This is a genomic window from Streptomyces sp. NPDC057136 (assembly GCF_042670885.1).
Lineage (GTDB): Bacteria > Actinomycetota > Actinomycetes > Streptomycetales > Streptomycetaceae > Streptomyces.
Map to the genome: position 1 here is coordinate 114,494 of NZ_JBHUUV010000015.1, position 50,710 is coordinate 165,203.

Sequence of the window (50,710 nt, forward strand, 5' to 3'; positions counted from 1 at the left end):
ACTTAGGGTTACCTTACCCACTGGCCCGTCACCCTCCGAGGCGGCACGGCGGCGTCCCTGATCCGTGCTCTTCCGTCTCACCCGTACGGCTCTGCGCACGGAGGGCAACGTCCGTGCCGTCGCGGGAACTCAGCGGGCCTCCGCCGCGGCGCAGCGCCACGGAGCACCCTCGGCTCGCGTTGCGCGTGGCCGCAGGGTACGCACGATGGAGGCGGGGAGTACGCCGGGCCCTGACCCGGCTCCGGCGTGTTCCCGCCCCCGGGGCGCGGTGGTCCGCACCCCGGCACGACTGTCGCAAGGCGCCCCTTCCCCGGGGCCTGAGGCCGAGAGGAAGCCATGCCCATCTGCACGACGCGAGACGGTGTCGAGATCTTCTACAAGGACTGGGGGCAGGGCCGTCCCGTGGTCTTCATCCATGGCTGGCCGCTCAACGGCGACGCCTGGCAGGACCAGCTGAAGGCGGTCGCCGACGCCGGCTTCCGCGGGATCGCCCATGACAGGCGCGGCCACGGCCGCTCCACCCCGGTGTACAGCGGCTACGACTTCGACACCTTCGCCGACGATCTCAACGATCTCCTCACGCAGCTCGACCTGCTCGACGTCACCCTCGTCGCCCACTCCATGGGCGGTGGCGAACTCGCCCGCTACATCGGCCGCCACGGGACCGCGCGCATCAAGTCCGCCGTGCTTCTCTCGGCGATCACTCCGCTGATGCTCCAGGGCCCGGACAATCCCGAGGGCGTGCCGCAGTCCGTCTTCGAGGACATCAAGAAGGGCATCCTCACCGAGCGCTCCCAGTTCTGGAAGGACACCGCGGTCGGCTTCTTCTCCGCCGACCGCGACGGCAGCAGGGCGACCCAGGGGAACCAGGACGCGTTCTGGTACATGGCCATGGCGCAGACCATCGAGGGTGGCGTCGACTGCGTGGACGCGTTCGGCACGACCGACTTCCACAAGGACCTCAAGAAGTTCGACGTGCCGACCTTGATCGTGCACGGTGACGACGACCAGATCGTCCCGATCGACGCCACCGGCCGCAAGTCCGCCGAGATCATCCCGGACGCGACGCTCAAGGTCTACGAGGGTGGCTCGCACGGCATCGCGCTCGTTCCCGGCGACAAGGAGAAGTTCGCCAAGGACCTGCTGGACTTCCTGAAGAGCTGAGTCCGTCCCAGTGAGTGTCGAAGCGTCGTACACCGTCGCACGGTGATCGCGGTGTGCCGTACCGGAATTCCCTTCCGGTACGGCACACCGTCGGCGTCCCCCGCAGTGCGAGCTCAGTACCAGAACGCTTTGACGACGCCCTTTCCGGCTGTCGAAGTGCGGTGGTAGAAGGCGCGCAGGTCGGTGTGGTGCTGGTCGTAGATGCCTCTCACGTCCTCTTCCGCCCACCCCGGGCCGAACGCCGCGCGAAGCCGGGGGCCGACAGATTCCCAGACGGCGTCGAACGGGACGTCGGTGAGAAAGGCCGACGCCCGATGCGTCGCGTCCGGTGCGAGGCGGACGAAGGGCGGCTTCTCGTCGGCAGGGGTGTAGTGGACGATCTCGCCTCCGAAGATGGGCAGTTCCCACGTGCCGTCCTGCCCCTCGGAGAGGCGACCGGCCACTTCGTAGAGGTCGTGAACGGAACCGAAGTCCTTCTCGATGGACTCCGCGATCCCCGCGTCGTACTCCGCCCGGTGGACGTCCCAGTCCCAGGCGGCGCCCATGAACTCCTCCAGCCAGGCATGGTCGTGCCGGATTTCGGAGTGCTCGACGGCGCGCAGATGCATATGGAAGCTCATGGCCCACCCCTTGTCCCGAGCGACCCGGAGTGCACGGGCCGTCAAAGCTCACAGCGTATCCCCGGGCACTGACAACGAACCGGGCGTGCGGCGGGGCGTGCGGACACCTGCCCCAACTCGCCCGCCAGTTCCTCGCCGCCTGTGCTGACCTGAGCCGCCTGCGAGCCTCGCTGTGAGTGGTCGCTGCGATGATGCCCGGACCATCGACAGCACGGGAGCAGAGCATGGTTGAGCAGGCGGTACGACCGATCGTCGAGGCAATCGTCGCGCAGGCCCCGCGCGGTTGGACGCACGCCGTACTGCACAGCCGGGCCGGGCGGGGCGGGACCTCGGCAACAGGTGGCTACAGCGCGCGAGGGGACGGATGGGGCACCGCCGTGCCGAATCCCTTCGAGGACCTCATGGCGCTGGCGGGGACACTGTGCGAGGACCGCGGCTGGGAACCCGTCAGTCTCGAGATCCGGTGCGGGACGCCGGTGGGCCGTCCTGCTGGACGAGGGCAAGTCACCGTTCGCCTCGCCGCAGCCCGGCTGGCCGTCATGGCCGCCACCTTCGACGACGCTCTTGCCTGGGCCGCCCGCCTCGGCCTCGACACCGACAACGCACTCCGTGCCACCGGCACTCTCAGGGACGGCCGCGGGTGAACGAAGCGCTCAGCAGGGGCTGAGCCAGTACACCCAGCCCCAGTCCGCGTACCGGTCCTCGCTGTAGCCGCCGGGCGACGTCCATCGGATGATCTTGGCGGAGTCGTAGAACTTCGCCGTCAGTGCCGCGCGCTGGTTATTGATCCATGATCCGGTCCCGCTCCAGGAGATGGGGTAGGGAGAGTTGCACGTGAACAGCGTTATCCGCTCCCCGGTGAAGTTGGGCCCGGAGAACGCGCACACGTACGTGTAGGAGCAGAGCTCCGAAGCGCCGGCGCCGCCCGCCGCGTCGAGATCGCGAACACCCTTCTCGCCCGGCAGGGGCAGTGTCACCTCGGCCTGCGGCAGCAGAATCTTGTTCGCCGCCACCTGGGTCCCACTCCCCTGGGCCAGGCGGGCATCGATCTTCGCCTGGAGGGACGCGGCCTCGGCACCGCTCAGGCCGGCGCCTTTCGCCTGGGCCGAGAAGTCCGGGGCAGCGACGGTGCCCGTGCCGCGTGTGCTGTCGGTTACGGTCGCGGCGCCGGCCGTCCCTGCCGTGGCCACGCACGCGGCGAGCGTCATCAGCAGAGCAATGACGACCCGTCCCACCCCGGTGGATCTGTCAAAGCGCCGCTGGGTCCGATTCCGATTCACGAAACCACTCCTCTGGTTGGCTTTCCCCTCATGGGGACGTCGCCAACTCTGCTCTGGACAACGGCACTTGGTCATTGGCCGAGAGCGCGGGCATCCTTCGCAAGGAGTGCACCGCGCCGGTACTCGCCCGGGGTGATCCCGTAGGAGGAGCGGAACATCCGGCTGAACGTCGCCGCGTTCCCCAGCCCCCACCGTGCGGCGATGTCGTGGACGGGCACGTTGCGGAGCCGCGGGTCGGTGAGGTCCGTGGCACAGTTCTCCAGCCGTTGCCTCCGTATCGCAGCGGCCACGGTCTCCTGACGCTGACGGAAGAGCTGATGCAGCAGCCGGACGGAGATGTGGTGCCGCGCCGCGATGGCGCCGGGCGCGAGCGCCGGATCGGCGAGGTTGTCCCGTACGAAGACGTCGATCCGGGCCAGCAACAACTCGTGCCGCGTCTCCGGCATCAGACACTGCTCGGCATCGAGGTGGTGGGCGAGGAAACCGGCGGCCAGGCCGAGCACCGTATCGCCCAGCCGCACACGGCTCCGTTCGTCGAGCACCGGCGCCTGGGCCAGCAGCGATCCGAGAAAGCCTGCCAGCAAGGCGCCGACCCCGGCGCGGGCCGGCAGGCCGTGCGCGAGCACCCGGGCGATCCTGGCCTCCGGCAGCGGTACGAGCGCGCGCGGCATATGGAGAATGAGCGCGCGCGAGACCCCGCCCGTGGGCCCGCCCGTCGCCTCGCCGCGATAGGGCCGGGAGGAAGTCCAGAGGGTGATGTCACCTGCACGGAGCCTGGTCGTGTGGCGCTCCTGCGAGAATCCCATCAACCCCTCAAGAATCAGGGTGAGTTCATACACCTCGGGGTCGGCCCGGCGAATCAGCCTTGCGGTGCGCTCCGACCGGAGCGCGGGAAACGAGATCTTCGTCAGCTGGAGCCGCCCGAGATCGAGAGAGCCGAGGCTCGCCACGAAGTCGTCGGCGAAGTCACTGGTGATCGAGGTCGGCTCCACCCCTCGCCAGATGGCGTCCCGCCACCACTCGAACCTCTGCTCCCGCGGTAGGAGCGCGGTGTCGAACTCCGTGAACGCCATCAGTTTTCCCCCCACCTGAGCGGCACATGGTTGCCTCACACACGGTGGCTTGCGGTGTGCACGGCACGCAATGCGGCCCCGCCGGACCTGCGACGTCCGTGGCCGAGAACGGTCTCTGGGACTGGCAGCGTCCGGTGACTTGTCCAGGACCGCCGGATCAAGCTGCGCACGGCGATGATCTTGTCGGCGAGGTGGAAGAAGGCATCACTGACAGTGACGCGACGCCCGTAGCACCGGGAGAGACGTTGAAAGGCGTTCTGCCAGGCGGGACTCGCGGCCGCGCCCAGGCTCCTTCGCCGGTCGCGGCCGCACAGGCCGGATGAATGGCACCTCTTCACGATCCAAACGAGAGGCCCTGACCCTCACCCGCTGCTAGGCCGGGCCGTGCTCCCGCGCGGCACCAGCCGCGGCAGCTCGTCCTGGATGCTGCGCGCCGGGGCGCCGCCCAGCAGTGCCACGAGCTGCTCCGCGGCGTGCCGGCCGAAGGCCGCCGTATCGCGGGAAAGTGCCGTGAGCCCGGGGTGCGTGCTGCGGCAGAGGACCGAGTCGTCCCAGGCCACAATGGACAGCTCGGACGGTACGGCGACACCTCGCTCGGCGGCCACCGCCAGGCCGGCGACGGCCATCACGTCGTTGTCGTACACGATCGCGGTCGGCGGCTCGCTCTCGGCGAGGATCCGGCGGGTGGCCGCGGCGCCCTCCGTATCGGAGTAGTCCGTCGGCACCGAGCGGACTCCCGGGATGCCCAGCCGCGCCGCCTCGGTCCGCAGTGAGCGCATCCGCCGCTGGGTGTGGCTGAGCTCGGGCAGTCCCGCGAGATGCACGATGCGGCGGTGGCCGAGCCCGTGGAGGTGTTCGACGACGGAGGCCATCGCGCCCGCGTCGTCCGCCCAGAGGGTGGAGATGCCGGGATGGGCGACGGGCTCGGCCGCCGGGTCGGTGGCGGCGGAACCGATCATGACGGCGGGCAGACCCAGCTCGTCCAGCAGTCCGGGGCGCGGATCCTCGGCCCGGGGGTCGACGACCAGGAGGCCGTCGACCCGGTGCTCGGCCCACCAGCGCCGGTAGACGGCGCACTCGGCTTCGACGTCCTCGACCACCTGGAACAGCAGTCCGAGGCCGTGGTGCGAGAGCACCTCCTGGATGCCCGAGACGAGCTGGAGGAAGAACGACTCGACGCCGAGCGTCCGGGCGGGCCTGGCCAGCACGAGGCCGACGGTCGCCGAGCCCTCGCCGGAGAGCGCGCGGGCGGCGGTGCTGGGCTGCCAGCCGAGCTGTTCGGCGACGCGGCGGACCCTGTCCCTGGTGATCTCCGAGACACCGGGCCGGCCGTTGAGCGCGAAGGACACCGCGCTCTCCGAGACGCCCGCGCGCCTGGCGATGTCCTTCATGGTGGGACGGCGTGCCGGTGTACGGCTCATGGTTTCTCCCCTGCACCCCGACGGTCAACGGGGCGACCTACTAATGCGCTTGAGCACTACGAGACTAAAGCGCATTAGTACTGATCCGCAAGCCCCCGAATCAACAAGCCCTGACCTGCGGTTATCTGAGGTCGGATTAGATGGATCCGGCAAAAGTGTTGACTCGGCTCCGGCGACTGGTGCATCTTTTGGACCGCCTCTTACCGGCCACACCAAGGGAGTTCTTCGATCATGCCCGTATCGCGCAGAACGGCCCTCGCCACCATGCCCCTCCTGCTGTCCTCGCTGGCGCTCACCGCGTGCGGTTCGGGCGACGACGGCAGCTCGTCCGACGCCGGCGGGAAGATCGAGGGCAGCGTCAGCTTCCAGACCTGGAATCTGCGGGCGAACTTCAAGGACTACTTCAACGGCCTCATCGAGGACTTCGAGAAGCAGTATCCCGGCGTCGAGGTCAAGTGGGTCGACCAGCCCGCCGAGGGCTACGCGGACAAGCTGAGCGCCGATGCCGCCGCCGGCACCCTCCCTGACGTCGTCAACGTCTCGCCCGACCTGTCGTACCCCCTCGCCAAGGCCGGCGTCATCATGAACCTCGACCGGGAGAAGGCCGCCGCGAAGTTCAAGGACGAGTACACGCCGGAGGCCTGGACGGGCAACGCACTGCCCGGACTCGACGGCACGTACTCCTATCCCTGGTACCTCAACACCGGCCCGCTCTTCTACAACAAGGCGCTCTTCACCCAGGTCGGCCTCGACCCCGAGCAGCCGCCGCAGAGCTACGACGATCTCTTCGACGCCGCCAACAAGATGGCCACCGAGTCCAAGGGCGAGATCGCCACGCTCGCCTCCACTCCGAACATCGAGGACTTCGGCCGCTACGGCGTCGCGCTCATGAACGACGACGCCACCCGGTTCACGTACAACGAACCCAAGGGCGTCGAGCTGCTCGGCAAGTACAAGGAGCTCTACGACAACGGCGGCCTGGACTCCCAGGCGCTGAACATGACGCCGGAGAAGGCCGGCCAGAAGTTCCTGGAGCAGAAGGTCGCGCTCAACCCGGGCAGCGCCCATGACCTGGAGAACTTCAAGAAGAACGCGCCCGCCCTCTACAAGAACCTCGGCATCACGGACGCCCCCAACAACACCGGCAAGCCGAACATGTACGTGATGGGCATGGCGGTCACCGAGCAGAGCAAGAACAAGGCGGCCGCCGTCGCCCTGGCGCACTTCCTCACCAACCGGAAGAACCAGGAGTCGTTCGCCCACAAGGTGGCGATCTTCCCGAGCACCGCCGGCTCCCTGGACAAGCCGTACTGGTCGAAGGACGACGGCAGCGAGGAAGGCCGCATCCGCGTCGCCTCGGCGAAGATGCTCAAGGGCGCGGTCAACTACACCCCCGTGGTGATGACCGACGAGATGAAGACCGTGCTGCAGAACGAAGTCGCCAAGGCGCTGCAGGGCAAGAAGTCGCCGAAGCAGGCTCTCGACGACGCCACCGCGCAGAGCAACGAACTGCTCCAGCAGAGCTGAGGAGCCCCGCCACCATGCGGATACGAACACACCGGGCCACCAGCCCCTGGCTCTTCCTCGCCCCCGGCCTCGCGGTGATCGCGGGACTGGTCCTGTATCCCTTCGTCAGCACCGTCTACCAGGCGTTCACCGACGCCCGGACGCTGACGCCGGGGCAGTGGGTGGGACTGCGGAACTTCCAGGACATGCTGCAGGACGACCAGTTCTGGGTGGGGCTGCGCAACAGCGGACTGTATGTGCTGATGGTGGTGCCCTTCACGGTCCTGCTGCCGCTGTTGCTGGCCCTGCTCGTCCAGAAGCAGATCCCCGGGATCGCCTTCTTCCGTTCCGCCTTCTATATGCCGGTCGTCGCGTCCGTCGTCGTGGTCGCGCTGATCTGGTCGTGGATGCTCGACGACCGGGGCCTGCTCAACGGCATCCTGAGCTTCTTCGGGGCCGGTCCGGTGAGCTTCCTCGGTGACGCATGGCTGCTGCTGCTCAGCGCCATGGCCCTGACGGTCTGGAAGGGCCTCGGCTACTACATGATCATTTACTTGGCGGCGCTCGCCAATGTGCCCAAGGAACTGCACGAGGCCGCGGCCGTGGACGGAGCCGGCGCCGTACGGCGCTTCGTCAGCATCACCGTCCCGTCCGTCCGGTCCACCATGGTGCTCGTCGGCGCCCTGTCCTCGGTCTTCGCGTTCAAGGTGTTCTCCGAGGTGTACCTGCTGGCCGGCCGGAACGGCGGCCCGGCCGGCGAGGACACCACCCTCGTGATGCTGGTCCAGCGGACCGGTACCGGGCTCAACGGCCGGGTCGGCTACGCCTCCGCCATCTCGCTGGTCATCTTCGTCATCGTGCTGCTGCTGATGGTGCTCGTCCTGCGCGCCGACCGGAAGGAGGAGGACGCATGAGCGGCGGAGTACGAGGGAATGGTGTGGCGGGCTGGGAGAAGGGGCTGAGGTATGCCCTGCTGCTCACGGTTCTCGTGATCGCCGTCGGGCCGTTCCTGTGGCAGCTCTCGACCTCGCTCAAGGGCACCACCGAGGACATCTACACCAACCCGCCGCGTTTCGTCCCCCAGGACCCGACGCTCGGCAACTACTCCCGCGTCGCGGACATCATCCCGGTCTGGGACTACGCGCTGAACTCGCTGAAGGTCGCCGTCGCCAACGTGGTGACCAACTGCGTGGGCGCTTCACTGGCCGGATACGCCCTGGCCCGGCTGAAGTTCCGCGGCCGCAGGATCGCGGGACTCGCCTTCGTGATGGCGCTGCTGGTGCCGCTGGAGAGCATCATCATCGCCCAGTTCACCACCATGCGTGCCCTGGAGCTCAACAACACCCTGGTCGCGGTGGTGCTGCCCGGCTCGGTCGCCGCGCTGAACGTCCTGCTGATGCGCAACGCCTTCGCCAACATCCCGTACGAGGTCGAGGAGGCCGCGCTCATCGACGGCGCCAACGTCTGGCAGCGCTTCCTGCGCATCGGCCTCCCCGCGGTGCGCGGCACCCTCGCCGTCGTCGCCATCTTCGCGTTCATGGGTGCCTGGGACGACTTCCTCTGGCCGCTGATCGTGCTCTCCGACTCCGAGAACTTCACACTGACCGTTGGTCTCAACTTCCTGCACGGCACCTTTCAGCAGGACCCGCGTCTGGTGGCCGCCGGCTCCGTCATCGCCGTCGCGCCGCTCGTCGTGATGTTCGCCTGCCTCCAGCGGTACTTCTTCCGCGGTGTCGGCGAGGGCGCGGTCAAGGGCTGACTCCGCCCGCCCTTCCGCCCGCTCCTTCGGCCTCTGCTTCCGCCCGCTCCACCGTAAGGACAGAACCCGCATGTCCACAGTGCGCTTCGGCGTCAACTACACGCCCACGCACGGCTGGTTCCACCACTGGCTCGACTTCGACCTCGACGAGGTCCGTGCCGACCTGGACTCCATCGCCGCGCTCGGCCTCGACCACATCCGGGTCTTCCCGCTCTGGCCGGTCTTCCAGCCAAACCGGTCCCTGATCCGTCCGCGCGCCGTCGAGCAGCTCGGTGACCTCGTGGAGGCGGCGGGCGAACGCGGGCTCGACGTCAATGTCGACGGCCTCCAGGGCCACTTGTCCAGCTTCGACTTCGTCCCGTCCTGGACCACCACCTGGCACCGCCGGAACATCTTCACCGCTCCCGACGTCATCGAGGGGCAGCGCGCCTACCTCCGTACGCTCGCCGAGTCCCTCGCCGGCCGGCCCAACTTCCTCGGCATGACCGTCGGCAACGAGATCAACCAGTTCTCCGGGGACCCGCACCCCGATCCCGACCGCATCGACCACCACCAGGCCGGTGCCTGGCTGGAGCAGATGCTGGAAGCCTGCCGCGAGGGTGCGCCGGACGCCATGCACCTGCACGCCTCGTACGACGCCGCCTGGTACCACGACGGGCACCCCTTCACGCCCGGGCACTCGGCCACGATCGGAGCGGCGACCGCCGTCCACTCCTGGGTCTTCAACGGCACCGCGCAGCGCCACGGCCGCACCGGCACGGCCACCGAGCAGCACGCCGCGTATCTGATCGAACTCTCCAAGGCCTGGGCAGTCGACCCGCACCGTCCCGTCTGGCTCCAGGAGGTCGGCGCACCCGCCCCTCACATCCCCGCCGAGCACGCGGCCGCCTTCACCGAGGCGACCCTGGCAGCCGCGCTGGACTGCCCGGACCTCTGGGGCGTGACCTGGTGGTGCTCGCACGACGTCGACCGGGCGCTCGCGGACTTCCCCGAGCTGGAGTACGGACTCGGGCTGCTCACAAACGACCGCCGGGTCAAACCGGCGGGCCGTGCCATCGCCGAGGCCGTACGTGAGTGGCGCGGCCGCGATCACCGGCCCGCGCCCCGTACGACCGCGCTCGTCGTGGACACCGGTGGCAGCGAGAGCGCGCCGGACCGGTCGGTGTGCGCGCCCGGGGGCCCGTACTTCGAGGCGTGGATGCGACTCGCAGGGCGCGGCGTCCGTCCGACGGCCGTCCTCGCCGAGCACGCCACCGACGCCGCCCACCTCGCCGGCCGGTCCATCACCGAAGTCCTCACCGTCGACCAGATCCGCTGAGAGGGACGCTCCATGCACAGCGACCGCACCATCACCGAGGACCGGCTCAAGCGGGTTCTCGACGAGCGCATCCGCCCCGCCGTCCACCCCGAGTCGGTGCCGCTCGCCGTCACCGTCTGGAACGCGCCCGGGGAGCCCGTCCCGGTGGCCGAGGGAATCGCCGCCCCGCGCACGCCCACCGGGCCGGGCCGGCCCTGGGGGCCGCCGTGGGGCACGAGCTGGTTCACCGTCACCGGCACCGTCCCACCGGAGTGGGCGGGCAGGACGGTCGAGGCGGTGCTCGACCTGGGCTTCGACGAGAACATGCCCGGCTTTCAGTGCGAGGGCCTCGTCTACCGCCCGGACGGCTCCCCCGTGAAGGGCCTCAATCCGCGCAACCAGTGGGTGCGTATCGGTAGTCCGGCCGTCGGCGGCGAGCACGTGGAGCTGCACATCGAGGCCTCCGCCAACCCTGTGATCCTCGACTACCACCCCTTCCTGCCCACCGACCTCGGCGACAAGGACACCGCGGGCAGCGAGCCGCAGTACACGCTCGCCCGGATGGACCTTGCCGTCTTCGACACGGCCGTGTGGGAGCTCGTCCAGGACCTGGAGGTGCTGGGCGAGCTGATGGCCGAACTGTCCGTCGAATCCCCGCGCCGCTGGGACATCCTGCGCGCGGTGGAGCGGTCGCTCGACGCCCTGGACCTGCAGGACATCGGTGGCACGGCCGAGCAGGCCCGCGACAGGCTCAGCCAGGTGCTGGCCGCGCCCGCACACCACTCCGCACACACCCTCAGCGCCGTCGGCCACGCACACATCGACTCGGCCTGGCTGTGGCCGCTGCGCGAGACGGTCCGCAAGGTCGCTCGGACCACGGCGAACATGACCGCGCTGCTGGAGGACGCGCCCGAGTTCATCTACGCCATGTCGCAGGCACAGCAGTACGCATGGATCAAGGAGCACCGGCCCGAGGTCTACGCGAACGTCAAGAAGGCCGTCGCCGAGGGCCGGTTCGTGCCGGTGGGCGGGATGTGGGTCGAGTCCGACACCAACATGCCGGGCTCGGAGGCCCTGGCCCGGCAGTTCGTGCACGGCAAGCGGTTCTTCATGGAGGAATTCGGCATCGAGACCGAAGAGGTCTGGCTGCCGGACACGTTCGGCTACTCGGCCGCGCTGCCGCAGTTGGTCAAACAAGCGGGCAACAAGTGGTTCCTGACGCAGAAGATCTCCTGGAGCCAGAGCAACAAGTTCCCGCACCACACCTTCTGGTGGGAGGGCCTGGACGGCTCCCGCGTGTTCACCCACTTCCCGCCCATCGACACGTACAACGCACAGCTGTCGGGCAAGGAGGTCGCGCACGCGGTCCGCAACTTCCGGGACAAGGGCGGGGCGAACCGCTCCCTGGCGCCGACCGGATGGGGCGACGGCGGCGGCGGTACGACCCGCGAAATGCTGGCACGCGCCAAGCGGCTCGCCAATCTCGAAGGGTCGGCGAAGGTCGTTTTCGAGAAGCCCTCGGCCTTCTTCGAAAAGGCGCACGCGGAGTACGAGCACGCGCCGGTGTGGGTCGGCGAGCTCTATCTGGAGCTGCACCGGGCGACGCTGACCAGCCAGGCGAAGACCAAGCAGGGCAACCGGCGCAGTGAGCATCTGCTGCGCGAGGCGGAGCTGTGGGCGGCGACGGCGGCCGTGCGGGCCGGATTCCCCTATCCGTACGAGGAGTTGGACCGGCTCTGGAAGACGGTGCTGCTGCTGCAGTTCCACGACATCCTGCCCGGCTCGTCGATCGCCTGGGTTCACCGCGAGGCGGAGGCGAAGTACGCGGCGATCGGTGAGGAGCTGGAGCAGATCATCACGGACGCGCAGCGGGTGCTCGCGGGTGACGGCCGCGCCGGCTCGTACGTCGTCTTCAATGCGGCGCCGCACTCCCGCGCCGGAGTCGGGGCCGGGGGCGCGGCCGTCGCCGGACCGCAGCCGGGCCAGGAGGTGAGCGCGGCACCGCGCGACGAGGGCGGCTGGGTCCTCGACAACGGGCTGCTGCGGATCGGGGTCGACGAGCGGGGTCTTGTCGTCTCGGCGTACGACATCGAGGCGGACCGGGAGACCGTCGCCCCTGGGCGGGCGGCCAATCTCCTCCAGCTGCACCCGGACTTCCCGAACCGGTGGGACGCCTGGGACGTCGATCCCTTCTACCGCAACACCGTCCAGGACCTGACCGGCGTCGACGAGCTGGAACTGGCTACGGGCGAAGGCGAGTCGACCGTCCGGGTCGTGCGCTCCTTCGGCGCCTCCCGGGTCGAGCAGTGGCTGACGCTCCGGGCGGGCGAGCGCCGCCTCGACATCGTCACCGAAGTGGACTGGCGCGAGACGGAGAAGTTCCTCAAGGCCGCCTTCCCGCTCGCCGTGCACACCGACCGCGTGGCTGCCGAGACCCAGTTCGGGCATCTCTACCGGCCCACGCACACCAACACCAGCTGGGACGCCGCCAAATTCGAGGCGTGCACGCACCGCTTCGTCCATCTGGACGAGCCGGGCTGGGGCGCGGCGCTGGTCAACGACTCCACGTACGGCTACGACGTCACCCGCAGCGCGGACGGCGGAACGCAGGGGACGGCGACGACCGTACGGCTCTCGCTGCTCCGGGCCCCGCGCTTCCCCGACCCGCAGACCGACCAGGGCCTGCACCGCTTCCGGTACGCACTCGTGCCGGGCGCGTCCATCGGCGACGCGATCCGGGAGGGCTACCGCATCAACCTGCCCGAGCGCAGGGTCGCGGGCGACGCGAGTGTCGCGCCGCTGGTGTCGGTCGCCGACGACGCGGTCGTGGTCACGGCCGTGAAGCTGGCCGACGACGGGAGCGGCGATGTGGTGGTGCGGCTCCACGAGTCGCGCGGCGGCCGCGCCCGTACCCGCCTCACCGCCGGCTTCGCGCTCGGCTCGGCGACGTACTGCGACCTCCTGGAGCGGCCCACCCGTCCGGCCACCTCCGACGGCGGCGAAGTGCCGCTGTCCTTGCACCCGTTCGAGATCGCCACGCTGCGGCTCACACGCCGCGCCGACTAGAGGAGATCAACAGTGGAACGCAGAACCTTCATCGCCATGCTCGGCGCTGCGGGCGTCTCGGTCGGACTGGGCGGGCCGCTGGGCCCGCTCGCCCCTGCCGCGTACGCCGCCGGGCCCGCAGGTGCCACCGATGCCGCGCCCGGTCGCGCTCCCCACCAGCCGTACATGCACGGCTACGACGCCGCATCGATTCTGAGCTGGTCCCCGGACAGCGACCGCTGGGCGAAGTACTTCCGCTCCCGAGTCCCGCTCGCCACCCGCATCGCGCCGTTCGCCGCCACCCAGGCCGACCCGCGCCTGAAGACCGCTGCGAAGGTGATGAATCTGTCGTACGACTACGACAACTCCTTCTTCACCGCGTACAAGTACAACGATGTCTTCTCCCGGCGCCTGCTGCGCTTCTGGCAGTACACCGACCTGTACGGCTCCTGGCACGGAATGCCGGTCGCCGGTTCGCCCGTCGACGAGCCCGTCCACGGCCTGATCAACCTGCCCAACCCGGCCTACACCGACGCCGCCCACCGCAACGGGGTCAAAAGCCTGGGCTGCTGGTTCTGGCCACGCACGGGGGCGTTCGCCGACTACCTCGATCAGCGCGCCGACGGCTCCTTCCCCGTCGCGGACAAGCTCATCGAGATGGCCGGATACTTCGGTTTCGACGGCTACTTCATCAACCAGGAGGCCGAGACCCCCGCCGCCGAGGCCGCGAAGCTGATGGAGATGCTGACGTACCTGCGGGCGCAGGCACCCGAGGGCTTCCATGTGCAGTGGTACGACACGATCATGGTGAACGGGAAGCTCGACTACCAGAACCAGCTCAACGACAAGAACGCCCCCTGGATCCAGCACGACGGCACCCCCGTCAACAACAGCCTCTTCGCCAACTACTGGATGCCGGACGCGGCCCAGGTCGAGACCTCCCGTACGACCGCCGAGAAGCTGGGCCTGGACCCGTACGAGGTCGTGTACCACGGCACCGAGAACGAGAAGTACGGCTACAACCCGCCCTACGACACCCGGCTCGTCTTCCCCGAGGGCGGCGAGGCCCGCACCAGCTGGGCGCTCTTCGGCACGCACTTCGCCTGGGACCGCTACCCGGACCGGGAGAACCCCGACGCGCAGGGCGCCGTCTTCCAGCGCGAGCGCCGCTACTGGTCCGGCCCCAACGAGGACCCGACGCACACCGGCCGCACGGAGTACGTGCCGTGGCCGTACGAGGACGACGGCAAACCGCGCGACGCGGACAACCACTTGAAGTGGGACGGTGTCGCTCACTACATAGCCGAACGCTCGACAATCGGCTCGTTCCCCTTCGTCACGCGCTTCAACACCGGTCACGGCCGGGCCTTCTTCCTGGCCGGGAAGCACGCGAGCAGCCGGGAATGGAACAACGCGAGCATCCAGGACACCCTCCCGACCTGGCAGTTCTGGACGCGCAGCGGCGGGGCCGGCGACCCGCTGGCGGTCGACTACGACTACGCGAAGGCGTACGACGGCGGATCGTCGCTGAAGATCTCCGGGACGCTCGGCCCGGACAACCCCACCACCGTGCGGCTGTTCAAGACCGCTCTGAGGCCGATGGGCGGCGAGACGGTCTCCGTCACCTACACCACCGGCCGCGCGGGCAGGGCGTCAGGGCTGGAGATCGGCCTCGTCCTCCAGGACACCCCGGACACCTTCGCATGGCTGCCCGTCGGCGCCACGAAAGGCCCGGACTGGAACACCGCGGCGATCGCCCTCGACCGCTTCGCCGGGCGCACCATCGCCGCGATCGGCCTCCGGGTCTCCGACGCACAGCAGGGCCCGTACGCGGTCAACATCGGTGAACTCGCCCTGCTCGCCACCAGGGACGGAGGACTCCGGGCGCAGCGCCCGGACCGTCCCGAGGGCTTCACCGTCGATGCGTCGTACGTAGCGGGGACCTCGGCCGAGGTCTTCCTCTCCTGGCGGTTCGCCCGCTCCGGCATCTGGTACTACGACATCCGCCGGGAGCTGCCGGACGGTGAGCACGAGGCCGTGGGCCGGGTCTGCGACGAGGTGTACTACGTCAAGTCGCTGGCCCGCACGGGGACCGAACCCGCATCGGTACTCCAGCTCACCGCCGTCGCACCGGACGGCAGCCGGAGCGCACCGGCGACCGTCCTCCTGCCCTGGGAGTGACCACCGGCGGGGCCAGGAATGAGCGGCCCCGGCCGGGGTGCACCGCGCCAGGTTCCTCTCGGGCAGTTCACCGACCCGTAGAGGTCGGATGAATTACGGAGGGGCGCCAATATAGCCACGGGCGCCCCGCCTGCGCCAGGAGCCGCCGGGACGTCCATCCGGTAAACCACTGAACGAGGGTAGCCACAGAGGTTCACCCGGTGGTCTACTCCACTCGATGTTCGTTCCGTTGCTCGCATCTGACGGAAGATGCGAGCAACCGCTCAAGTAAGCGCAACCTCTCGTCGCCACCGGAGGACGCATGTCCCGACTTGTGAGAGCACTCGCTACCCTGCTGACGATCACAGCGATAGCCACAACCCCTCAAGCTTTCGGCGCGCCCACTGCACCCGTCGGCCGGCAAACCGGCCCGACAGCCCAGGGATCCCTCCCGACGGTGTCACCGACACCGCAGCACATGGCCCGCGTGAGCGAGGACGTGAAGCTGACCGGCAGGGCGGAAGTCGTCGTCGGTGACGACACCGACGACGCCGCGCGCACACTGCTCATCGCCACCCTGCGCGCGCACGGCGTCGAGCGGATCGACGTACGTGACCGCGCGTCCGGCCGGTCTAGGCTGACCGTCCTGCTCGGTCCCGCCACCCGTCCCGACCTGGACAGGGCCCTGGCAGGCACCGCGATCCCCGACCACGGCGAGGGCTACGCGCTGCGCGTCGGCCGCAACGCCGAGCGCCTGCCCACGGTGGCCCTGGGCGGCACCGACGCAACCGGCCAGTACTACGCCGTTCAGACACTGCGTCAGCTGTTCGTCGCCACCGATGAGGACGACGAACGCCGGATCGCCGGAGCCGGCATCTCCGACTACCCGTCGATGCCGTTGCGCGGCAGTATCGAGGGCTTCTACGGGCCTCCGTGGACCAATGCCGAGCGCCTGGACCAGATGGACTTCCTCGGTGACGTGAAGTCCAACACCTATGTCTACGCTCCGAAGGACGACCCGTACCACCGCGACAAGTGGCGCGATCCCTACCCGGCGGACAAGCTCGCCGAGTTGCGGGCACTGGTCGAGCGCGCGGCAGCGAACCATGTGCGCTTCACGTTCGCCGTCTCGCCCGGCGCCTCCGTCTGTTACTCCGACCCGGAGGACACGAAGGCTCTGACGGCGAAACTGCAGGCGATGTACGACGTGGGCGTGCGCTCGTTCTCCGTCCCCCTGGACGACATCAGCTACACCCGCTGGAACTGCGACGGTGACCAGGCGAAGTTCGGGGCACCGGGCCGAGGTGCGGCAGCCACGGCGCAGGTCGGTCTGCTGAACGAGGTTCAGCGTGGTTTCATCGCCGGGCGCGACGGGGCGAACCCGCTGCAGATGGTGCCCACGGAGTACGGCGACCTGACCGACACGGCGTACAAGCAGACGATCCGGTCCACCCTCGACCCTGCGGTGCAGGTGATGTGGACCGGGACGGATGTGGTGCCGCAGGAGATCACCAACGCCCAGGCGTCCGAGGCGGCCGAGCTGTTCGGACGGAAGGTCTTCGTCTGGGACAACTACCCGGTCAACGACTTCGGCCGGACCGCGGGGCGGCTGTTGCTGGCCCCCTACGACAAGCGCGAGAGCGGACTGTCCGACCACCTGAGCGGGATCGTCTCCAACCCGATGAACCAGGAGGCGGCCAGTAAGCTCGCCGTGTTCACGATGTCGGACTTCTCGTGGAACGACCGGGGATACGACCGGACCCGCTCCGGCCGCCAGGCCGCGCTCTACCTGGCCGGCGGAGACCGTCGTACGGCGGACGCGGTGCAGACGTTCGTCGACCTGAACCACGCCGCGCCGACCTTCGGGGCAGAGCCGTGGCAGCCCCAGGCGCCGGTGTTCAGCGCCGAGCTGGAACGGTTCTGGGACGACTACCGGACCGATGAGCCGCGGGCGATCCGCGAGTTCCGGCCGACTGTGGCTGCGATCACCAAGGCACCGGAGACGATCCGCGCGGGTGTGCCCGACAAGCTGTTCCTGTCCGACGCATCCCGCTGGCTGGACGCCACGAAGCTGTGGGGACAGGCGATGGGGCGCGGACTGGACACGCTGGCCGCGATCGAGGCCGGTGACGCGTCGACGGCCGCGGCACAGCGCGACGCAATGGATGCCCGTGCCGATGAGGCATCGAAGATCACGGTCGACCCGGTTGAGCACCACCAGCTCGGCCAGGTGAAGATAGGTGATCCGTTCATCGCGGACTTCGTGACCCACGTGCAGAACCTGCACGACGATTCGATGGGGCTGCCTCCGCTGCGCGAGCTCGCCCGGGGCAGGACCGCGACGCAGATCTCCGACTACAACTGGGGCGGGGCCTTCCCGTTCACCGCCGACAAGTCCGTCAACGGTGACCGCTTCGACTTCTCCGCCACCAGCGGCAAGGAGGCGCAACCCTGGTGGCAGGTGGATCTCGGGGCAAGTGCGGACCTGGAGCAGATCAAGATCTACAACCGGACGGACTGTTGTTCGGGGCGGCTCAAGGACTACTACGTGCTGGTGTCCGACGAGCCCTTCTCGGGGACGCTGGCCGACCAGCTCGGCAAGCCGGGAGTCTGGAGCCACCACGAGGCCGACCAGGCGGGAAGCCCGACCACCATCGACACCACGGCCAAGGGCCGCTACCTGCGGGTATGGCTTGCCGTCGAGACTCCCGGGGAGCTCAACATGGCCGAGGTCGAGATCTTCGGCCGCGCGCAGGGGTGACTGACACTCAGCCTGTGAACCGTGTCCGGCCTCCCTTCGGGCAGGCCGGATACGGACCGGGAGCATCAGAGGTCATGGCGCGGAAGATGCCCGCATGGCCGTGGGGTCCGACGGATCGTCAAGCAGGATGAGGTCGCTGCCCTCGGGGCACCAGGCGGAGGGAATGCTCAGGTCGCCGAGGTGCCGATCGCATCGGTAGGAGTACGCACGATCGCCCGAGCGGTACGGAAGAGTCACGCCGAAGAGCGAACCGGTCAGTCCGTCTGCCAGGTGTCCGCGTACCCGTTGAAGTCCCAGGCAGGTACGGTGCTCGGCTTGATGGCCACCAAGATGCCGACCAAGTAGTGGGGAACCTCGGATCCAGGGGCTCCTTGTCGTGTGGGGCCGATGGAAGGGTGATCGACTCATGCGAGGTGGAGTGAGTCAACCTGTTCCGCCACACCTACAACACTCTGCGACCCCACCAGGCCCTCGACGAACACACACCACGTGCGGCTTACCTCGCCATATAACACTGCGGTTGGCGTGTGGCCTTTGGCGGACCCGCTACTTGACTGGGAGGTCCTGACATGACCAGTAGGTTCACCGAGCTTGCGATCGACTGTGCCGATCCCAACGGTCTTGCCCGGTTCTGGTGCTCGGTCCTTGACTACGAGGTGCGAGACGAAGACGACGGAATTGTCACAATCGGCCCCCCTGTGGTGCCTGAAGGCAAGAACCACCTTGGCCCAGCGTCACCGACGTTGACATTCGCGCACGTGCCCGAGGGCAAGACCGTCAAGAACAGGCTCCACATCGACGTCAACCCAACCGACAGGGAGCAAGACGAAGAGGTCCGTCGCCTGCTCGACCTAGGTGCCCGACACGCCGACGTCGGCCAAACGGGCGATGAGAGCTGGGTCACACTTGCCGACCCGGAGGGGAACGAGTTCTGCGTCCTTGCGGGCCGCCGCCCCTGATCGGAGACCGCACACCGCGCCAGAGTGCCCTCAACCTTGCTGTCGGCGAGGACACCTCACTGCCCCAGGCTTTCCAAGCAGGCGCTGAGTGTCTGACCAGATGGCTGGCCAACCCCTGCAGCGCGGACTACTGGCGTACCCAAGCGGCTCTGCCTCCCCGCCGGAGCTGCTAGGAACCCGACGCTGCCACGTTCATCCGTACGCGACTGGGACGTTCACGTACACGCCGACACCAGCAGACCGAGCGGACCGGGCTGACACGCGGCCTGCACGGAGAGGTCTGGTACAACCCTGTCGTCGTGCCGTCGATCCCGGCCCGTGACAAGCTCGCCCTCATGGCTTGGCGGGACCATGGGGCTCGAGTGCGGTCTGGGCGCGAGCTACACCGATGTCGAGCGCTACTTCTACACAACCAAGTGCGGCGACGACATATCCATGTTCTTCATCGGCCTTCATCTTCCGCGCTGGCCCCTGTTGAGCCTGGGCGGGCACAAGGCAGTCAAGACCTGGTGGGGCGTGGAGGACTTGTCCGGCCCCCCGTGGTCAGCCGTCACCGACTGGCACGTGCACCGCAAGAGGTGCTCCCCGCCCGCTTCGGCCTCAGCCGCAAACTCGCAAGCGAGTGATCGTCCGTCAAGCTCCGTTGTCAGTGCCTCCCCATAGTGTGAAGAAATCACTCGGGGAGCCTCGGAGAAGGAGCAGATACATGTCCACCAACAAGATCCAGCACAAGGTGAATCACGTCGCGCTGGTAGTGGACTGTTCGGGTTCCATGCATCAGCACCAGAGTCAACTCATCCGCGTCGTGGACGAGTTCGTGTCGGGCTTGAAGGCCGAGTCGGACAGCCTCGGTCATGAGACCCGGATCAGCCTCTACTCCTTCGACCACAAGGTGGAGAACCTGGTCTGGGACATGGACGTGAAACATCTGCCGTCCATGCGGGGTCTGTACAAGGTCAACAATGGCGCTACGGCCCTCATCGAGGCCTCTCTGAAGTCCCTGGACGACCTGGGCCACATCTGGGAGGCGTACGGGGAGCACAGCTTCCTCCAGATCGTGGTGACGGACGGCGAGGAAAACGCTTCCGGCGGCGACAGACGGCACGACGGCGACATGGCCATCCTCGGTCCCTGGCTCGACAAGATCGCGGCGAAGATGGGTGGGCTTCCGGGCCACTGGACTTCCGCGATCCTGGTTCCGAACTCCCTGGCGAAACGAACCGCCCAGAACTACGGCTTCCCGGCCGGAAACATCGCCATCTGGGATGCGGATTCCCAGGAGGGGGTCGAGGAGGCGATCGGTACCGTGCGCGCTGCCGCCACCAGCTTCCTGCGTGGCCGCGAGCAGGGCGTGCGCGGCACGAAGAACCTGTTCGCGGTCGGCCAGGACATATCGGTCGACGACGTGCGGGCGAACCTCGAACCGGTCCCGGCCGACAAGTACCGACTCCTGAAGGTCGACACGGAGGTCGAGATTCGATCCTTCGTTGATTCGCATCCGGGCGTGACGTACGAACGCGGGTCGTGTTACTACCAGTTGGGCACCCGGGTTCAGGTTCAGCCCGACAAGGAAGTGATCGTGGTCGAGAAGGACACCGACCGCGCATACACGGGCGACGCGGCGCGCAGTCTTCTGTTCGGTACGGGGATCAGGGGGACCGTCTCCGTGAAGGCGGGGACCAATCCCAAGTTGGAGGTATACGTGCAGAGTCGTTCGGTGAACAGGAAGCTCAAGCCGAAGACCCGTCTGCTCATCATGCTGTGAAATTCACGAAAGGGGCGTAGAGCAGGTGGTCCAGGACCAGAAGGGTCGGCCAGTCGTGGACCTCGCCCGATGTCGGTTCCGCCAGCACGGTCGTGCACGGCCTGACCGCCGTCCCGCGGTCAATACCGACTGCCGAGTATTGAAGGCTGGGCATGTGGTCCTGTCTACGGGAAGCAGAGAGCGGCCCCGACTGGTAACCCGACCGCCGGTACCGAGCGGAACCGGCGCGCTGCCCGCCAGGGGGCCGCACGCTCGCCGGTCATCGGCCCGCCGCGAGGTGGGGACATTTGGGAAGTTCCGGACGGTCCCTGGTCCGGACGGCGGGTAGCCACGCCGCGGCCTGCGCGTCCGCGTGGGGAAGGCGGACGCGGAACCAACGGGTGGACTCCAGATCCCCCTCGTCGATGATGGACTGACCCCTCAGTATCTGGCAGTCGATGTCGAGGACGTCACCGTGCCATACCCGTGTCGGTACGACGTTCTCGACGGTGTAGGGCCGCATGGGGTCGATCGCCAGGCCGAGACTGCACTGCGGGTCCCGGTCCGCACGGTCCTGGCAGCCCAGCTCGGCATTGAACACCCTTATCTGTGCCGGGAGTTCACCGGATACGTGCGGCGATGCGGACGGCCCGTCCTGTCCGGCGTACGACCAGATCGCCGCGCCCGCCGCACCGCACACCGTGACGGAGAGGAAGGCGGCGCGGGTCCGGTGCCACACGCGTATCGCACGGCTCCTGGGGGTTGGCTCGGCACTCCCGCCCTCCTGGGCCGTGATCCGTTCGTGCAGGCTTTCGGCCGTATGGGCGGCGCGCGCGGCGTGGGTGGGCGCCAGGCAGTCGGCGGCCATCACACGCCAGAACTGCGGCACCGCGGTGTCCATCCGTAACGGAACACGCCCCTCGGCGTACTCCTGCACTGCGGCGCCGCGGGCAGCCGGCGTGGCGCCGGGGAACGGCGAGGCACCGGACGCGAACACCTCGTGGATCACGATGCCCAAGGCCCAGATATCGGCACTCGGCCGGACCTGCACGCCCAGGTCGCCGAGCGGGGCCCTCCACCGCTCGGGCGGGAGGTAGTCCAGGGTGCCCATCGGGGGCCCGTGTCCGTGCGTTCCCGTCAGTTCGGTGGCGAGCCCGAAGTCCGAGAGCTTCACCGAACCATCAGCGCCGATGAGGACGTTCTCGGGCTTGAGGTCGGTGTGCACCCAGCCGCTACGGTGCAGATGAGCCATTCCCTCGCAGATGCCGGCGATCAGTCGGCGGCCTTCGGCCTCGGTCACCCCGACGTCGAGCAGGTCCCGCAGACTGCACCTGGCCCGCTCCATGACAAGCACGATCGCGCCGTCGAGGGACGGACACTCGGGTGCGCTGAGGACGACGGAGTCCAGTAGCCGGACGAGCCTCGGATGCCCCGCCCTACGGGCGAGTTCGACCTCGCGCCGGGCGGCTTCGGCCACGCCGCGGGCCTGGCGGGGCGCGAGTCCGGCGGTCGGCATGACCTTGAGCGCGACCTCGCCCCGTACCGGCGCCCGGTCGCCATCCTGCCCACCTGGCCGGGGCGTCCGATCCGTGTCGTCCGTGCGGTCGTGGGTCGATCGCCCGGCGTAGACGGTGGCCCAGCCTCCGGCCCCGATCGGCTCGGTGACCTCCCAGGACCCCACCCGATAGCCTCGGGGCAGCAGTTCCGTCCGGTCGCTTCCCCATGAGGCACCCCCACGCTGCACCGGTGCCACGTCCCCTACCACTCCCGCGCGGCCGGCTCGGCCCGGGGCGGCAACAGCGCGAGATGCTCCTCGTGAACGATGCCGAACCTCAGCGCGAGTCCGACCACGGCCTCGCGCTTCCCGTTCCGGCGGTCCCCTCTGCCGGTCTCGGCCGCCTGGGGAACGCTGATCCTCAGCTTCTCCTCGGCGAGGTAGTCGATGTGCGAAGTGACCGCTCGGGGCGTCAGCCTCGCGCAGGCGGCGTGGCTCCTGAGCCGTTCCACGACCTGGGGGGTGGTCGGCACGGCGACCGGTGACTGGTCGCGCAGCCAGGGTTCGCAGAGCGCGACGAGCACCAGGAAGTACGTGGCCGTCTCGTCCAAGGAGTACGCCGTGACCGTGCGGCTCTCCCACGGCCCGCCCGCGCCTTGCAGGTCCATGTAGGCGTGGTCGGGCGCGAACACCTGGAAGGAGACCGTGGTGTCGTGGCGCGTGGGCAACACCACCCGGGAGAACTCGAACGGGATGGGCGCCCCGGCGCGCCGCGGCGGCACCCGCAGGTACTCCCCCGCCCCTTCCGGGTTCTCCACCAGGTAGCTGTGGGTGGTGCTGTGGTTGCTCAGCTGCCAGTGATCCTCGGTCGCCCGGATCTCACCGGCCAGCCGTGAGATGGCGGCATCGGCCAGCCGGAGTTCGACCGGCATGGTCGAAGAACCGCGCCCGAAGCGCGCGCGTTCCCCCGGGCCGAGCCTGAGGGTCACCGCGTCGCCGTACGGCTCCCCGCCGCCGACGCCGCCGCTCCCTTGCGGTAGATGGACGACTACGCCGCTCACCGCTCCCCCTGTCCCCCGTGTCGACAGTTGTCACACTTACCGAACGCTACCGGTTGCACACGGAAGCCAACGGTGTCGCATCGGCCACTTTCGGGCCTTCCGATACGCGGGTACGGCCGGATTCCGGTGACAAGGCCGGTTCGGCACGCGGGAGAGGGGGAGCGCCGGCATGGCCGGTCGGCTCGTCAGCAGGCGCTCACGACACCGAATTTCATGTCTTGCCCACCCGAGCAGCGCGGCGAGTGCCGCGATGCCGGCGATCGCGCTCCACAGGCCGGCCTGAGCCCTGGGCGGCGTGGCTCAGCCTGCGTGGGTGAACGCGTCTGCCAGGCGGGGATGAAGCCGGCGGGGGGCGGGTCCCAGCAGCCGCAGTCGTATTCGTATTCGCCGTTGCAGTCCGGTGCGAGGGAGGCGCCGTAACCGTAGTTGGTGCATCGGCTCGGGATCCCCAACTGATTCAGACGATGGCTGACGTTGGTGGCGGCGATCGCGGTTTCGCGGCGGTGCTCCGTATGTGCCGGTTCGCGTACCAGCTCTTGAGGCCGCCGTCCGGTACGACAAGGGCGGCGGAGCCGGTGAGCACGGTCGCAACAGCCGTCGCCCGGCAGTCCGTCAGCGCGGCAGGAGGAGGAATCCCGTGCCGCGCGGCGACGCCGGCGGCGTTGCCCACAAGCCCGTCAGTAGGCGGGAGCGCCCGAACGGACCGGTGCGACCGCGCGGTCGCCGAACGTGGTCCACGGACGCCAGCCGCCACTGGGCCGGTCCTGTACGCGGCTGCGTATCCGGCCGTCGGTGGTGACGGCGAAGACGTGAATCCGTCCGGTGGCGTCGGCCGCGGCCGTCGGCGTGGTGGCGAGGAGGACGCCGGGCTCGCCGAAGTCGTCACCGGGATCCCAGCTGCCGCCGGGCGTGAGGTGCCAGCGGTGGCTGATTCGCTCGCCGCCGGGGGACAGTGCGAAGGCCTCGAGTCTGCCGTCGGCGCTGGGGGCGAGCATCGGGGCCGCGGCCGTCCAGCCGAACAGGGGTTTCCAGGTGTCCCACCCGCCGCTCGGCACTGCCTGTCGCCGGTAGAAGGTGGCAAGGCCGGACGGGGCGATCGCGACCACGGTGAGCCTGCCGCTACCGTCACGGGTCACGCGCGGCGCCGCGCCGGCCGCGGTGCCGAAGCTCTGCCACGCCGCCCAGCGGCCGTTGGGCGATTCCTGCCACCGGTGATCGATCCGGGAGCCGCCGGGCGCGAGGGCGAACACCGCCAGCCGGCCGTCAGCGTTGGCGGCGACGACCGGCGGTGCGCCCGCCGGCCCGCCGAATCCGGCGTCCCACGCGTCCCACGTCAGCGATCCGGGCGACCACTGCCGCCGACGCGCGACGGCGGTGGCGCCGGGGCTCAGGGCGAAGACCTCCAGCCTGCCGTCGGCGTTGCGGCCGACGGCAGGAGCGGAACCGGCCGGGCCACCGAACTCCTCCCAGTCGTTCCAGTCACCGTCCACACGCTGCACCCGATGGTGCAGGTTGACGCCGCCCGGGGCGAGGGAGAACGCCTCGAGCCTGCCGTTGGTGTTACGGCCGAGGGTGGGAACCCCACCGGCCGGTCCGCCGAAGTGCTCCCATGCCGACCAGGTGTCGGACTCAGGGTCGAGCTGGACGCGCCGCAGCATCGAACGGTCACCGGCATCGAGCGCGAACACGGTCAGACGGCCGTCGACGTCCAGGGCTGCCACCGGATTGTCCATGCTCTGCCAGGGGGGCGGCGTGTCCCGCCAGTGCAAGGGCGCCAGGTACAGGCCCTGGTGGAACCACCCTGCGGCGCTCGCGTACCACTCCTGCCCGTCGGTGACCACCTCTACGGCATGACCGGACACATGGCCCCCGTAGTCGTCGAGGGTGAAGCGGAACGGGTCCCGGGACGCGAACACGTCCGTGCCGTAGTAGCCGTTGCGGGGCCCGATGAACAGGTAATACCAGCCGTCCCGTTCGACCACGCACGGAGACTCGGTGACCGATACCGTGGCGCTGGTGGTCTCGTCGGTGAACGCGGTGCCCGGCTCGCTCCAGTGCAGCAGATCATCGGACCGACGGAAGGACACGACATGCCGGCCGTCGACGCCGGACAGTTCGGTGTAGTACATCACCCACCGGTCGCCGATCCGCACCACCATCGGGTCTCGCGCCGCGAGCCCCCGGAACAACGGGCCGGACGGTACGCGGGTCCAGGTGAACAGGTCGGTCGAGGTTGCAACGTTGATCGCGACGCCGCCCTGGCCACCGGCGGCGTAGAACATCCAAAACGTGCCACCCGCCTCGACGACGTGCGGCGCCCACAGGTGTCTCTCTCCGAAGTAGGCCGGGTCGACGGTCAGCGCGTCGGCGTGTGTGGTCCACGGTCCGTGGGGATCCGGCGCGGAGGCGTGGGCGAAGGCGACCTCGGCCGCGCTGTCGGGGGATTCGCCGGGCGGTGCGCTGTCGCCGACGATGCTGAACAGGTGCCACCGGCCGTTTGCCTTGATCATTGTGTGGTCGTTGAGATAGCGCCGGCGTCCGGGGGCGGACGGATCGTAGACGTGCGTGAAGGGTCCCGCGCCGATCCACTGACGCGGCGGGACGGCCGTGGCGGTCGCGGCTGTCAACCGGCCGACACAGCCGACACCCAGGAGCGTGAGCGCGCCGGCCCCTGCGGAGCCCCGCAGAAGGTGCCGTCTGCTGATCGGATACATGAGCCTCTCCAGAGGAACCCGCGGCCGGCCGTGGCCTGGCCGGCTCGGCCGGCCGCGGGGGTGGGGTCAGTTGATGGCGGGGCCGGAGCTGTTGTTGACCCATGCCCAGTCGGACCAGGTCGTGAAGCCGGTCTGCCACCTGTGGTAGACGCCGGCCTGACTGGTCCCGAACACCTCGATACGGCCGTCGGCGTTCGTCGTGGCAGCGATCTCGGTCCCGCCTTCGCCAAAGCTCACCCACTCGCCATAGGGCGCGTTCACCCCTGTCTGCCAGGCGTGCATCGCCGTGCCGCCATTGATCGCGAACACCTCGACCCGCCCGTCCGGCGTCCGCTCACTGGTCAACTGGGAATCCGCCGGACCACCCGCCGCCTCCCAGTCCGACCAACTCGTCGCCGACATCTGATACTTGTGGAACACCCCGACCGGACCAGAGGCGAACACCTCCAACCGCCCGTCAGCATTGTGGTCCACGGTCAGATCGCGACCACCCCCACCGAACGCGTCCCACCCGGACCAACCACCGTTGACCGACGTCTGATACAGGTGCTGGAACACATCACCGTTGAGCGCGAACAGCTCCAACCGGCCATCCGGCGACTTCTCCATCTCCAGCCGACCACCAGCCGGCCCACCACCAGTGGGCTCCCAACCCGACCAACCGCCGTTCGGCGCGGACTGATAACGGTGGAACACACCCACCGGACCCGAGGCAAACACCTCCAACCGACCATCGGCATTCGCGCCCACAGCCACGTCACGTCCACCACCGCCGAACGTCTCCCACCCCGACCAACCACCGGACTGCGTCAGCTGGAACCGATGCTGCGCAATGTCCCCATTGATCGCAAACACCTCCAACCGCCCATCGGCATTCGGCGCGATCGCCAACTCCGCACCACCCGGCCCGCCCAACGACTCCCAGGCCGACCAACCCCCGTTCACCCCCAACTGCCACGCATGATGCACCCCATCAGCCCCAGCCGCGAACACCTCCAACCGACCATCCGCCCCCCGCGCGGACACCACTCGCCCCGACTCCACCGGATACACCAACGGCACCGGTCGGGGGCCATTGCCAGGTGTGCAGGGCAGCTCCACACCGCGTTCTTCGAGGTAGGGAATGGGGTCGGTCCGGTGGTTCGTCGTTCTGTCGCCCCACACGCGCAGGTGGAGGTGGGAACCACTCGACTGGCCTTCGCTGCCCATCAGCGCGATGCGCTGACCAGCCACGACATGCTCACCGACGAAGACGTCCCGCTGGTACATGTGCCCGTACTCGGTCACCGTTCCATCGGAATGCAGGATGCGGATCCACTGGCCATAGCCGGAGATGGGACCCGAGTCGATCACCTCGCCGTCGCCCACGGCATGGATCGGGGTGCCGTAGTCGTTCGCGATGTCGATGCCGTTGTGGGCATCGCTGTAGTACTGGGACACAAAACCGGAAGTCGGGCACGAGCCGGCGAAGCCGGCGGGCTGCGCGGCAGCCGGCGACGTCACCAGAGCCGGCAGAAAGGCGGTTGTCGCCGTGAGCGTGAGAACGACACGCAGCGCGCGTCGGGACAGTCCGAGAAGCACGTGACGCTCCTCTCTCTTGGTAGTCGCCGCGGAGTACGGGGGGTGTGAGGGCGGCTCGCGCGGAAGCAGGTTCGCGCGCACCGTCGGTCCGGACAAGGTCACGGGACAGCCTTCAGGTAAGCGCTCCGCCCGTCACGCCTTGCGGAGCCGCGCGATGACGCCGTCGATGTCGCGTTCGAGAGCCCAACCTCGTACGAAGTGCCCGCCGGGCACCTCGTACGACTCGTGCGGAATGCCGACGGAGTCGAGCGTGGCCCGGAACTCCCGCTGTCCGGCGAGCACCTGGGTCTCGTTGAACGTCTGGAACCAGTCGATCGGGTCGGGACTCGTACCGGCGACCAGGAAGACCCGCTTGTTCCGGTAGCTCTCGATGCGCTGCATCGGATTGTCGTCGGTGACCCTGCGCTCGTCCCATCCCGGCATGCCGTAGATCGAGCCGCCGTTCAGGTCCACGGCCGCGGAGGTCAGGTTGGCCCAGTGCACGACCGCGCCGCTGTCGCGGCGGATACTGGCCGGGCCGGAGTGGGAGCTGACCGAGGCGAAGTGGCCCCAGTACTTGGCCGCGTACTTCAGCGCGCCGAAGCCGCCCATCGAGAACCCGGAGACGGCGCGGCCGTCGTACTCGGCGTACGTCCGGAAGTTCGCCTCGACCCATGGAAGCAACTGGTTGATGTGGAACGTCTCCCAGTTCCGGGGGCCGACGTTGGAGTGGACCGGGTTGGAGTACCAGCCCGTGCGTCCGCCGTCGGGCATCACGACGATGAGCGGCTTTCCGGCCGTCAGGGCGCGGATGTCCTTGTGGTCAAAGCTGATGAAATCCTCCATACCGCCGTGGAGGAGGTAAAGGACCGGGTAGGTGCGTCCGCTGTAGTGGTAGTCGTCGGGGAGCAGCACGTTCACAGCGGGACCGGGGTTCCAGCCGATCGCGTCGGTCGCGAACCGGTAGTACCACATCCGGTGGTCGCTCTCGTTACGGTCCACGATGCGCAGGCCGAAGCCATCGCCGGCCGCCGCGGCCGGTGACGCCGCCGCGAGGACGCCGCCGGCGCCCAGGGCCATCGCGGCCGAGAGTCCGCCGGCGGACTTGAGAATGCTTCTGCGGGTGGGGTGATGCGCGGTCAACGCGACCTCCTGGCTGGGAGCGTGACGAAGGAACGGTCTCGCGTCGCAGGCTGCGCCTGTCCGCGGAGGGACGTACGGCACCGGTCGGATGCGTAACGCGACGGAACCGTGTGACTGGCGGTTGAGAAGGTATCGACGGATCCAGGGCCGGAGAACCCGGAACCTTACGGACTGACAAGCACGGTCGCCTCCCGTAAGAGGGGGATGCCGCGCGGTCGGTGGCGTCCACCCGAGCCCGCTCCGCCAGGGCGTCGTGACGCAGGTGTGGCTGTCAGCGGCATCGGGATGAACGCGCCGGCACGGCGCCTTCTACTGGGCGTAGAACGCCGCGTCCACCTGGCGGTTGTCGTCTCCGCGGGCTGCGTCACGAGCAGGTCTTCGTAGTGACGGAGGTAGCGGCCGGGGAAGTTGTACGACTCGAAGGACCACGCGTGTCACTCCGGATCGTTCCGGATGCCCTGCCCGGCGCTCCCACCATTACCTTGTCGACGGCGTCCGCCAGACCGACCAGTCCGGAGCCAAGGGAGCAGCGATGCCGACGACCGCCACCACCGGCCGACCAACTGCCACCGTGCTCAGGCATCAGGAGCACAAGGTGCTCTCCGCGGTCGGCTGCGGCCTGCGGGACGACGAGATCGCCGCCGCCCTCGCCATCCCCGAGGGCGCCGTGGCCGGACACCTCGCGCGGATCCTCGTGAAACTCGGGCTGCGCGACCGGGCCGCCGCCATCGTCCACGCCTTCGACTGCGGCCTGGTCGTCCCCGGCCGCGGCCCCCGCACGCAGGCGGTGAGCCCGGTGCTGCGGACCGCCGCCGGCCGAACCGCCGGACCGAAGGTGCAGATCTCCGTGCTCGGGCCGCTGCAGGCACGGCAGGACGGGCGGCCCCTGATCCTGGGACATCTCCGCCAGCAAGCCGTACTTGCGGCTCTGGCGCTGCGCGCGGGGCGGACGCTCAGCCAGCAGGAACTGCTCGACGGAGTATGGGGGATGGAGCCGCCGGTCGCGAACGTGGTGCCCGTATACATCTACCGACTACGCAAGACCCTGCGCATCGGGGACAGCCCGGACTCGGTCATCGAGCACGACCGACGTGGCTACCGGCTGGTCTCCGGCGCAGTCGACGTGGACGTGGCACGCATGGAGGAGCTGGTCACCGACATCGGGACGGCCGATCGAGCGGGCGAGCCGACCGAGGCGCTCCGCCTGTGTTCCCAGGCGCTGGACCTGTTTCGCGGGGAGCTCCTGGCCGGCTTGCCCGGGCCGCTCGCCGAACTGGAACGGCTGCGGCTCACCGAGCGCAGGATCGCCATCATGCAGCGGAAGTTGGAGTGGCAGCTGCGGCTGGGCCAGTACTCCGAAGCAATCGCCGAGCTGTTCGCCTTGTCCGCGGCGCACCCCCTCAACGAGCCGGTAGCCGCGATGCTGATGCGTGCGCTGTACCGTAGCGGCCGACAGGCCGACGCATTGACCGTGTTCGACCGCGCCCGCCGCCGTCTGGCCGACGACCTGGGGGTTCCTCCGAGCCGGATGCTGCGGCGGACGCACCAGATGATTCTGCGCGGGGACGAAGCCGGCCTCGGCCTCACCAGAACCGGGCAGTGACCGGACCGACGCGACCAGGCACACGAGGGCATCGAACGACAGACGGCGCTTGGCAAGACCCACCCACAGGCCAACGAACCAATCAGGTCACGTTGCCGTCCAAGCCCGGCGAGGCCGCGATCTGATCCTCGGTAAACCGCTCGGGCACCCACTGACCGGCCGAGGGCAGCTTGGTCTGGTCGGCGTGGTGCGACGAACTCGGGTTGGCCGATTGGAAGTACAGGTACCGCGACCGCTGGGCATCGGTCGTCGCGTGCCGGCCCAGATGTAGATGTTGTCCCTAGGGTCTGCTCGGAGGCGCGGTGTCGCGTGGTTTAGAAGCCGCGCAGGCAAGCGGCAAACCACCGCCTTGCGCCAGCACGGCCTGCAAGATCCGCCGGACAGATCCCAGTGGACCGTGGCCATCAGCGACGTGATCCCCTCGGCGCACGAGATTCATGGGCTCGTACGCCAAGGGGATCTGGCAGGTGCCGCACGGCTGTTGCCCGAGGAGCGGCCGTACCCTGCCGGGTGGTAGCTCCTCGGGCACCTTGGGCACCAGCCGTTCTAGAACAGCGAGTGCAGCAGCTTGTTCGGCGAACCTGTAAGAGGGTTCTGGACCTTGCCGCTCGTCGCGTTGTTCACCAGCGCGTTCCGGACCTGGGCCGGGGTCGCGGTCGGGTGGGTGGAGAGGTAGAGCGCTGCCACGCCCGCTGTGTGCGGGGTTGCCATGGACGTCCCCGAGATGGTGTTCGTGGCGGTGTCGTTGTCCTTCCACGCCGACGTGATGTCCACGCCCGGCGCGAACAGGTCCAGACACGTGCCGTAGTTGGAGAACGACGCGCGGCTGTCCGTCTTGTCCGTCGCGCCGACCGTGATCGCCTCGGGGACACGGGCGGGCGAGTAGTTGCACGCGTTCGCGGGGATGCCCAGGATCGGGAGTCCGTTGCCCGCGGCGATCGAGTAGCTGACGCCGGAGGCGATCGACTTCTTCACCGCGTCGTCGAGCGAGGCGCTGGCACTTCCGCCGAGGCTCATGTTGGCGACGGCCGGCTTCCTGGCGTTGGCCGTCACCCAGTCGACGCCCGCGATGACGCCGGCGGTGGTGCCGGAGCCGTCGCAGGCCAGGACGCGTACGGCGATCAGCTTGGCGCCCTTGGCGACGCCGTAGGTCTTGCCGCCGACCGTGCCAGCCACATGGGTGCCGTGACCCTGGCAGTCCTGGCCGTTGTGGCCGTCGCCCACTGTGTCCTTGCCGATGCTCGCTCGGCCGCCGAACTCACTGTGGGAGGTGCGGATTCCGGTGTCGATGATGTACGCGTTCACGTTCGAAGCGGACGTGCTGTGCGTGTATGTCGTCGACAGCGGCAGGTTCCGCTGGTCGACCCGGTCGAGACCCCAGGTCGCGTTGGACTGGGTGTCGTTGAGCCGCACGATCGAGTTCTGCTCGACGTACGCCACGCGCGGGTCGGCCGCGAGCGCCTTCGCCTTCGTCCCTGACAAGGAGGCGGAGAAGCCCTGAAGGACATTGCGGTAGATGTGCTTGGGCGTGACGCCGAGATCGGCGGCATCGGTGCTGCCGTCCTTCAGGACGACGATCCAACTGTTCTGTACAGCGGTTACAGAGGGGGCGAGACGAAGATCGCCAATGATCGCGCCTTGCGCGGTGGGGGAGACGGCGAACTGAAGACCGGTCGCAACAGCGAGCGCGGATATCAGCGCCCCCATGCGACGGGCAGTGACTCTCATCCCGTGCACCTGACCTTTCGTTGACCTGGTTACGGACAAGTACGGTCGTGCATGGTGCCAGGACGTGCGGTTGTGCGAACCAGAGCCCCGCAGTGTGACGTACGACACAAAGTTGCGACTGGTTGGCAATTACCCCTGAAACAAAGGCATTTGGGCCACCACCATGACGTGTGGATCTTGTGCGTGTGCCTCGCCTGTCCGAAATGCGAAGCCAAGCTGCGCCAGGACCAGATCACCGTGTTGATCTTCCACAGGCGGGCGAGCGTCGTCGAGTGTGACCGCAGCCTCGTCTTCAACGACGGCCGCATCATCGAGTCCGGGACACCCTCACGAACTCATGCAGCACGACGGCTACGCCGGCAAGTTCACCCTGATGCACCATGGCGGCGAGACGGAAGTCGACCGGGTCGATGACAGCACCGGCCTCTTCCGTGGCCTCGCGGGTCAGCGCCGTCACCACGTCCCCGTGCGGCGCGTCCAAGTGTCCCGACGGCAGATGACATAGGCCGGCGGCGGCCCTTTTCCGCCGTTGGCGTCAGGACCCGGCAGACCGGCCTGCCGTGCCGCCCTGCGGGACTGGAAGCCCGTGCCTGGCCCCGGCTGCATGCGGTGCTCCTCGCCGAACTGAGGGGCAGGAGTGCGTTGGAGACGGACGATTGCGCGGTCGACGGCTCCCATGTCAGAGCCCTCAATCCCGTTGATCACCTTGCGGTGATCGTTCCACCGGCCACCTCGGCACCCGGACGAAGGTAGATGCGGCTCCAGCTGGACCCAATCTGCAGTCGTCAGATCACCCCGTCCCATACAGCGAACAACGAGCCTGCGACCCGACCCACATGATCCGCCGGACAGCGCCTGGCCGCCACACAGCCGTAGCCCGTTCCGGGCCCTCCCAGTCGGAGGCGATGATGCGCGGAACACGCTACTCGGCGTACCGGATCGTCGGTTTGCGGCCCAGGTGCAGACCGCAGCCGCCGACAAGGGCCCGGCTACGCACCCAGCCGACGAGATATCCGTGATTACCAGGGATACCAGGCGCCGTTGTACCACTGCTCGCTGGCACTGTCGTTGTGGTGATCCATGTTGAAGTCTGCGGGGTAGTTATTGACGTGGTTGCTCGGGTAGGTCCAAATCCCGGCGGACTCGTCACAGACGTAGTCCCAGTGGCAGATCGTCTTGACCGGCACGTTGCCGAAGAACCTGTCGGCGCCGGCGAGCGGAGCGCCGACGACACCGCCGAACGGCACGGATCCGCCGTTGGCACCGGGAGGGCCCTGGCGCTTGGGGTCCGCGATGAGAATGGCGTTGACGTTGCCGAACGTCTGCCAGTTCTCGGTGACCCAGATGTGCACCACCGCGGCGCCCAAGGAGTACCCGCCCATCTTGACGTGCTGGCCCGGGCACGCGGCACGTTGGTCGCGGACCAGCCGGTTCAGCTCATTGACACCTGCCCGGGCGCTCGTACCGTTGGGAATCTGGGTGGGGTACCCGACGTGCTGCTGGATGTTGCCGTAGAAGCCGTCGTTGTTCCACGAGCTGCCCGTACCGCCGACAACGATCGTGTAGGTGCCCTCGCACGAAGCTGCTGCTTGCGCTGTGGACCCCTGTGCCACTGAAAGCCCGGCTGTCAGCAGAAGTCCGGCCAACGCGGCCGCGATCCTTCTTGCTCGCATTCAATCCTCCCCATGTAGTTGGCCTGCGCGTCTGCCTTTCGATGCGGGGCCCGACCGACAGTGCGGTTCCGCCGTCAGCCGGATCGATGCCCCCAGGCCGCCTTGTCGCTCAGGCCAGGACGTCGGCGAGGAGTTCGAGCTGGCGCGCCGATTCCATCGGTATTTCATCGGCGCACCCTACTGTCGGCCGCCGACGACCGGAGAGGTTCTGGTGACAACTTTCAGATCATGGTTGGGCAGATCAATTCTGCCATTCATGGCAATCAATGTCTTATGCCGCGTGTTCACCAGACTGGCCGTCGTGGCCGGCATCTGGGCGTTGGTCATCGGGATGACCGCCTCGGTTGCCGTCGCCGAACACGTGCCTGTTCCGGGCCCGGGCAATGACCGGTCCGGCGTCTCCCGGTACTTCAGTGGCCCACAGGGGTTGGCCATTCCGACCGAGCCTTGTGATCCGGCCGGCCCATCGGCCACCGACGGCATCATGGCCGACCAGCTCAACCCGCAGCTGCACGCCAAGATGGCCGGCTACATGAACGCTTACAAGGTGTCCTGCGCGCGGATGGTCACTCAGGCGGTGAAGAACCGGGGACTCAACCAGAGAGCCGCAGCGATCGCCATCTCCACGATCATCGTGGAGAGCAGTATGAACAACTACTCCCAGGCCGTCGACTACACCAGCCTCGGGCTGTTCCAGCAGCAGGACTGGTGGGGTACCCGGGAGGAGCGTCTGAACCCGGCCCACGCGACCAACGCCTTCCTCAACGCCGACGGTCGCATCGAAGTGTTCGGTACCAGCCACGCCGGCGTCTATCACAGGTGGCAGACCGGGTTCGCCACCTGGTCCGACTGGGTCTGGCTGAACGATTCCGGCCCCGCGGTCAACTAGGGCCTGTCCGACCCTGATCCGCCGGACACCCTGAATCTCACGGCACACCCGCGGAGCGCCGACAAGCTCTGACCGTCGGATTTGAAGGCATCCCAGGGCGGTACGGGCCGGGTGCACCCTTCGCCTGCACCGAAACCACTGGAGGTAGGCGCGACGGCACTTACTACGGGCAGTCCCCCGGGGATCGTCGCCAGCCAGCTTGGAGGGATTCACGCCGACCGGTCGCGTTGGCTCCCTTCCGGCCGCGTGGACTTTGAGGCTCTCCCTCGAAAAGCACCCGGTCCGCCATGGACGCCGTTAGCGGCGGCCTGCGGGCCGGGTTCGGACAGGTAGAGGTTTGGCGCCCGAAACGTGGGTCCGGCCGCCTGGCCAGAGATCAAGCCTTTTTGGACTCCCAGTTCGGGCCGGGTCGGTGACCTGCGGCGAGAACACCGATTGTGGCTACCCGCCGACCGTTCAGCGACTTACGCATTGGCAACGCATCACGCGCTCGGCGCGCCTACGCGAGATACGGGCCCGCTTCGTTGAGCTCATCGGCTACACGGACGCAGGACAGGTCCTTGCCGTGTGGCGTCACGTTCGCGGATACCGAAGGCGTGCCCACAGCCTCATAGACAATGGTGAAACACTGCTTGACCGTGCTCAGGGACGGGGCCAACAGCATGGCCGCAGGTTCGTACGGTTGCGTGAACTGCACGACTTCGGTCGCCGTCGATCCCGTCCTGACGTACGCGTAGAGCAGTGACATGCCGCCAGTTCTCGTGGGGCGCAGGACGCCGCGGGCGTCGACGACCGAGAATGACGGACAGCCCAAAGGGGCCCTCCGGATCGTCTCGCCCTACGACTGCGAAACCCGCCGGGCCATCCGGGGCAACACCCGCTGGAGCGGATACCTGGTCCATGTCACGGAGACCTGCGACGCCAACGCCTCGGTCAACCTGATCACTGACATCGCCACCACCAGCCCGACCAGGGACACCCAAGCCCTGCCCGGCATCCACACCCGGCTACGTCTCCGCCGCGCTACTCGACCGCTCCGCACGCGACCACCAGATCCGGCTCATCGGTCCCGTTAAGACCGGCGGAGCATGGCAGAACAAGGAACAGATCGGCTTCACCCGGGACGACTTCACCATCGACTTCGACCGCCGTCAGGTCACCTGCCCCAACGGCCAGACCAGCCGGACCTGGCTCGAGCCGCCTGCCATGGCCCCCTACACGGTCGCCCGCTTCCACCCACGCCAGTGCGACCCATGCCCCGACGGCCCGCCTGCACACGAAGCACCTCAGCCCGCACCGTGAACTTCCTCCCCCGCCACCTGCACGAACTCCAGGCCCGCAACCGCACCGACCAGCAAGACCGCCAGGGGCGGCGGCGAGCCGGTCTCAGCCCGCGAGCCCACCCTTGACAGCACTTCCCGTTTCCCCTCAGGATCACCTCCATGAACCTGTCAGACAGCCAGACAGGTGGCTCGGTGCCGCGGCGCGTCAGCGCCATGGAAGCGGTGCTCGGTCATCTGCGCAGTGCTATTGAGCGTGGCGACTACGCCGTGGGAGACAAACTGCCCTCCGAGGCGGAGCTCTGCCGTCGCCTGGAGGTCAGCAGGCCCGTGCTGCGGGAGGCCTTGCGGGCCCTGCAGACGATGGGACTTACCGTCTCCCGTACCGGCAAGGGCACCTTCGTCGTGTCGAACGGGCCCGACGAGGACCCCACCTTCGGCGACTACGCGGCCAGTGACCTCCTGGAGGTCCGGCGGCACGTCGAGATCCCCGTGGCGGGCTACGCGGCAGCGCGCCGTACGCCCGAGGACCTCGACCACCTCGCCCACCTCATGGAGCGGATGGAGCGGGAGACCGACACCACCGCGTGGGTGGCCATGGACACGCTCTTCCATCTCGCCGTCGCGCAGGCCGCCCAGAACCCGGTCTTCCGTCGTGTGATCGAGGAGATCCGGGACGCGCTGGCCCGCCAGTCGGCGTTCCTCAACGAACTCGGCGGCCGCCGCGAGCAGTCCAACCGAGAGCACCGCGCCATCGTCGAAGCCCTCGTCGACGGCAGTGAACACGACGCGACCGAGGCCATGGCGCACCACCTCGACCGCGTCGAGACGACACTCACCGCGATCGTGCGCCCCAAGCGCACCGACGCCACCACAGAAGGCGGACCCCAGGCGTGAGCGAGCAGTCCCTCGAAGAGCAGGCAGGGCAGGACGGGCAGACACGGACACACGGCGGTCACGTCGACGCCGGAGACGCCGGGTACAGCAAGTCCCTGAAGTCCCGGCACGTCAACATGATCGCCATCGGCGGAGCCATCGGTACAGGGCTCTTCCTCGGCGCAGGCGGCCGCCTCGCCGACGCCGGTCCCTCGCTGTTCATCGCGTACGCCGTCTGCGGCCTTTTCGCCTTCCTGGTCGTGCGGGCCCTCGGCGAACTCGTCCTGTACCGGCCGTCGTCCGGCGCCTTCGTGTCGTACGCCCGGGAGTTCCTCGGCGAGAAGGGCGCCTACACGGCGGGCTGGATGTACTTCCTGAACTGGGCGACCACCGGAATCGCCGACATCACCGCGGTCGCCACCTACACCCACTACTGGGGGATGTTCTCGGACATCCCGCAGTGGGTGATCGCCCTCATCGCGCTCGCCGTCGTGCTCACCGTGAACCTCATCTCCGTGAAGTTCTTCGGGGAGCTGGAGTTCTGGTTCGCGATCGTCAAGGTCAGCGCGCTGGTGATCTTCATGCTGATCGGGATCTTCCTGCTGGTCACCCAGCACCCCGTGGACGGGCATACCCCCGGCCCGTCCCTCATCACCGACAACGGCGGCATCTTCCCCAACGGCCTGCTGCCGATGCTGCTGATCGTCCAGGGCGTCGTCTTCGCCTACGCGTCCGTCGAGTTGGTCGGTGTCGCGGCGGGTGAGACCAAGAACCCCGAGAAGATCCTGCCGAAGGCCATCAACTCCATCATGTGGCGCGTCGGTCTCTTCTACGTCGGCTCCGTGGTGCTGCTCTCGATGCTGCTGCCGTGGAACAAGTACACCTCCGGTGAGAGTCCGTTCGTCACCGTGCTCTCCAACCTCGGTATTCCGGCGGCCGGAGGCGTGATGAACCTCGTCGTCCTCACCGCGGCCATGTCGTCGCTGAACTCCGGCCTTTACTCCACCGGCCGCATCCTGCGCTCGATGGCCATGTCCGGCTCCGCACCGCGGTTCACCGGAGTCATGAGCCGCAGCCAGGTCCCGTACGGCGGAATCCTGCTCACCAGCGGTATCTGCGTCCTGGGCGTCGGGCTCAACTTCGTGGTCCCCGCGGACGCGTTCGAGATCGTGCTGAACTTCGCGGCGATCGGCATCCTCGCCACCTGGGGCATGATCATGATCTGTCATCTGCAGTTCTGGCGGAAGACGGAGGACGGCGAACTGGAGCGGCCGAGCTACCGACTGCCCGGTTCGCCCTGGACCGAGCTCGTCACGCTCTTCTTCCTCGGCTCTGTTCTCTTCCTGATGTACGCCGACGGGGGCGCCGGGCGCACGACGGTGCTGTGTCTGCCGCTGATCGCGGCGGCGCTGGTGGCGGGGTGGTACGGCGTACGGGGCCGCGTGGCGGCCGTACGGAAGTCCGGGGCGGGCGCGTGAGGGAGCTCAACACACCTTCTGCGTCCGGCCGTTCGGTCGCCGAGGCGCCCTGTGTCCGGGAACCGCTGCACGTGCCCGTCGCCCAGCTCGTACGCGGCGGTGTCATCGAGGGTATCCACTACGGCTCCGTCGTCGTGCTCGGCGCGGACGGGCGGGTGGAGCTGCAGATCGGTGACATCGAGGTGGCCTTCTACCCTCGTTCGGCGCTCAAGCCCGTGCAGGCCGTGGCGCTGCTGCGGGCGGGGCTGCCGCTCGACGGCGATCTGCTCGCGCTGACCGCGGCCAGCCACTCCGGCGAGGAACGGCATCTCGCCGGGACCCGGCGGATCCTGGAGCTCGCCGGTCTCGCCGAGGACGATCTGCGCAACGTCAAGGACCTGCCCTTCGACCCGGTCGTCCGCGAGGACTGGATCCGCGCGGGGCGGCTACCGTCGAGGCTCGCGCAGAACTGCTCGGGCAAGCACGCGGCGATGCTCTGCACGGCTCGGCTTGCCGGCTGGTCGCTCGACGACTATCTCGACCCGGCGCATCCGCTGCAGCGGGCGATCGCGGAGACCGTCGAGGACCTCACCGGGCAGGCCGTCGCACGGGTGACGGTCGACGGCTGCGGCGCTCCGCTGTTCTCCGTCTCCCTGCACGGCCTCGCGCGCGCCGCCGCCCGGATCGCGACGGCTCCGCCCGGCAGCCCCGAGGCGCGGGTGGCCGAGGCGATGCGCGAGCACGCCGAGATGGCGTCGGGCTCCGGCCGTGATGTCGCCGCGCTGATGCGGGCCGTGCCGGGGCTGCTCTCCAAGGACGGTTTCGAAGGGGTGCAGGTCGCGGCGCTCCCGGACGGCCGGACCGTCGCCGTGAAGATCGCGGACGGGGCGGACCGGGCGCGCGTGCCGGTGACCGCGGCGGCGCTCGCGCACTGCGGCGTCGACCCGGCCGCGCTCGCCGAGTTCGCCGGTGCGCGGCTGCTCGGGGGCGAGGCGGTGGTCGGGAGAATCCGGCCGGCGCGGGCGCTCGAGCCACTCACGGCCGCTGCGGTGTCCGGCGGCACGTACGCCTGACTCGCCGCACCCCGATTCCTACGCCCGCCTCCACCCACTCCAGAAGGAAGCTCCACACCGCTATGACCGTCCGCAGCGAGCACGACCTGCTCGGCCACCGTGACATCCCCGCCGAGGCGTACTGGGGTGTCCACTCCCTGCGTGCCACGGAGAACTTCCCCATCACGGGGACAGCGATCTCCGCGTACCCGCATCTGATCGAGGCGCTCGCCGCCGTCAAGGAGGCCGCCGCCCGCGCCAACGAGGAGCTCGGCCTCCTTGAGCCTCGCAAGGCGGCAGCCATCGTCGAGGCCTGTCGGGAGATCCGGGAGGGGAAGCTGCACGACCAGTTCGTCGTGGACGTCATCCAGGGCGGGGCCGGGACCTCGACCAACATGAACGCCAACGAGGTCGTCGCGAACCGGGCGTTGGAGCTGCTCGGCCACGCCAAGGGCGAGTACGCGTTCCTGCACCCGAACGAGGACGTCAACCTCGGGCAGTCCACCAACGACGTCTACCCGACGGCCGTCAAGATCGCCACGGTCTTCGCGGTTCACGAGCTGCTCAAGGCGATGGCCGTGCTGCAGGACGCCTTCGCGGGCAAGGCCGTCGAGTTCCGCGACGTACTGAAGATGGGCCGTACGCAGCTGCAGGACGCCGTGCCGATGACGCTCGGGCAGGAGTTCTCGGCGTTCGCGGTGATGCTGGACGAGGACCGCAGCCGGCTCGCCGAGGCGGTCGCGCTGATCCACGAGATCAACCTGGGCGCGACGGCGATCGGAACCGGGCTCAACGCGCCCGCCGGGTACGCCGAGTCCGCGCGTCGGCACCTCGCGGACATCACCGGGCTGCCGCTCGTCACCGCCGCCAACCTCGTCGAGGCGACGCAGGACTGCGGGGCCTTCGTCCAGATGTCCGGGGTGCTGAAGCGGATCGCGGTGAAGCTCTCCAAGAGCTGCAACGACCTCCGGCTCCTTTCGTCCGGGCCGCGGGCGGGTCTGAACGAGATCAACCTGCCGCCGGTGCAGGCCGGTTCGAGCATCATGCCCGGCAAGGTGAACCCGGTGATCCCCGAGGTCGTCAACCAGGTCGCCTTCGAGGTGATCGGCAACGACGTCACGATAACCATGGCGGCGGAGGCCGGTCAGCTCCAGCTGAATGCCTTCGAGCCGATCATCCTCCACTCCCTCTCCGAGAGCATCACGCATCTGCGGGCCGCGTGCCTGACGCTGGCCGAGCGGTGTGTCACGGGGATCACGGCCAACACGGACGAGCTGCGCGCCGCGGTCGAGAACTCCATCGGCCTGGTGACCGCGCTCAACCCGCACATCGGGTACGAGGCGGCCACCTCCATCGCCAAGGAGGCGCTCGCCTCCGGGCGCGGTGTGGCCGAACTCGTCCTGGAGAAGGGGCTGTTGCCGGCCGACAGGCTGGCCGCGTTGCTCCGTCCGGAGGTTTTGGCGGGGACGCAGGCCGGCTGAGTGGGAGGGCGCGGGCGGGTGGGGCCTTGTCGCGCCCACGCGGCGTTGCCGCACATGTCACAGTCCCGCGCCCGAACCAGCGACAGAATGGTGCTCATGAGCTCGCCCCTGACCTATCAGCCAGTCCTGGACCGCATCGCCGCCGAGATCGGGCAGACGCCGGGGCGTGGCCGGCCCGCCGGTTACATTCCGGCGCTCGCCGCCTGCGACCCGGGCCGGTTCGGCATGGCCGTCGCTGAGCTGGACGGCACGGTGTACGGGGTGGGGGACTGGCGGCAGCCGTTCTCGACGCAGTCCATCACCAAGGTCTTCACCCTCGCGCTCAACCTGGCGCGCGAGGGCGACGCGCTGTGGGAGCACGTCGGCCGCGAGCCCTCCGGCAACCCCTTCAACTCGCTGGTGCAGCTGGAGTACGAGAACGGCATCCCGCGCAATCCCTTCATCAACGCGGGCGCACTCGTCGTCACCGACCGCCTCCAGACCCAGACCGGCGACGCGGCGGGCACCCTCCTCGACTTCCTGCGCGCGGAGAGCGGCAACGAGCAGCTCGCCATCAACGAGGACGTCGCCGACTCCGAGTCCGCCCACGGCAACCGCAACGCCGCGCTCGGCCACTTCATGGCGTCGTACGGGAACATCGGCAACCCGGTCCCGGTCCTCCTCGACCAGTACTTCCGCCAGTGCTCCATCGAGGCCTCCTGCGCCGACCTCGCCCTCGCCACCGGATTCCTCGCCCGCCACGGCATCCGCGCCGACGGCACCCGCCTGCTCAACCGCAGCCAGGCCAAACAGGTCAACGCGATCATGCTCACCTGCGGCACGTACGACGCGGCGGGCGACTTCGCCTACCGCGTGGGCCTGCCCGGCAAGAGCGGCGTCGGCGGCGGCATCATCGCCGTCGTCCCCGGCCACTGCACGCTGTGCGTATGGAGCCCGGGCCTGGACGAGCGCGGCAACTCTGTTGCGGGGGTCGGGGCGCTGGACCGGTTCACGACACTGACGGGTCTGTCGGTGTTCTGAGGCGAAAACCTGATCTCGGCTCTGAAGAACAACAACGCGAGCAGTAATAGGCTCTGCCGTGATCAGCTGGTGGGTCGTGTTGGCCGGGTCGTCGGTGTAGGCGGTGATGCGGGTGGCGACGGTGTGGGCACGGGCGAGCAGGCCGCGCTGCAGGACCTTCTCCCCCCAGTGCTCGGCTGAGCCGACGGGTCCGGAGATGAGGGGCATCACGTCGCCGGGGGCGATGCCGTCGGCGAGGAGGCCGTGGTGCTGGGCTTCCCAGAGCACGGTGACCGGATCGACGGGGTCCCCGCGCTGGACCAGGGTGGACAGGCACTGCCAGAGGGCGGCGTGCAGGGGCAGCGCGAAGTCCTCGGCATGCAGCCACCGCATGTCTTTGATCTCTGCCGGATGGGCCGTCGCGGTCGCGAGCAGCAGCCGCTCTTCGCCCGCGCGATCGACTACCTCGAACGCGCCCTCGCCGACCGCGTGCGGGTGCTGGGCGAGGACCACCCCGACAACCTGACCTCCCGGGGCAACCTCGCCAGCGCCTACGAGTCGGCGGGGCGGTTGAGCGAGGCAATCCCGCTGTTCGAACAGACTTACACCGACACTGAAGGGGTGCTCGGCGAAGAGCACCCCCGACACTCTGACCTCCCGCAACAACCTCGCCAGCGCCTACCGGGCGGCGAGGGACCTGGGCCGGGCGATCCCGCTGTACGAGCAGAACCTCACCGATGCCGTGCGCCGCGACCGCCGCTGCGGCTGGTTCGAATCAACTCGTTCCTGTGGGAGGAGCGGTTTCCCGGACGTGGAGCCAGGCGGAGTACTACTCCTTGTAGTACTCGCCGGGCTCCCCGTCCGCGCTCATGTCGTACACCAGCAGCCGGTCCTTGCCGTCGAAGCGGTCGATGCGCAGGCTCTGCGACGAGCCCGACGTCATCACGCAGTCCGCGTCCGAGGCCGCCGGGTCGGGCGTGGACGGGCCGACGATCAGCAGGTTGCCCGTGCCGCCGAGCAGGGCGGTGTACGCGCAGTGCATGGAGCCGCCGGTCGGCGCCCCCGTCTCGTCGTAGGTGTTCGGGAACGTGTTCTCGAACCGTACGAGAGGTGCGCCGATCGGGCCCTGGGTGATGGTCACCTCGCCGGAGTACAGGTCCTGCTCATCGGCGGGGAGCTCGGGGTTCGTCGGCTGCTTCCAGTAGCCGACGAACTTCGCGGGCAGCAGGTCGGGGCCCGCCTTCACCTTGCGGAACGTGGCGCTCGCCGCGCCCGACGTCCACTGCAGAACCTCCGGGGAGCGCACGGTGAGCGTCTGGTGGGCGGCCGGTGTGCACTGCTTTACGGGCACGCTCGTCGTCACATCGCTCTCGCCGAACACGATCCTGTCGTCGTCCGCCGAGATGAGCGTGGAACGCCCCATGCACATCTGCTTGCCGAGGACCTGGACGTAGACGGCGGTCTTGTCCCCGGGCTTCCCCTGGGCGATCTCGATCCGGGCGGTCTCGTACGGGGCTTCCTGAGTGCCCTTCAGGACGCCTTCCCAGGCGCCGAGGAAGGTCGCCGGGACGGCGTTCCCGGGCTGCGCGGACGCCGTACGCTCGGAGCCGTTCCACCCCGGCCAGTACATGACGGTGAGCGCGGCGCCGGCCGCGAGGGCGGCGGTCGTGCTGACGGCGACGAGAGCCCGGGGGCGGGTCCTTCTTCGGGGACGGGACACGGGCGGTACGGGGGTCGGGTCGCCGTCCGCGTCGAGGAGCCCGGCGGCATGGCGGCCGAGCTGGACGAGGAGCCCGGCGGGCAGCCACGGGTCGGTGGCCGGGACCAGGGCGACCAGTTCGGCGGCGGTGGGGCGGGTGGCCGGGTCCTTGGCGAGGCAGGCGCGTACCAGGTCGTCGAGCTCGGCGGGCAGCCCTGAGAGGTCCGGCTTCTCGTGAGCGATGCGGAACATCGTGGCGTGGACGCCGCTGTCGGCCGACCCGAACGGGGAGCGGCCGGTCGCCGCGTAGGCCAGGACTGAGCCGAGGCAGAAGATGTCCGACGCGGCCGTCAGACGCTCGCTGCGCACCTGTTCGGGCGACATGAAGCCGGGGGATCCGACGACCGCGCCGGTGCTGGTCAGCCCGCCGTCGGTGACGGTGTCGACGGCCCGGGCTATGCCGAAGTCGATGACGCGGGGGCCGTCCACGGTGAGCAGGATGTTCGACGGCTTGAGGTCCCGGTGGACCAGCCCGGCGGCATGGATGTGCGCCAGGGCCTGGGCGAGCCCGACGGCCAGGGACTGTACGGACGCCGGGGGCAGCGGCCCGTACTCCTCGGCCACCACCGTCCGCAGGGCGGGCCCGGCGACGTACCCGATGGCCACCCAGGGGGACTCGGCGTCGCTGTCCGCGTCGAGTACGGGCGCGGTGCCGACGCCGCCGACCTGTTCCAGGGCGGCGACCTCGCGCGCGAAGCGGCGCCGGAACTGGTCCTGGGCGGCGAGCTCGGCGTGCACGATCTTGACCGCGACGGTCCGTCCGCCGGCCGAACGGGCGAGGTAGACGCGGCCCATGCCGCCGGCCCCGAGCCTGCCGAGGAGCCGGAATGAGCCAATCTGGGTGGGGTCTTCGCTCTTCAAAGGTTGCACGATCACAGAGCATGCCAGACAGGTGTCACCGCCCGGTCTCGGGCCGCCCACCCACAGGGCCACGCCCTCTCCCGGGCTTCAGGCGTGTGCGGCGGACCGAACAGAACAAGCCATAGTCCAGACCTTGGCAGGTAAAGACCATTCACGGTTCGGTGAGGGACATCCCCCCACCGAAGGGCTCCCACGGGACGCTTACTGACTCTGTTGCCGTGCTCTGTACGGCCGTTGGACTAGCGGGCTCGTCGGCACGGCCGTCCCATACTCATCAGAGACGCCCAGCACTGCGAACCTACTTCGGCCGTCACCAGGTGGGCATCGAGGAAGAACACCAAGAGCTGCTGACCCAGTTCCTCGTCGAAGTCTTGACCCGGCGTCCGGCATGCAGCGCGCCCGCATCGTAGCCAAGGACAGCTGGCGAAGAGTATGCGAGCCGCCGCGCGTGAGTCACGACGGACTCCCCTCCTCCACCATGACCGAGGCGCGGGTGTGCCGCCGGACTGTGCGCAGCCTTCGACGCGCCGCTTCCCGATAGGGTCCCGCCTCTTCGATACTGGACGACGCCCGTCGTCCCGACAACGACAGTCGAGTGCTTCTGGCGAAGGGTCAGCAAAGTCAGCATTGAGTCAGCATCAGCCCCGCCGGACACCGCCTGAGGAAGCCACCGACCGCCACGCGCCACGAACCCCTACAGACCCCACTGACCAGGTAATACCCTGCTCCAGGGCCTAGCTGGTAACCCATCCAGGAGGAACCGTTGAGGATGCTCATCAATGTCCCCGAGACCGTCGTCGCCGATGCGCTGCGCGGCATGGCCGCCGCCCATCCCGAGCTGACCGTGGATATCGAGGGCCGTCTGGTGGTGCGGCGTGACGCGCCCGTGGCCGGGCACGTGGGTCTCGTTTCCGGCGGGGGGTCCGGGCACGAGCCGTTGCATGCCGGGTTCGTCGGGCCCGGGATGCTGTCCGCGGCGTGCGCCGGGGAGGTGTTCACGTCGCCCGTGCCGGATCAGATGGTGCGGGCCGCTGTCGCGGTGGACAGTGGGGCCGGAGTGCTGTTCGTCGTCAAGAACTACACCGGTGACGTACTCAACTTCACGATGGCGGCCGAGCTCGCCGAGGACGAGGGCGTGCAGGTGGCCCAGGTGCTGGTCGACGACGACGTGGCGGTGGTCGACAGCTCCTTCACGGCGGGACGGCGGGGTACGGGGGCGACCCTGTTCGTCGAGAAGATCGCCGGGGCACTCGCCGAAGAGGGTGCACCCTTGGAGCAGGTGGCCGCCGTCGCCCGGCGGGTGAACGAGTCGTCCCGGAGTTTCGGGGTTGCGCTCAGTGCCGTGACCACGCCGGCCAAGGGCAGCCCGACCTTCGATCTGCCGCCGGGAGAGCTGGAGTTGGGGATCGGTATTCACGGCGAGCCGGGACGGGAACGGCGTCCGATGATGACCTCCGGGGAGATCGCCGACTTCGCCGTGGACGCCGTACTTGAGGACCTTCGGCCCAACGGTCCGGTGATCGCCCTGGTCAACGGGATGGGCGCGACGCCGCTGCTGGAGCTGTACGGGTTCAATGCCGAGGTGCAGCGCGTCCTCACGGAGCGGCGCGTCGTCGTCGCTCGTACGCTCGTGGGGAACTACGTGACCTCGCTCGACATGGCCGGCTGCTCGGTGACGCTCTGCCAGGTGGACGAGGAACTGCTGCGGCTCTGGGACGCGCCGGTGCAGACGCCCGCCCTGCGATGGGGCCGCTAGCCGTTCCACCTGTGGATCACGCTTGCTGGACAAGGAGATGATGTGCTCGACGCCGAATTCTTCCGCCGCTGGATGGTCGTCACTACGGCTGCCGTCGACCGTGAGGCGGACCGACTCACCGAGCTCGACTCCGCGATCGGGGACGCCGATCACGGCAGCAATCTGAAGCGCGGGTTCGCTGCCGTGTCGGCGGTCCTGGAGAAGGAGCCCCCGCAGACCCCGGGGGCCGTACTGACGCTCGCCGGGCGGCAGTTGATCTCAACGGTGGGTGGGGCGTCCGGGCCGCTGTACGGGACGCTGTTGCGGCGCACGGGAAAGGCCCTGGGCGAGGCGGCCGAGGTGACGCCGGAGCAGTTGGCCGAGGCGTTCGGGGCGGGCGTCGCTGCGGTGGGCCAGCTGGGCGGCGCGCAGGCCGGTGACAAGACGATGCTCGACGCGCTCTTGCCCGCCGTCGACGCGCTGGCAGTGTCGTTCGCGGCTGCGCGCGAGGCGGCCGAGGCGGGCGCGCTCGCCACTGTTCCGCTACAGGCCCGCAAGGGGCGGGCGAGCTATCTGGGTGAGCGAAGCATCGGCCATCAGGACCCGGGAGCGACGTCGTCCGCGCTGCTCGTCGCGGCGCTGGCCGAGGCGGACGCCACGCGCGGGGACGACGGGAGTGGCTCGTGAGTGGGATGCGGAAACAGGTGGGAATCGTCCTGGTGTCGCACAGCGGGCCGGTGGCCGAGTCGGTCGCCGAGCTGGCGCGCGGGCTCGCGGCGGGCGGGGCCACGGCGCCCGTGGCCGCCGCCGGCGGCACGTCCGGCGGGGGCCTGGGGACGAGCGCGGATCTGATCGCGGAGGCCGCACGGTCGGTCGACGGCGGCGCCGGAATCGCGGTGCTGGTGGACCTGGGGAGCGCGGTGCTCACCGTGAAGGCCATGCTCGCCGAGGGCGACGAGCTGCCCGAAGGGGCGCGCCTGGTCGACGCACCATTCGTCGAGGGCGCTGTCGCCGCCGTGGTCACCGCGTCGGCCGGCGGTGACCTGGCAGCGGTGGAGGCGGCGGCCTCGGAGGCGTACGACTACCGCAAGGTGTAGGGGCGGTTTGCGGAGTGCGCGTTGCGTAATTCGCTCCGTTCGCGGGGGTGATCCGGTGGGGGGCGGGGCACCCACCGGCGGGGTGCGCCCGCGCGGGTGGGGGGTGGGGCGCACGCCGCCGTCTTCACGCTGCCGAGGCGGCCTCCTCCGCGGTGATGCGAATGTCCGCTCGGCTTGTTGTGCCGTTGACCGTCACCGCGAGTGCCACCGTTCCCGGGCGCAGGGCCGTCAGGGTGCCCGTGGTGGGGTCGAGTACCGCTGTATGGCGGGGGCGCGCCCCGGACTCCTGGCCGATGTGGACGTTCGGGGATGCCGTCCAGTCCGCGCTGAGCGGGAAGGCGACCGGGACGCCACGCGTGCCCTGGGTGACGATCGCGGTGACCTCGGCGCGGTCGCCCGCGGTGATCGCTGAGGGCGCGTCGAGTACGAGGGCGTCGACGTGGGCGCGGGTCTGGGCCGAAACCCAGTCGGGAGCGCCCTGCCACGGCCGGTGGCGGGCCGTGGTCTGTTCTTCCGGGGTGACCCGGTCCGCGCCGATGAGGGACCAGCCGGTGAAGCCGCCCTCGTCCGCCGGGCCTGCCGGTGCCTTGCCCGCGTTGCCGTTGATCAGATACGGCACACCGTCGACGTGCGAGGCGTGGAACACCCCGACATGGCTGCCGATGAGGGCCGCCCCCTTGCCACTCGTACGCCGGAAGTCGGCGAGCCACCGTTCGACGAGGGCGGCCTCCTTGCGGTCCCCGAGCTGGCTGCCCTTCTGCACGGTCGGGTCACGCGGCGGGACGTGCTCGATCAGCATGACGGAGCCGATGCCGGTGTCCCGCGCGGCGGCGTCAAGTTGTTCGCGCAGGTGCTTGATCTGGGCGAAGCCGCCACCCCGCAGGCTCAGGCTGGAGGTGTCCAGCGTGATGAGCCGGGTGCCCTTGTGGTCGAAGGTCCGCTGGGCGGGACCGAATTCGCCGACGAAGTTGTCGATCTTCCCGCCCATCACCTCGTGGTTCCCGGGTATGTAGTACCAGGGCAGCGAGTCCCCTAGCTCCTCGGTGAGTATCCGCCGGGCGAAGGCGAGGTCGGCGGGTGACCCTTCGTCGACGAGGTCTCCGTTGATGACGAGGAAGTCGGGTGCCGCCGCCTTGATCTCGCGCAGTGTGCGGCGGGCCTGGGCGACGATCGCGCTGTTCGGTTCGCGGGCGACGAACTGGGCGTCCGACATCACCGCGAACTGCCAGTCCCGGCGCTCGGTCACCGCTGCCGGGTCGATCAACGGGTCCTCGACGGCGGGCTGTTCGGGGAGGTCGACCGTGGGCGGAACCTGGGCGGCCAGGTCGTCGATGACGATCTCGCCGGTGTACTGCCGGGCCGCCGCCGTCTCGGCGAGATAGAAGCGGAACACGCTCAGTGGCATCGCGGCGCCCGCCGGTACGGCGAAGGTGACCTGCCGCCAGCCGATCCAGGTGATGAACGGGCCGCGCAGCAATTGGTCCGAGCCTGCTGCGTCCTTGAGGTGCAGCGTCGGCCAGGCACCGTTGCCGTCGCCCTTGATCCACAGCGTGTACGACTGCGGCTGCCCGGGCACGACGACGGGCTGGGGCGGGGCCGCGTAGGCGGCGCGGGTGGCCGTCGACAGGGTGAAGTCGTACGTGAGCTCGAGCCCGGTGCCGGTGCGGCCCTCCGGCGTCGCGGCGAGGGAACCGCTCGCACGGGCCTGGCTGAACTTCCACGACGCGGCGTCGTGGAAGGAGGAGACGGCCTGTTCGGTGAGGCCGACGCTCACGGCGAGGGCGGTGGTGGTACCCGCGACCGTCGCCCGGATCTGCCCCGCGCCGCTGCCGGTGCGCGAGGTGACGGTGAAGCCGCCCCGGCCGTCGTCGCGGACGTCGAACAGCGCGTGGTCGTAGTCGAGGGCGACATCACGCGGCTCGACGGGGGCGCTGGTGCCGTGGGCGTCGAGGCCGACGATTCCGAAGGTGCCGGTGGCGTCCGCGTCGGCGAGGCCGACGCGCCGGGTGGTCGGCTGGATACGGGCGAGCTGGTCGAGCACGGTCAGTTGGGTGCTGCCGCGGGCGGCGCCACGCTGGGCGATCACTTCGGTGGTTCCGCTGCGGCGGGCGGTGAAGAGACCGGTGCTGTCGGCCTTGCCGACCGCGGAGGCGACGGCGTTCCAGTGCGGGGTGCCCGCGGCGGGGCCGTAGGTCTCGTCGTATCCGTCCGCGGTGAGCTGGCGGGTCAGGCCGGGGAAGACCCGCTCGGGGTGGCCGCCTCGCACGGGGTCGTCGCCGGGCGCGGCACCGGCCGGGGTGCGGGTCTCCACCCAGAAGCCCTCGAGCCGGCCGCTGCCGTCGGGGGCGGTGAGGGCGAGGCCGTTGGGAACGGTGCGTTCGCTGCCGTCGGACGGGCTGTTCTCCACGTGGAGCGCGTCGCTGCCCGGTTCGCGTGCCAGGAGGGTCGAGGAGCCGCCGCCGTCGAGGTTGAGTGCGCTGTACGAGCCCGCGCGTCGCATCATCGTGGCGAGTTCGGTGAGGGTGACGCCTCCGCTGTCGGCCTGTCTGCCGTCGATGGTGATCACCTGCATCGTGCGGCCGTCCTGGGAGAAGCCGACGGCGGTACGGGGTGCGGCGGTGTTGTTGCCCTCGCCGTCGTGGTTCTGCGCGACACCGTCCACGACCAGGAGTTCGCGGCCCCCTACGGCGGTCCGCGGCAGGGCTCCGCTGTCCGTGCGGGCCCGGTATTCCAAGGACACCGGGTCGCCGGGTTCCAGGGCGGCCAGGAGGGCCGCGCCCTCCTCACGGCCGACGAGGACCGTGGTGTCCTCGGGGACGGGGCCCGATCCCGGGGTGGATGACACGGAGACGACTGTGCCGTCCCGTACCGCCGCTTCCGCGACGGGCGTCGCGGCGTCGACGGTCAGCGCGCGGTCGGCGCTTCCCCACGCCGAGGTGTACGCGCCCACTCCCCCGGCCGGGACGTTCGCCGCGTTGTACGCGGTCAGCGGGTGCCCGCCGGACGGGAGGGTGAGGGTGCCCTCGAAGTACAGCTGCAGGACACGGCCGGCACTCTCCGGGCCTATACCGACGGCGCGGTTGATGCCGGGGGCCGGGGAGTGGACCATCGTGCCGTCCTTGACGCCAGGTCCCTGCGGCGCGCCGGTCTGGTTGATGTCGAAGAAGTCCGCGTTGATCGCGGCGACGGTCCGGCGGCCACTGCCGGGGTCGTGCGCGGCGGCGAGCTCGGAGACCGTACGGCGTTCCGCGACCTTGCCCGTGGAGAGGTAGTCGGCGCGTATCCCGCTGCCGTCGAGGTCGACGGAGAGGCTGTCGACCCGCAGCCACTTGTCGGACTCCAGACGGTCGTACGAGGTGAGGCGTACGCCGGGGGCGACCGGTCGGGAGCTGCGCGCCGTCTCGATGCCGTCGCCGTCCACGACGGACGTCGCTCCGCCGGCCGCGTTGCTCGCGGAC

General features: G+C 69.1%; 37 protein-coding genes and 7 pseudogenes. 23 read left to right on the forward strand and 21 right to left on the reverse strand.

The genetic code is table 11. The features are described 5' to 3' along the window. Nucleotides 1-336: 336 nt before the first annotated feature. Nucleotides 337-1,164 (forward strand): alpha/beta fold hydrolase, encoded by an 828-nt coding sequence (locus ACFT7S_RS19795; protein WP_382733493.1) that lies wholly within the window; start codon nucleotides 337-339, stop codon nucleotides 1,162-1,164. A 113-nt stretch (nucleotides 1,165-1,277) separates the two neighbouring features. Here the strand turns inward: ACFT7S_RS19795 and ACFT7S_RS19800 are convergent, their stop codons facing one another. Then, nucleotides 1,278-1,784, reverse strand: a complete 507-nt coding sequence (locus ACFT7S_RS19800) for a DUF1877 family protein (protein ID WP_382733495.1) — start codon at nucleotides 1,782-1,784, stop codon at nucleotides 1,278-1,280. A 224-nt stretch (nucleotides 1,785-2,008) separates the two neighbouring features. Between ACFT7S_RS19800 and ACFT7S_RS19805 the strand changes: the two genes are divergently transcribed. Then, the gene (locus tag ACFT7S_RS19805; RefSeq protein WP_382733498.1) at nucleotides 2,009-2,428 is read left to right on the forward strand and encodes a hypothetical protein; all 420 of its coding nucleotides are present in this window, start codon (nucleotides 2,009-2,011) and stop codon (nucleotides 2,426-2,428) included. Nucleotides 2,429-2,437: 9 nt separating this feature from the next. On the opposite strand, the gene ACFT7S_RS19810 is transcribed toward ACFT7S_RS19805, so the two are convergent. The 4 genes and pseudogenes from ACFT7S_RS19810 to ACFT7S_RS19825 all read right to left on the reverse strand — a co-directional run bounded on the left by ACFT7S_RS19810 (nucleotide 2,438) and on the right by ACFT7S_RS19825 (nucleotide 5,558). Then, complete coding sequence (locus ACFT7S_RS19810) at nucleotides 2,438-3,064, reverse strand: peptidase inhibitor family I36 protein (protein WP_382733501.1); 627 nt, start codon at nucleotides 3,062-3,064, stop codon at nucleotides 2,438-2,440. Nucleotides 3,065-3,135: 71 nt separating this feature from the next. Beyond that, nucleotides 3,136-4,137 carry a helix-turn-helix domain-containing protein gene (locus ACFT7S_RS19815; RefSeq protein ID WP_382733503.1) on the reverse strand — a complete coding sequence of 334 codons (1,002 nt, stop codon included), beginning with the start codon at nucleotides 4,135-4,137 and terminating at the stop codon, nucleotides 3,136-3,138. Between the two features lie 131 nt (nucleotides 4,138-4,268). After that, nucleotides 4,269-4,403 (reverse strand): annotated as a pseudogene (locus tag ACFT7S_RS19820) (IS5/IS1182 family transposase); the annotation flags it as partial. Between the two features lie 96 nt (nucleotides 4,404-4,499). Beyond that, a complete protein-coding gene (locus tag ACFT7S_RS19825) occupies nucleotides 4,500-5,558 on the reverse strand; it encodes a LacI family DNA-binding transcriptional regulator (protein ID WP_382733505.1) in 1,059 nt (352 codons plus the stop codon). Nucleotides 5,559-5,789: 231 nt separating this feature from the next. On the opposite strand from ACFT7S_RS19825, the gene ACFT7S_RS19830 reads away from it, so the two are divergent. From ACFT7S_RS19830 to ACFT7S_RS19870, 9 genes are all read left to right on the forward strand, one after another. Beyond that, a complete protein-coding gene (locus tag ACFT7S_RS19830) occupies nucleotides 5,790-7,085 on the forward strand; it encodes an ABC transporter substrate-binding protein (protein ID WP_382733508.1) in 1,296 nt (431 codons plus the stop codon). Nucleotides 7,086-7,099: 14 nt separating this feature from the next. Beyond that, on the forward strand, nucleotides 7,100-7,978 hold the full coding sequence (locus tag ACFT7S_RS19835) for a carbohydrate ABC transporter permease (RefSeq protein ID WP_382733510.1): 879 nt from the start codon (nucleotides 7,100-7,102) through the stop codon (nucleotides 7,976-7,978). Next, entirely contained in the window at nucleotides 7,975-8,823 is an 849-nt protein-coding gene (locus tag ACFT7S_RS19840) for a carbohydrate ABC transporter permease (protein ID WP_382733513.1), read from the forward strand. Before ACFT7S_RS19835 ends, ACFT7S_RS19840 begins: the two co-directional genes overlap by 4 nt. A gap of 70 nt (nucleotides 8,824-8,893) precedes the next feature. Next, a complete protein-coding gene (locus ACFT7S_RS19845) occupies nucleotides 8,894-10,141 on the forward strand; it encodes a glycosyl hydrolase (protein WP_382733515.1) in 1,248 nt (415 codons plus the stop codon). 12 nt (nucleotides 10,142-10,153) lie between these two features. Then, nucleotides 10,154-13,186, forward strand: a complete 3,033-nt coding sequence (locus tag ACFT7S_RS19850; RefSeq protein WP_382733516.1) for an alpha-mannosidase — start codon at nucleotides 10,154-10,156, stop codon at nucleotides 13,184-13,186. A gap of 12 nt (nucleotides 13,187-13,198) precedes the next feature. Continuing rightward, nucleotides 13,199-15,346 (forward strand): hypothetical protein, encoded by a 2,148-nt coding sequence (locus tag ACFT7S_RS19855; RefSeq protein WP_382733518.1) that lies wholly within the window; start codon nucleotides 13,199-13,201, stop codon nucleotides 15,344-15,346. Between the two features lie 301 nt (nucleotides 15,347-15,647). Further along, entirely contained in the window at nucleotides 15,648-18,086 is a 2,439-nt protein-coding gene (locus tag ACFT7S_RS19860; protein ID WP_382733519.1) for a beta-N-acetylglucosaminidase domain-containing protein, read from the forward strand. Between the two features lie 569 nt (nucleotides 18,087-18,655). Beyond that, the gene (locus ACFT7S_RS19865; RefSeq protein ID WP_382733521.1) at nucleotides 18,656-19,045 is read left to right on the forward strand and encodes a VOC family protein; all 390 of its coding nucleotides are present in this window, start codon (nucleotides 18,656-18,658) and stop codon (nucleotides 19,043-19,045) included. Nucleotides 19,046-19,751: 706 nt separating this feature from the next. Continuing rightward, complete coding sequence (locus ACFT7S_RS19870; RefSeq protein WP_382733523.1) at nucleotides 19,752-20,810, forward strand: VWA domain-containing protein; 1,059 nt, start codon at nucleotides 19,752-19,754, stop codon at nucleotides 20,808-20,810. Here the strand turns inward: ACFT7S_RS19870 and ACFT7S_RS19875 are convergent. The 7 genes and pseudogenes from ACFT7S_RS19875 to ACFT7S_RS19905 form a co-directional block, all read right to left on the reverse strand. Continuing rightward, nucleotides 20,800-20,964 carry a hypothetical protein gene (locus ACFT7S_RS19875; RefSeq protein WP_382733524.1) on the reverse strand — a complete coding sequence of 55 codons (165 nt, stop codon included), beginning with the start codon at nucleotides 20,962-20,964 and terminating at the stop codon, nucleotides 20,800-20,802. The genes ACFT7S_RS19870 and ACFT7S_RS19875 overlap by 11 nt on opposite strands. 105 nt (nucleotides 20,965-21,069) lie before the next feature. Next, entirely contained in the window at nucleotides 21,070-22,470 is a 1,401-nt protein-coding gene (locus tag ACFT7S_RS19880; protein ID WP_382733526.1) for a serine/threonine-protein kinase, read from the reverse strand. A 77-nt stretch (nucleotides 22,471-22,547) separates the two neighbouring features. After that, nucleotides 22,548-23,345, reverse strand: a complete 798-nt coding sequence (locus ACFT7S_RS19885; protein WP_382733528.1) for a serine/threonine protein kinase — start codon at nucleotides 23,343-23,345, stop codon at nucleotides 22,548-22,550. Between the two features lie 677 nt (nucleotides 23,346-24,022). Continuing rightward, nucleotides 24,023-26,059, reverse strand: a complete 2,037-nt coding sequence (locus ACFT7S_RS19890) for a family 43 glycosylhydrolase (protein ID WP_382733530.1) — start codon at nucleotides 26,057-26,059, stop codon at nucleotides 24,023-24,025. A gap of 66 nt (nucleotides 26,060-26,125) precedes the next feature. Beyond that, nucleotides 26,126-27,640 carry a peptidoglycan DD-metalloendopeptidase family protein gene (locus tag ACFT7S_RS19895; RefSeq protein WP_382733532.1) on the reverse strand — a complete coding sequence of 505 codons (1,515 nt, stop codon included), beginning with the start codon at nucleotides 27,638-27,640 and terminating at the stop codon, nucleotides 26,126-26,128. A 132-nt stretch (nucleotides 27,641-27,772) separates the two neighbouring features. Next, nucleotides 27,773-28,699 carry an alpha/beta hydrolase gene (locus tag ACFT7S_RS19900; protein WP_382733574.1) on the reverse strand — a complete coding sequence of 309 codons (927 nt, stop codon included), beginning with the start codon at nucleotides 28,697-28,699 and terminating at the stop codon, nucleotides 27,773-27,775. 227 nt (nucleotides 28,700-28,926) lie between these two features. Beyond that, nucleotides 28,927-29,151, reverse strand: a pseudogene (locus ACFT7S_RS19905) (hypothetical protein); the annotation flags it as partial. A 143-nt stretch (nucleotides 29,152-29,294) separates the two neighbouring features. On the opposite strand from ACFT7S_RS19905, the gene ACFT7S_RS19910 reads away from it, so the two are divergent. Then, on the forward strand, nucleotides 29,295-30,365 hold the full coding sequence (locus ACFT7S_RS19910; RefSeq protein WP_382733535.1) for a BTAD domain-containing putative transcriptional regulator: 1,071 nt from the start codon (nucleotides 29,295-29,297) through the stop codon (nucleotides 30,363-30,365). An 82-nt stretch (nucleotides 30,366-30,447) separates the two neighbouring features. Here ACFT7S_RS19910 and ACFT7S_RS19915 read toward each other — a convergent pair whose 3' ends face one another. The 3 genes and pseudogenes from ACFT7S_RS19915 to ACFT7S_RS19925 all read right to left on the reverse strand — a co-directional run. Then, nucleotides 30,448-30,630 carry a penicillin acylase family protein gene (locus ACFT7S_RS19915; protein WP_382733577.1) on the reverse strand — a complete coding sequence of 61 codons (183 nt, stop codon included), beginning with the start codon at nucleotides 30,628-30,630 and terminating at the stop codon, nucleotides 30,448-30,450. Between the two features lie 281 nt (nucleotides 30,631-30,911). Then, nucleotides 30,912-32,093 (reverse strand): S8 family peptidase, encoded by a 1,182-nt coding sequence (locus tag ACFT7S_RS19920; protein WP_382733538.1) that lies wholly within the window; start codon nucleotides 32,091-32,093, stop codon nucleotides 30,912-30,914. A 307-nt stretch (nucleotides 32,094-32,400) separates the two neighbouring features. After that, nucleotides 32,401-32,613, reverse strand: a pseudogene (locus tag ACFT7S_RS19925) (hypothetical protein); the annotation flags it as partial. Nucleotides 32,614-32,672: 59 nt separating this feature from the next. Here ACFT7S_RS19925 and ACFT7S_RS19930 point away from each other — a divergent pair. Then, nucleotides 32,673-32,801, forward strand: a pseudogene (locus ACFT7S_RS19930) (IS5/IS1182 family transposase); the annotation flags it as partial. On the opposite strand, the pseudogene ACFT7S_RS19935 reads toward ACFT7S_RS19930, so the two are convergent. Together ACFT7S_RS19935 and ACFT7S_RS19940 are read right to left on the reverse strand one after the other, a co-directional pair. Then, nucleotides 32,784-32,897, reverse strand: a pseudogene (locus ACFT7S_RS19935) (transposase); the annotation flags it as partial. The pseudogenes ACFT7S_RS19930 and ACFT7S_RS19935 sit on opposite strands and share 18 nt — an antisense overlap. Before the next feature lie 215 nt (nucleotides 32,898-33,112). Further along, nucleotides 33,113-33,766, reverse strand: a complete 654-nt coding sequence (locus ACFT7S_RS19940) for a cutinase family protein (protein WP_382733540.1) — start codon at nucleotides 33,764-33,766, stop codon at nucleotides 33,113-33,115. 256 nt (nucleotides 33,767-34,022) lie between these two features. On the opposite strand from ACFT7S_RS19940, the gene ACFT7S_RS19945 reads away from it, so the two are divergent. After that, nucleotides 34,023-34,655, forward strand: coding sequence for a hypothetical protein (locus ACFT7S_RS19945; protein WP_382733543.1), 633 nt, complete (start codon nucleotides 34,023-34,025; stop codon nucleotides 34,653-34,655). Between the two features lie 499 nt (nucleotides 34,656-35,154). Here the strand turns inward: ACFT7S_RS19945 and ACFT7S_RS19950 are convergent, their stop codons facing one another. Continuing rightward, nucleotides 35,155-35,403 (reverse strand): hypothetical protein, encoded by a 249-nt coding sequence (locus ACFT7S_RS19950; protein WP_382733545.1) that lies wholly within the window; start codon nucleotides 35,401-35,403, stop codon nucleotides 35,155-35,157. A gap of 694 nt (nucleotides 35,404-36,097) precedes the next feature. Here ACFT7S_RS19950 and ACFT7S_RS19955 point away from each other — a divergent pair. From ACFT7S_RS19955 to ACFT7S_RS19975, 5 genes are all read left to right on the forward strand, one after another. After that, nucleotides 36,098-36,832, forward strand: a complete 735-nt coding sequence (locus ACFT7S_RS19955) for a FadR/GntR family transcriptional regulator (RefSeq protein ID WP_382733548.1) — start codon at nucleotides 36,098-36,100, stop codon at nucleotides 36,830-36,832. Beyond that, complete coding sequence (locus tag ACFT7S_RS19960; RefSeq protein WP_382733550.1) at nucleotides 36,829-38,289, forward strand: amino acid permease; 1,461 nt, start codon at nucleotides 36,829-36,831, stop codon at nucleotides 38,287-38,289. Before ACFT7S_RS19955 ends, ACFT7S_RS19960 begins: the two co-directional genes overlap by 4 nt. Beyond that, a complete protein-coding gene (locus ACFT7S_RS19965) occupies nucleotides 38,286-39,341 on the forward strand; it encodes an asparaginase (RefSeq protein ID WP_382733553.1) in 1,056 nt (351 codons plus the stop codon). The genes ACFT7S_RS19960 and ACFT7S_RS19965 overlap by 4 nt, the downstream gene beginning before the upstream one ends. 62 nt (nucleotides 39,342-39,403) lie before the next feature. After that, nucleotides 39,404-40,801 carry an aspartate ammonia-lyase gene (gene aspA, locus ACFT7S_RS19970; RefSeq protein ID WP_382733556.1) on the forward strand — a complete coding sequence of 466 codons (1,398 nt, stop codon included), beginning with the start codon at nucleotides 39,404-39,406 and terminating at the stop codon, nucleotides 40,799-40,801. Between the two features lie 87 nt (nucleotides 40,802-40,888). Beyond that, nucleotides 40,889-41,821 carry a glutaminase gene (locus tag ACFT7S_RS19975; RefSeq protein WP_382733558.1) on the forward strand — a complete coding sequence of 311 codons (933 nt, stop codon included), beginning with the start codon at nucleotides 40,889-40,891 and terminating at the stop codon, nucleotides 41,819-41,821. A 288-nt stretch (nucleotides 41,822-42,109) separates the two neighbouring features. Here the strand turns inward: ACFT7S_RS19975 and ACFT7S_RS19980 are convergent. Next, a pseudogene (locus tag ACFT7S_RS19980) lies at nucleotides 42,110-42,193 on the reverse strand (hypothetical protein); the annotation flags it as partial. Nucleotides 42,194-42,211: 18 nt separating this feature from the next. Here ACFT7S_RS19980 and ACFT7S_RS19985 point away from each other — a divergent pair. After that, nucleotides 42,212-42,385 (forward strand): annotated as a pseudogene (locus ACFT7S_RS19985) (tetratricopeptide repeat protein); the annotation flags it as partial. A 244-nt stretch (nucleotides 42,386-42,629) separates the two neighbouring features. Here the strand turns inward: ACFT7S_RS19985 and ACFT7S_RS19990 are convergent. Beyond that, complete coding sequence (locus ACFT7S_RS19990; RefSeq protein WP_382733561.1) at nucleotides 42,630-44,429, reverse strand: serine/threonine-protein kinase; 1,800 nt, start codon at nucleotides 44,427-44,429, stop codon at nucleotides 42,630-42,632. A gap of 760 nt (nucleotides 44,430-45,189) precedes the next feature. Here ACFT7S_RS19990 and dhaK point away from each other — a divergent pair. The 3 genes from dhaK to ACFT7S_RS20005 are packed head-to-tail and all read left to right on the forward strand — an operon-like array spanning nucleotide 45,190 to nucleotide 47,252. Beyond that, nucleotides 45,190-46,176 carry a dihydroxyacetone kinase subunit DhaK gene (gene dhaK, locus ACFT7S_RS19995; protein WP_382733564.1) on the forward strand — a complete coding sequence of 329 codons (987 nt, stop codon included), beginning with the start codon at nucleotides 45,190-45,192 and terminating at the stop codon, nucleotides 46,174-46,176. Nucleotides 46,177-46,218: 42 nt separating this feature from the next. Continuing rightward, complete coding sequence (gene dhaL, locus ACFT7S_RS20000; protein ID WP_382733566.1) at nucleotides 46,219-46,842, forward strand: dihydroxyacetone kinase subunit DhaL; 624 nt, start codon at nucleotides 46,219-46,221, stop codon at nucleotides 46,840-46,842. A gap of 5 nt (nucleotides 46,843-46,847) precedes the next feature. Beyond that, nucleotides 46,848-47,252 (forward strand): PTS-dependent dihydroxyacetone kinase phosphotransferase subunit DhaM, encoded by a 405-nt coding sequence (locus ACFT7S_RS20005; protein ID WP_382733580.1) that lies wholly within the window; start codon nucleotides 46,848-46,850, stop codon nucleotides 47,250-47,252. A 124-nt stretch (nucleotides 47,253-47,376) separates the two neighbouring features. Here the strand turns inward: ACFT7S_RS20005 and ACFT7S_RS20010 are convergent. Continuing rightward, the coding region (locus ACFT7S_RS20010; RefSeq protein WP_382733569.1) for a phosphodiester glycosidase family protein at nucleotides 47,377-50,710 on the reverse strand (3,334 nt) is incomplete at its 5' end.

Bases quoted from the DNA above. Each gene is read 5' to 3' on its own strand.
- ACFT7S_RS19795 (WP_382733493.1), top strand. From the start codon at position 337: ATGCCCATCTGCACGACGCGAGACGGTGTCGAGATCTTCTACAAGGAC.
- ACFT7S_RS19800 (WP_382733495.1), bottom strand. From the start codon at position 1,784: ATGAGCTTCCATATGCATCTGCGCGCCGTCGAGCACTCCGAAATCCGG.
- ACFT7S_RS19805 (WP_382733498.1), top strand. From the start codon at position 2,009: ATGGTTGAGCAGGCGGTACGACCGATCGTCGAGGCAATCGTCGCGCAG.
- ACFT7S_RS19815 (WP_382733503.1), bottom strand. From the start codon at position 4,137: ATGGCGTTCACGGAGTTCGACACCGCGCTCCTACCGCGGGAGCAGAGG.
- ACFT7S_RS19825 (WP_382733505.1), bottom strand. From the start codon at position 5,558: ATGAGCCGTACACCGGCACGCCGTCCCACCATGAAGGACATCGCCAGG.
- ACFT7S_RS19830 (WP_382733508.1), top strand. From the start codon at position 5,790: ATGCCCGTATCGCGCAGAACGGCCCTCGCCACCATGCCCCTCCTGCTG.
- ACFT7S_RS19835 (WP_382733510.1), top strand. From the start codon at position 7,100: ATGCGGATACGAACACACCGGGCCACCAGCCCCTGGCTCTTCCTCGCC.
- ACFT7S_RS19840 (WP_382733513.1), top strand. From the start codon at position 7,975: ATGAGCGGCGGAGTACGAGGGAATGGTGTGGCGGGCTGGGAGAAGGGG.
- ACFT7S_RS19845 (WP_382733515.1), top strand. From the start codon at position 8,894: ATGTCCACAGTGCGCTTCGGCGTCAACTACACGCCCACGCACGGCTGG.
- ACFT7S_RS19850 (WP_382733516.1), top strand. From the start codon at position 10,154: ATGCACAGCGACCGCACCATCACCGAGGACCGGCTCAAGCGGGTTCTC.
- ACFT7S_RS19860 (WP_382733519.1), top strand. From the start codon at position 15,648: ATGTCCCGACTTGTGAGAGCACTCGCTACCCTGCTGACGATCACAGCG.
- ACFT7S_RS19865 (WP_382733521.1), top strand. From the start codon at position 18,656: ATGACCAGTAGGTTCACCGAGCTTGCGATCGACTGTGCCGATCCCAAC.
- ACFT7S_RS19870 (WP_382733523.1), top strand. From the start codon at position 19,752: ATGTCCACCAACAAGATCCAGCACAAGGTGAATCACGTCGCGCTGGTA.
- ACFT7S_RS19875 (WP_382733524.1), bottom strand. From the start codon at position 20,964: ATGCCCAGCCTTCAATACTCGGCAGTCGGTATTGACCGCGGGACGGCG.
- ACFT7S_RS19890 (WP_382733530.1), bottom strand. From the start codon at position 26,059: ATGTATCCGATCAGCAGACGGCACCTTCTGCGGGGCTCCGCAGGGGCC.
- ACFT7S_RS19900 (WP_382733574.1), bottom strand. From the start codon at position 28,699: ATGGCCCTGGGCGCCGGCGGCGTCCTCGCGGCGGCGTCACCGGCCGCG.
- ACFT7S_RS19910 (WP_382733535.1), top strand. From the start codon at position 29,295: ATGCCGACGACCGCCACCACCGGCCGACCAACTGCCACCGTGCTCAGG.
- ACFT7S_RS19920 (WP_382733538.1), bottom strand. From the start codon at position 32,093: ATGAGAGTCACTGCCCGTCGCATGGGGGCGCTGATATCCGCGCTCGCT.
- ACFT7S_RS19940 (WP_382733540.1), bottom strand. From the start codon at position 33,766: ATGCGAGCAAGAAGGATCGCGGCCGCGTTGGCCGGACTTCTGCTGACA.
- ACFT7S_RS19945 (WP_382733543.1), top strand. From the start codon at position 34,023: ATGGCAATCAATGTCTTATGCCGCGTGTTCACCAGACTGGCCGTCGTG.
- ACFT7S_RS19950 (WP_382733545.1), bottom strand. From the start codon at position 35,403: ATGTCACTGCTCTACGCGTACGTCAGGACGGGATCGACGGCGACCGAA.
- ACFT7S_RS19955 (WP_382733548.1), top strand. From the start codon at position 36,098: ATGAACCTGTCAGACAGCCAGACAGGTGGCTCGGTGCCGCGGCGCGTC.
- aspA (WP_382733556.1), top strand. From the start codon at position 39,404: ATGACCGTCCGCAGCGAGCACGACCTGCTCGGCCACCGTGACATCCCC.
- ACFT7S_RS19975 (WP_382733558.1), top strand. From the start codon at position 40,889: ATGGTGCTCATGAGCTCGCCCCTGACCTATCAGCCAGTCCTGGACCGC.
- dhaK (WP_382733564.1), top strand. From the start codon at position 45,190: ATGCTCATCAATGTCCCCGAGACCGTCGTCGCCGATGCGCTGCGCGGC.
- ACFT7S_RS20005 (WP_382733580.1), top strand. From the start codon at position 46,848: ATGCGGAAACAGGTGGGAATCGTCCTGGTGTCGCACAGCGGGCCGGTG.